The 57,671-nt window shown below is 53.7% G+C and carries 50 protein-coding genes (2 of these 50 running past the window's edge); 14 read left to right on the top strand and 36 right to left on the bottom strand.

The window, feature by feature from the left end:
- A protein-coding gene (locus tag KGA88_RS31915; RefSeq protein ID WP_223596744.1) for a hypothetical protein crosses the window boundary here: on the bottom strand, positions 1–50 show its beginning. It extends 175 nt beyond the left edge of the window; 50 of the gene's 225 nt are visible here — the first part of the coding sequence; its start codon is at positions 48–50; its stop codon lies off the left edge, out of view.
- Between the two features lie 1,536 nt (positions 51–1,586).
- On the opposite strand from KGA88_RS31915, the gene KGA88_RS31170 reads away from it, so the two are divergent.
- Positions 1,587–3,005, top strand: a complete 1,419-nt coding sequence (locus tag KGA88_RS31170; protein ID WP_223596742.1) for a tyrosine-type recombinase/integrase — start codon at positions 1,587–1,589, stop codon at positions 3,003–3,005.
- A 173-nt stretch (positions 3,006–3,178) separates the two neighbouring features.
- On the opposite strand, the gene KGA88_RS31165 is transcribed toward KGA88_RS31170, so the two are convergent.
- The 14 genes from KGA88_RS31165 to KGA88_RS31100 form a co-directional block, all read right to left on the bottom strand.
- Entirely contained in the window at positions 3,179–3,610 is a 432-nt protein-coding gene (locus KGA88_RS31165; RefSeq protein WP_223596740.1) for a limonene-1,2-epoxide hydrolase family protein, read from the bottom strand.
- A gap of 34 nt (positions 3,611–3,644) precedes the next feature.
- Positions 3,645–4,355 (bottom strand): glutathione S-transferase family protein, encoded by a 711-nt coding sequence (locus KGA88_RS31160; RefSeq protein ID WP_223596738.1) that lies wholly within the window; start codon positions 4,353–4,355, stop codon positions 3,645–3,647.
- Between the two features lie 49 nt (positions 4,356–4,404).
- Positions 4,405–5,163 carry an SDR family NAD(P)-dependent oxidoreductase gene (locus KGA88_RS31155; protein WP_223596736.1) on the bottom strand — a complete coding sequence of 253 codons (759 nt, stop codon included), beginning with the start codon at positions 5,161–5,163 and terminating at the stop codon, positions 4,405–4,407.
- A 213-nt stretch (positions 5,164–5,376) separates the two neighbouring features.
- Positions 5,377–6,819 (bottom strand): NADP-dependent succinate-semialdehyde dehydrogenase, encoded by a 1,443-nt coding sequence (gene gabD, locus KGA88_RS31150; RefSeq protein WP_223596734.1) that lies wholly within the window; start codon positions 6,817–6,819, stop codon positions 5,377–5,379.
- Between the two features lie 75 nt (positions 6,820–6,894).
- Positions 6,895–8,538 carry an acetolactate synthase large subunit gene (locus KGA88_RS31145; RefSeq protein WP_223596732.1) on the bottom strand — a complete coding sequence of 548 codons (1,644 nt, stop codon included), beginning with the start codon at positions 8,536–8,538 and terminating at the stop codon, positions 6,895–6,897.
- 68 nt (positions 8,539–8,606) lie between these two features.
- Positions 8,607–9,338, bottom strand: a complete 732-nt coding sequence (locus KGA88_RS31140; protein WP_223596729.1) for a transporter substrate-binding domain-containing protein — start codon at positions 9,336–9,338, stop codon at positions 8,607–8,609.
- A gap of 33 nt (positions 9,339–9,371) precedes the next feature.
- Positions 9,372–10,625, bottom strand: coding sequence for an OprD family porin (locus tag KGA88_RS31135; protein WP_223596727.1), 1,254 nt, complete (start codon positions 10,623–10,625; stop codon positions 9,372–9,374).
- Between the two features lie 213 nt (positions 10,626–10,838).
- Complete coding sequence (locus KGA88_RS31130) at positions 10,839–12,161, bottom strand: MFS transporter (protein WP_223596725.1); 1,323 nt, start codon at positions 12,159–12,161, stop codon at positions 10,839–10,841.
- A 65-nt stretch (positions 12,162–12,226) separates the two neighbouring features.
- Positions 12,227–13,279: a lactonase family protein gene (locus KGA88_RS31125; RefSeq protein WP_223596803.1), complete on the bottom strand. Its 1,053-nt coding sequence runs from the start codon at positions 13,277–13,279 to the stop codon at positions 12,227–12,229.
- Positions 13,280–13,539: 260 nt separating this feature from the next.
- Positions 13,540–16,218: an aconitate hydratase AcnA gene (acnA, locus tag KGA88_RS31120; RefSeq protein WP_223596723.1), complete on the bottom strand. Its 2,679-nt coding sequence runs from the start codon at positions 16,216–16,218 to the stop codon at positions 13,540–13,542.
- 141 nt (positions 16,219–16,359) lie between these two features.
- Positions 16,360–17,253 (bottom strand): LysR substrate-binding domain-containing protein, encoded by an 894-nt coding sequence (locus KGA88_RS31115; RefSeq protein ID WP_223596721.1) that lies wholly within the window; start codon positions 17,251–17,253, stop codon positions 16,360–16,362.
- A 49-nt stretch (positions 17,254–17,302) separates the two neighbouring features.
- On the bottom strand, positions 17,303–18,811 hold the full coding sequence (locus tag KGA88_RS31110) for a tripartite tricarboxylate transporter permease (RefSeq protein WP_223596719.1): 1,509 nt from the start codon (positions 18,809–18,811) through the stop codon (positions 17,303–17,305).
- A 22-nt stretch (positions 18,812–18,833) separates the two neighbouring features.
- Complete coding sequence (locus KGA88_RS31105) at positions 18,834–19,328, bottom strand: tripartite tricarboxylate transporter TctB family protein (RefSeq protein WP_223596717.1); 495 nt, start codon at positions 19,326–19,328, stop codon at positions 18,834–18,836.
- A gap of 1 nt (position 19,329) precedes the next feature.
- Complete coding sequence (locus KGA88_RS31100; protein WP_411740879.1) at positions 19,330–20,301, bottom strand: Bug family tripartite tricarboxylate transporter substrate binding protein; 972 nt, start codon at positions 20,299–20,301, stop codon at positions 19,330–19,332.
- A gap of 378 nt (positions 20,302–20,679) precedes the next feature.
- Here KGA88_RS31100 and KGA88_RS31095 point away from each other — a divergent pair, with 378 nt between their 5' ends.
- Together KGA88_RS31095 and KGA88_RS31090 are read left to right on the top strand one after the other, a co-directional pair.
- The gene (locus KGA88_RS31095) at positions 20,680–21,645 is read left to right on the top strand and encodes a GntR family transcriptional regulator (protein ID WP_223596715.1); all 966 of its coding nucleotides are present in this window, start codon (positions 20,680–20,682) and stop codon (positions 21,643–21,645) included.
- On the top strand, positions 21,642–22,280 hold the full coding sequence (locus tag KGA88_RS31090; protein WP_223596713.1) for an aldolase: 639 nt from the start codon (positions 21,642–21,644) through the stop codon (positions 22,278–22,280). Before KGA88_RS31095 ends, KGA88_RS31090 begins: the two co-directional genes overlap by 4 nt.
- Positions 22,281–22,351: 71 nt before the next feature.
- Here KGA88_RS31090 and KGA88_RS31085 read toward each other — a convergent pair whose 3' ends face one another.
- The 4 genes from KGA88_RS31085 to KGA88_RS31070 form a co-directional block, all read right to left on the bottom strand.
- Complete coding sequence (locus KGA88_RS31085; protein WP_223596711.1) at positions 22,352–23,401, bottom strand: AbrB family transcriptional regulator; 1,050 nt, start codon at positions 23,399–23,401, stop codon at positions 22,352–22,354.
- Positions 23,402–23,443: 42 nt separating this feature from the next.
- Entirely contained in the window at positions 23,444–24,712 is a 1,269-nt protein-coding gene (otnK, locus tag KGA88_RS31080; RefSeq protein ID WP_223596709.1) for a 3-oxo-tetronate kinase, read from the bottom strand.
- 74 nt (positions 24,713–24,786) lie between these two features.
- On the bottom strand, positions 24,787–25,914 hold the full coding sequence (locus tag KGA88_RS31075) for an isocitrate/isopropylmalate dehydrogenase family protein (RefSeq protein WP_223596707.1): 1,128 nt from the start codon (positions 25,912–25,914) through the stop codon (positions 24,787–24,789).
- Positions 25,915–26,198: 284 nt separating this feature from the next.
- Positions 26,199–27,137 (bottom strand): GntR family transcriptional regulator, encoded by a 939-nt coding sequence (locus KGA88_RS31070; RefSeq protein ID WP_223596799.1) that lies wholly within the window; start codon positions 27,135–27,137, stop codon positions 26,199–26,201.
- Positions 27,138–27,363: 226 nt separating this feature from the next.
- Here KGA88_RS31070 and KGA88_RS31065 point away from each other — a divergent pair, with 226 nt between their 5' ends.
- The 4 genes from KGA88_RS31065 to KGA88_RS31050 all read left to right on the top strand — a co-directional run bounded on the left by KGA88_RS31065 (position 27,364) and on the right by KGA88_RS31050 (position 31,180).
- A complete protein-coding gene (locus KGA88_RS31065; RefSeq protein WP_223596705.1) occupies positions 27,364–28,023 on the top strand; it encodes an aspartate/glutamate racemase family protein in 660 nt (219 codons plus the stop codon).
- A 36-nt stretch (positions 28,024–28,059) separates the two neighbouring features.
- Positions 28,060–28,848, top strand: coding sequence for a hydroxypyruvate isomerase family protein (locus KGA88_RS31060; RefSeq protein WP_223596703.1), 789 nt, complete (start codon positions 28,060–28,062; stop codon positions 28,846–28,848).
- A gap of 134 nt (positions 28,849–28,982) precedes the next feature.
- Entirely contained in the window at positions 28,983–29,726 is a 744-nt protein-coding gene (phbB, locus tag KGA88_RS31055; RefSeq protein ID WP_223596701.1) for an acetoacetyl-CoA reductase, read from the top strand.
- A 119-nt stretch (positions 29,727–29,845) separates the two neighbouring features.
- On the top strand, positions 29,846–31,180 hold the full coding sequence (locus tag KGA88_RS31050) for a CitMHS family transporter (protein ID WP_223596699.1): 1,335 nt from the start codon (positions 29,846–29,848) through the stop codon (positions 31,178–31,180).
- A 349-nt stretch (positions 31,181–31,529) separates the two neighbouring features.
- On the opposite strand, the gene KGA88_RS31045 is transcribed toward KGA88_RS31050, so the two are convergent.
- The 6 genes from KGA88_RS31045 to KGA88_RS31020 form a co-directional block, all read right to left on the bottom strand.
- A complete protein-coding gene (locus KGA88_RS31045; RefSeq protein ID WP_223596697.1) occupies positions 31,530–32,300 on the bottom strand; it encodes an aspartate/glutamate racemase family protein in 771 nt (256 codons plus the stop codon).
- A gap of 154 nt (positions 32,301–32,454) precedes the next feature.
- Positions 32,455–33,933, bottom strand: a complete 1,479-nt coding sequence (locus KGA88_RS31040) for an APC family permease (protein WP_223596695.1) — start codon at positions 33,931–33,933, stop codon at positions 32,455–32,457.
- 311 nt (positions 33,934–34,244) lie between these two features.
- On the bottom strand, positions 34,245–35,006 hold the full coding sequence (locus tag KGA88_RS31035; protein WP_223596693.1) for an enoyl-CoA hydratase/isomerase family protein: 762 nt from the start codon (positions 35,004–35,006) through the stop codon (positions 34,245–34,247).
- A 74-nt stretch (positions 35,007–35,080) separates the two neighbouring features.
- On the bottom strand, positions 35,081–36,613 hold the full coding sequence (locus KGA88_RS31030; protein WP_223596691.1) for a class I adenylate-forming enzyme family protein: 1,533 nt from the start codon (positions 36,611–36,613) through the stop codon (positions 35,081–35,083).
- A gap of 96 nt (positions 36,614–36,709) precedes the next feature.
- Positions 36,710–37,414, bottom strand: coding sequence for a nitroreductase (locus KGA88_RS31025; RefSeq protein WP_223596689.1), 705 nt, complete (start codon positions 37,412–37,414; stop codon positions 36,710–36,712).
- A gap of 184 nt (positions 37,415–37,598) precedes the next feature.
- On the bottom strand, positions 37,599–38,744 hold the full coding sequence (locus KGA88_RS31020) for an alcohol dehydrogenase family protein (protein WP_223596687.1): 1,146 nt from the start codon (positions 38,742–38,744) through the stop codon (positions 37,599–37,601).
- 376 nt (positions 38,745–39,120) lie between these two features.
- Here KGA88_RS31020 and KGA88_RS31015 point away from each other — a divergent pair, with 376 nt between their 5' ends.
- The 4 genes from KGA88_RS31015 to KGA88_RS31000 all read left to right on the top strand — a co-directional run bounded on the left by KGA88_RS31015 (position 39,121) and on the right by KGA88_RS31000 (position 45,099).
- Positions 39,121–40,545, top strand: coding sequence for an aldehyde dehydrogenase family protein (locus tag KGA88_RS31015; RefSeq protein ID WP_223596685.1), 1,425 nt, complete (start codon positions 39,121–39,123; stop codon positions 40,543–40,545).
- Positions 40,546–41,503: 958 nt separating this feature from the next.
- Positions 41,504–42,982, top strand: coding sequence for an APC family permease (locus tag KGA88_RS31010; RefSeq protein WP_223596675.1), 1,479 nt, complete (start codon positions 41,504–41,506; stop codon positions 42,980–42,982).
- A 103-nt stretch (positions 42,983–43,085) separates the two neighbouring features.
- Positions 43,086–44,453 (top strand): 2Fe-2S iron-sulfur cluster-binding protein, encoded by a 1,368-nt coding sequence (locus tag KGA88_RS31005; protein WP_223596673.1) that lies wholly within the window; start codon positions 43,086–43,088, stop codon positions 44,451–44,453.
- Entirely contained in the window at positions 44,437–45,099 is a 663-nt protein-coding gene (locus tag KGA88_RS31000) for a M24 family metallopeptidase (RefSeq protein ID WP_223596671.1), read from the top strand. The genes KGA88_RS31005 and KGA88_RS31000 overlap by 17 nt, the downstream gene beginning before the upstream one ends.
- 198 nt (positions 45,100–45,297) lie before the next feature.
- Here KGA88_RS31000 and KGA88_RS30995 read toward each other — a convergent pair whose 3' ends face one another.
- The 9 genes from KGA88_RS30995 to KGA88_RS30955 all read right to left on the bottom strand — a co-directional run bounded on the left by KGA88_RS30995 (position 45,298) and on the right by KGA88_RS30955 (position 54,613).
- On the bottom strand, positions 45,298–46,425 hold the full coding sequence (locus tag KGA88_RS30995; RefSeq protein WP_223596669.1) for a nitronate monooxygenase: 1,128 nt from the start codon (positions 46,423–46,425) through the stop codon (positions 45,298–45,300).
- Between the two features lie 554 nt (positions 46,426–46,979).
- A complete protein-coding gene (locus tag KGA88_RS30990; RefSeq protein ID WP_223596667.1) occupies positions 46,980–47,156 on the bottom strand; it encodes a hypothetical protein in 177 nt (58 codons plus the stop codon).
- Between the two features lie 156 nt (positions 47,157–47,312).
- A complete protein-coding gene (locus KGA88_RS30985; RefSeq protein ID WP_223596665.1) occupies positions 47,313–48,473 on the bottom strand; it encodes an NAD(P)/FAD-dependent oxidoreductase in 1,161 nt (386 codons plus the stop codon).
- Positions 48,474–48,483: 10 nt separating this feature from the next.
- A complete protein-coding gene (locus KGA88_RS30980) occupies positions 48,484–49,995 on the bottom strand; it encodes an FAD-dependent oxidoreductase (protein WP_223596663.1) in 1,512 nt (503 codons plus the stop codon).
- 7 nt (positions 49,996–50,002) lie between these two features.
- Entirely contained in the window at positions 50,003–50,974 is a 972-nt protein-coding gene (locus KGA88_RS30975) for an electron transfer flavoprotein subunit alpha/FixB family protein (RefSeq protein WP_223596661.1), read from the bottom strand.
- The gene (locus KGA88_RS30970) at positions 50,974–51,762 is read right to left on the bottom strand and encodes an electron transfer flavoprotein subunit beta/FixA family protein (protein WP_223596659.1); all 789 of its coding nucleotides are present in this window, start codon (positions 51,760–51,762) and stop codon (positions 50,974–50,976) included. Before KGA88_RS30970 ends, KGA88_RS30975 begins: the two co-directional genes overlap by 1 nt.
- Positions 51,763–52,248: 486 nt before the next feature.
- Entirely contained in the window at positions 52,249–53,136 is an 888-nt protein-coding gene (locus KGA88_RS30965) for a nitrilase-related carbon-nitrogen hydrolase (RefSeq protein ID WP_223596657.1), read from the bottom strand.
- A 146-nt stretch (positions 53,137–53,282) separates the two neighbouring features.
- On the bottom strand, positions 53,283–53,780 hold the full coding sequence (locus tag KGA88_RS30960; RefSeq protein ID WP_223596655.1) for a MaoC/PaaZ C-terminal domain-containing protein: 498 nt from the start codon (positions 53,778–53,780) through the stop codon (positions 53,283–53,285).
- Complete coding sequence (locus KGA88_RS30955; protein ID WP_223596653.1) at positions 53,777–54,613, bottom strand: polysaccharide deacetylase family protein; 837 nt, start codon at positions 54,611–54,613, stop codon at positions 53,777–53,779. Before KGA88_RS30955 ends, KGA88_RS30960 begins: the two co-directional genes overlap by 4 nt.
- A 352-nt stretch (positions 54,614–54,965) precedes the next feature.
- On the opposite strand from KGA88_RS30955, the gene KGA88_RS30950 reads away from it, so the two are divergent.
- The 3 genes from KGA88_RS30950 (at position 54,966) to KGA88_RS30940 (ending at position 56,628) form a co-directional block, all read left to right on the top strand.
- Positions 54,966–55,358 carry a RidA family protein gene (locus KGA88_RS30950; protein WP_223596651.1) on the top strand — a complete coding sequence of 131 codons (393 nt, stop codon included), beginning with the start codon at positions 54,966–54,968 and terminating at the stop codon, positions 55,356–55,358.
- Positions 55,359–55,580: 222 nt separating this feature from the next.
- Positions 55,581–56,000: an acyl-CoA thioesterase gene (locus tag KGA88_RS30945; protein WP_223596649.1), complete on the top strand. Its 420-nt coding sequence runs from the start codon at positions 55,581–55,583 to the stop codon at positions 55,998–56,000.
- A gap of 19 nt (positions 56,001–56,019) precedes the next feature.
- Positions 56,020–56,628 (top strand): TetR/AcrR family transcriptional regulator, encoded by a 609-nt coding sequence (locus KGA88_RS30940; RefSeq protein ID WP_223596647.1) that lies wholly within the window; start codon positions 56,020–56,022, stop codon positions 56,626–56,628.
- A gap of 40 nt (positions 56,629–56,668) precedes the next feature.
- Here KGA88_RS30940 and KGA88_RS30935 read toward each other — a convergent pair whose 3' ends face one another.
- The gene (locus tag KGA88_RS30935) at positions 56,669–57,280 is read right to left on the bottom strand and encodes a TetR/AcrR family transcriptional regulator (RefSeq protein ID WP_223596645.1); all 612 of its coding nucleotides are present in this window, start codon (positions 57,278–57,280) and stop codon (positions 56,669–56,671) included.
- 285 nt (positions 57,281–57,565) lie between these two features.
- A protein-coding gene (locus KGA88_RS30930; protein ID WP_223596643.1) for an SDR family NAD(P)-dependent oxidoreductase crosses the window boundary here: on the bottom strand, positions 57,566–57,671 show its 3' portion. 686 nt of this gene lie beyond the right edge of the window; 106 of the gene's 792 nt are visible here — the last part of the coding sequence; its start codon lies beyond the right edge, outside the window — the gene reads right to left on this strand; the stop codon is at positions 57,566–57,568.

Below are 57,671 nucleotides of genomic sequence, written 5' to 3'. Positions count from 1 at the left end.
CCTTGATCGCGCGCGACTGCCAAAAACCCCAGCATCAACTGCGAGTGCAAAGTTTTCCCATGTCGATATCAGGCACGGAGGCGGCGCGATCAGTTAACTGAATTGTCGGATACGCCGGGTATGTCCGCGACCTCGACGGCAATAAATTGGCCGTTTATTGCTTTAAACCAGCCTAACCGCTGACTTTGCTTCTTGAGAAGTCTCCAGATTGAATCGCCTCTGGTTTTCAGAGTCATCTGAGATGACTTCTCTTCGCTGGTTATGGTGCTGGCGTGTGTGGTAGCCACCAGAAAGCTAAATAGTCAACTGTGGCTTTACTATTAATTCCTATTTTTGGCGCCTGAGTCCATGAGGGTAAATACTATCTGGATGGATGATCCAAATGATGGCTGGGGAACCGGACAGCCTGTGAGAAGCCTTGCCGAATGCCCCTCAGAGACGCGTATCACCTGACCTGGGCGCCTTTAAACTCTCCAGTGCCGCTGCATAAAAGTTGGAGAAGACTGCCTGACGAGCCGTCAACTAGGTCCATCCCTGCCCTCCATCGCCAAACTTCCTGCGGGGGACATTGTGTGAGTTAGCAGCAATTTGGCACCGACCAGGACCTTGCAAGAGATTCCGAGCTGACCGCTAGAAGCCGCGGCCGACGGATCTTTCGAGGGTTCAGCGGCACTCAATCGGTGCCATCTACCTGCAAAATGGTTTGTCACCAAAACAGCAAGAAGTCGGGTGAATTTGCGGTCTGTTTGGCACTGCGGTTTGTGCCCAAAAACGTCGAAGTTGGAGGTATCAGTCAGGCTCTCGGACGCGATGGTTTGATTCCAAATCGGCCCTTGGGCCTTGTGATCAAAGGGTCTTCAGGAGGCCCACAGCCCGTCAGCAATCAATTCGAATTGATGCGCCTTCCCCGCGCTCTGTTCCGTTTCCCTAGCGCACAATCGGAAGTCCGACTTTCGCTGCTTCCGTTTGTCTTCAAAGGCACGGCCCGCATGACGTACAGCCGGTTTCGCTGATTTGGGATGGTGACCTTTAAGAACGAAGAATCGGAACTGAGCTTCCAGGGTTTCGCGCCGCGGAGCAGGTGAGGAAAAACGCCCTAATCGCCCGGAAACAGGGCGTTTGGCAAGGCTATCTGACATGCGAAAAAACTGAGAAAGGAAGAGAAATATCAGACAGGATTGGTGCCAAAGGCAGCGCAAAAAAGGGCCAAAAACGGCGCGAACTCACACATTGGCACACAGAAATCTTGCGTCCATCTCCTCCGAAAGAGGTGAGGATTCCACCGAGAGCCAGTCGTTTTGTAGGGGGAAAAACGACCAAAAATAAAAAAGGGGTCGCTAGATAAAATCTCGCAACCCCTTGAATTATATGGTCGGGACGGAGTGATTCGAACACTCGACCCCTAGCACCCCATACAGTTAAGCACTAATCATCCATAGTTCGCACAACACCTCTATAGAATACTAGCCCCTTTTAAAATAAGGCCTTTCAGCAATTAACTCTTCCAACAACCGCTATCCAGACCTACCCTTAGCTGAGGACTCCGTGGGAGTAAATGTGGGAGTAAATTTTTCAGGAGGTTGATTATGGCCAAGCTCACCGCTAAAGAGTTGGAAGCACTTACCGAACGGGATGTCGGCACCATCATACGTGATGAAGGCAGCCTATCGGGCAGGCTCTCACTCCGTAAAAAAGGTATCGCAATTCCCTTTTACTTCCAGTTTCGTTGGGAAGGGATTTACACCCGGTTCTCGTGCGGCACTTGGCCAAACAAGTCGTTGACCGAAATCCGTAAGGCGCGCAACGAAGCGCGAGACCTTGTAGCCCAAGGGATCAATCCAAACGAAAGCAAGCGCGCCGGAAAGGCCAGACAAAAAGCGGAACTGGCTGCACAACTCGCGGAAGCCGATCGGCAAAAGTCTAAGGAGCTAACGCTGCTGGACCTCGCAGGAGAATGGCTTCGCGATGGTGTAGCGCGCAAGGATGGTAATGCTGAGCTACGGAGAAAGTTCGCGAAAGACCTTTACCCCGCTCTCGGCTCAAAAGTCATCAGTTCAATTAGTGAGCATGACCTGCGGGACCTGGTGCGGTCCGTAATGGCTCGCGGTGCTACTCGTCAGGCAATCGGCCTTTTTTCGGATATCGTTCAGATGTTGGGATGGGCCCAGAAGCGCCAGCCATGGCGAACACTGCTGATTGACGGAAACCCAGCAGACTTGGTCGAAATCAACAAACTGATACCCAGTGACTACCAGGAGGAGCGAACCCGGATCCTCTCCTCTCGCGAACTTCAAGAATTACACCAACGCTTTCAATCAATGACTGCGGACTATGCAGCACTACCCGCCGGCGAAAAGTACGATGGGATTCGCCCTCTCAAATCAGAGTCCCAGCTTGCACTTTGGATCTGTTTGGGAACGTTATGCCGGATCGGTGAACTGCTTCAGGCTGAATGGAAAAACGTCGATTTGGAAAATGGCGTCTGGTTTATTCCTGTGGCGAACGTCAAAGGCAGCCGAGGCAAGAAGCAGGACCATCACGTATTCCTATCTGCGTTTGTGACCCACTATTTCGGCGAACTTCAGTTGCTTACGGGACACTCTCAATGGTGCTTCCCGGCAAAGCATCATGATGGTCACGTCGATCTAAAGGTTGTCAGCAAACAGGTGGGAGACCGTCAATCACGCTTCAAAAATCGCAAACCGCTTTCCCGTCGCCGACATGATGACACTTTGGTGCTGTCCGGCGGTGCGAATGGGGGATGGACACCCCATGACTTGAGACGAACAGGAGCAACCATGATGCAAGCCTCGGGCATAAGCCTTGACGTGATAGATCGGTGCCAGAACCACGTGCTGGCAGGCTCTCGGGTCCGCCGTCACTACTTACATCATGACTATGCCGAAGAAAAAAAAGACGCCTGGAGACTACTAAGCGAGAAGCTCACTGAGATCATGAACGGCCAGGATGGTTTGGTTAGAACCGCCGAGTCCTCGTTGTATTGATTTCTGCTTCATCTCATTCGTTGCCTTGTGTCCATTCCGACTTGGGACACTGTTCGGAGCAACGCTTCAAGAAAATTGTAAATAGCTTTCCAAGGCCAACTTAAGGAGTTACAGAACGCATCAAGAGCTGTAGGCGCCGTGCTTAACGTTAAGCACTGTCGCTGCGATAATGATTAGCTGTTGGCGATCTTCTGAGCGAAGTCGACATCGAAGTAATCTCTCCAAGCGATAATGTGATCACCGTTGAACTCAAATATTCCCATTACTTTCGCTGCCACGATCTCGCTGCCATCCGCGAGTTCGAACCGATCAAGCCGCTCGGTGAGCACTCTGTTACCGTCTTCAGCAATGGCGAGCATTTCAAAGCGAACCGTAGCGATGCCCGAGGCCTTCTCAAGCGCATCAATGAACGCAATCGCTTCATCGATCCCGGTAGTAGTGGCCACACCTTCATTGACCCAAACCGTGCTGGGCGTGAACCAACGCCGTATGGCAACCCTACCGCCATCTTCAGGATAAGTAGAAAAAAAGCGGTGACATTCTCGATTGGTTTTGGCATGGAGGTGTCCTCTATCAAATGAAATGAGGTAGTGCGGCGAAAACACTTTCTTGCAGTGGTTCTCCGTAGTATTTGAGATCCTATCTACTCAAGCCTGCTAGAAGGTCGTTACGTATCGAACCTGACAGCAGTGACTGCTGGTTAACGAGATGCTGCTGGAGTCGATTGGCGTAATCTTCTCCCACGGCAGACATGACACTTGGCCTGTCCGCCAATGAAGATCGCCAGGCCGATACACGAGAAAGGTTATCGAAGATTGGCTTTGAGACGACTGGGTTCAGCAAGTCGAAGTAACGAAAGACCGGGGCAAACACGGCATCGACCATGCCGAACGCCGCTCCTGAAAAATAGGGCCCTTGATCAAGCTTGTCCTCAAGCCGCTGCAACTTATCTCGAAAGGCAGTTTTCTTGCTTTCGGCAACCACGAGATCTTTGGCGTTGAGGAACTGCCAGGCATCGGCGAGCGCCGCGCCGCCAAACTCTACCCATGCGCGCTGTTGCGCGCGGACGAGCGCGTCGCTGGAATAAAGGCTGATCCACCCCTGCGTTTCGTTGAGGTATTCGCAAATGGCCATACTCTCGAAAAGAATCGCGTGCGTTGTATTCAGCAGCTCTACCTTGAGTAACGGCACTTTTCCCGTCGGCGAAAGCGCCAGGAACCAATCTGGCTTGGCGGCGAGGTCGACGTCGATCCTCTCAAAGGGCACATTCTTTTCCAGTAGCACAATGGCCGCTCGCTGAACGAACGGGCACAACGGATGACTGATGAGCGTAAGTTGAGTTTTCGCCATGATGGTCTCTCGATAGGGCTGCGGCGGGACGGAATGAATGCGGCGGTGGCTACAGCAGCTGCCCGCCCGAGATGTCAAACGTCGTCCCGTTAGCCCAGGCCATGTCATCGGACAAGATGGCCGCAACCGCACCGCCGATATCATCCGGTAGACCGACACGGCCCAACGCGATGCCCTGTGCCACATAGGCGTTCACATCCTGGTTATCGCGCACTGCACCACCACCAAAATCGGTGGCGATGGCGCCTGGGGCAATCGCATTCACCCGAATTCGGCGTGAACCGAGTTCTACGGCCATGTAACGGGTCAGCACTTCGACTGCCGCTTTTACCGCCGCGTAAATGCTGTACCCCGGCAAAGTAAAGCGTACGAAGCCGGAGGAAACGTTCAGGATACGACCGCCGTCTTCCACGAGCGGCAACAGCTTCTGTGTCAGAAAAATCGGCCCGCGCAGGTGTGTGGCGACCAATGAGCCGAACTGATCCTCGGTTGCGTCAATAAAGTTCGAAAACAGACCATTGCCGGCATTGTTGACGAGGAAATCAAAGCGCTCACGACCAAACTCGGTCTTCAGCGTTTCAGTCAATGCGCTTGAAAAAGCCTCATAGCTGGCGGTATCGGTGATGTCGAGCGGCAGCATCGCGGCCTTGCCGCCCTGGGCCTCGATTTCCTGCTTCAGCGATTCGGCTTCTGCCGCGCCGCTGCGATAAGTGCCGATGATGTGGACGCCGCGCTTGGCGAGGTGAACCGCCATGTTGCGGCCAAGGCCGCGGCTGGCGCCGATGATGAGTGCGATCTGGTTAGTCATGGCTTGTCTCTGCGAGGTTTAGAAGCGCCTTTCGGTGCTTTCTTGACCTGCTCAAGATAGGCAATGACCGGTTTGTAACCCACGCCCAATACGCTCAATTTATTGCCTGATTGTATCAATCATATTGCGTGGTAACGGGACGTAGGCATAATCGGCTCATGAACAATGATCTTGCATCACGGGAATATCGGACTTTGAATTTAAATCGCAGCACTAAACGCTCAAGCACAGGTATTTGATTTCCAGGTAATCTTCGATGCCGTACTTGGAGCCTTCACGGCCCAGGCCCGACGCCTTGATGCCGCCAAACGGCGCGACTTCGTTGGAGATCAACCCGGTGTTGACACCGACCATACCGTATTCCAGGGCTTCAGCCACACGGAAAACACGGCCCAGGTCACGGGCATAGAAGTACGAGGCCAGGCCGAACTCGGTGTCGTTGGACATCGCGATCACGTCGGCTTCATCTTTGAAGCGGAACAGCGGAGCCAATGGACCGAAGGTTTCTTCCTTGGCCACGGCGGCGTTGTTCGGTACGTTGGTCAGGATGGTCGGCTCGAAGAAGTTGCCTTCGATGGACTTGCCGCCGGACAGCACGGTGGCGCCTTTGGAAACGGCGTCAGCGATGTGCTCCTGGACCTTGGCCACGGCTTTTTCGTCGATCAGCGGACCGGTAGTGGTGCCGTCTTCCAGACCGTTGCCGATCTTGAGTTTGGACACGGCCACTTTCAGCTTCTCGGCGAACGCGTCGTAGACCGAATCCTGAATGTACAGGCGGTTGGCGCAGACGCAGGTCTGGCCGTTGTTGCGGTATTTGGAAATGATCGCGCCTTCGACGGCCTTATCCAGGTCCGCGTCATCGAACACGATGAACGGCGCGTTACCGCCCAATTCCAGGGACACTTTCTTGATGTTCTTGGCGCATTCCGACATCAGTTGACGGCCGATTTCGGTCGAACCGGTGAAGGACAATTTGCGCACGATCGGGTTGCTGGTCAGCTCGCTGCCGATGTCGCCGGCGCTGCCGGACACAACGCTGAACACGCCAGCAGGAATGCCGGCGCGCTGGGCCAGTTCGGCCAGAGCGAAAGCGGAAAACGGAGTTTGCGAAGCTGGCTTGAGGACCATGGTGCAACCGGCGGCCAAGGCCGGGCCGGCTTTACGGGTGATCATTGCGGCCGGGAAGTTCCACGGGGTGATTGCCGCGGTCACGCCGATCGGCTGCTTGATCACGATCAGGCGCTTGTCTGGCTGGTGGCCCGGAATCACGTCACCGTAGATGCGCTTGGCTTCTTCGGCGAACCATTCGATGAAGGAAGCGGCGTAAATGATTTCGCCCTTGGCTTCGGCCAGTGGCTTGCCTTGTTCCAGGGTCATCAGGCGAGCCAGGTCGTCCTGATTCTCGATGATCAGTTCGTACCAGCGACGCAGTTTGCCCGCACGTTCCTTGGCGGTCAGTGCACGCCAGGCCGGCAGCGCTTTGTCAGCAGCTTCGATTGCACGGCGGGTTTCGGCAGCGCCCATTTTCGGTACGGTGCCCAGAATTTCGCCCGTGGCCGGGTTGTTGACCTTGATCGTCTGACCATTGTCCGCATCGACCCAAGCGCCATCGATGAAGGCTTGTTGGCGGAACAACTGGGTGTATTTGAGTTGCATGATGAACTCCGATTTCAATACAGAAAGACCGGCGGCACCGTAATGCCGCCATTGAGACAAACGGATATCGTGAGATCAGACCAGCGCACTTCTTCTCTTGAGCTCGCTGTTGAGAATGAAATCATTTTCCGAGTAGTCCACCGGACAATCGATCACGTGCACGCCTGGCTCGCTGATGCACTGCTGCAACAGCGGCAGGAAGCCGTCGGCGCTTTCCACCCGATGGCCCTTGGCACCGTAACTTTGTGCATACATAACGAAGTCCGGGTTGCCGTAGTCCAGGCCGAAATCGGTGAAGCCCATGTTCGACTGTTTCCAGCGGATCATGCCGTAGCCGTCGTCGCGCAGGATGATGACCGTCAGGTTCATCTTCAGGCGTACCGCAGTTTCCAGTTCCTGGCTGTTCATCATGAATCCACCATCACCACACACCGCGACCACCGGGCGATCCGGGTACACAAGATGCGCAGCCATTGCCGACGGCAGGCCAGCACCCATGGTCGCCAGAGCATTATCCAGTAGCACAGTGTTGGGTTTGTGGGCCTTGTAGTTGCGGGCGAACCAGATTTTGTAGATGCCATTGTCCAGTGCCACGATGCCTTCGGACGGCAAGGCACGCCTTACGTCAGCGACGAAGCGCTGCGGGTAGATCGGGAAACGGTTATCGTCCGCGCCCTCGATGATCTGCTCTTCGTTGGCTTCACGGATCGCCATCAGGCGAGTGAAGTCCCAATGTTCTTGAACCTGCAGCGCTTCGCCGATCTGCCACACCGCGTTGGCGATGTCACCAACCACTTCGATTTGCGGGAAGTACACCGGGTCGACTTCGGCCGAGCGGAAGTTAATGTGGATCACTTCAGTACCGCCTCGAACCATGAAAAACGGCGGTTTTTCGATGACATCGTGGCCAATGTTAACGATCAGATCGGCGGCCTCGACAGCACGATGAACGAAGTCGCCAGCGGACAGCGCGGCGTTGCCGAGAAAGCGCGGGTGACGTTCGTCCACCACGCCTTTGCCCATTTGCGTGGTAACAAACGGGATACCGGTATTGTCGACCAGTTGCTTGAGCACCTTGGCCGTCATCTTGCGGTTGGCACCGGCACCAATCACCAGGATCGGGCTGCGTGCGGTTTGAAGTTTCTGTACGGCCGCTTCGATCACCTTGTGTTCGGCCAACGGACGACGGTGCAGACTTGGCGGAATCGGCATGCTCTCGGTTTGTTCGGCAGCGATGTCTTCAGGCAACTCCAGGTGCACAGCGCCGGGCTTTTCTTCTTCAGCCAGGCGAAAGGCTTCACGCACCCGCGATGGAATGTTGTCGGCGGACGCCAACTGATGGGTGTACTTGGTCAGCGGCTGCATCATGCCGACCACATCAAGGATCTGGAATCGGCCCTGTTTGGACTTCTTGATCGGCTTCTGGCCGGTGATCATCAGCATCGGCATGCCGCCCAGATAAGCGTACGCACCCGCGGTTACCAGGTTAGTTGCACCCGGCCCCAGGGTGGCCAGGCTGACGCCGGTCTTGCCGGTCAGCCTGCCATAGGTGGCCGCCATAAAACCTGCGGACTGCTCATGGCGAGTCAAAACCAGCTTGATACTGGAACGGCGCAACGACTCCAGCAGATCCAGGTTTTCTTCACCGGGAATACCGAACACGTACTCGACACCTTCGTTCTCCAGGCATTGCACAACGACATCCGCGGCCTTGGCCATTTCTCCACCTCAATATCTGTGAGCGCTTGCGCGCGATTTACAACGTTTGATCAGCGGCAAGCGCTTTTTCACACCGATGGCGCTACGGTCGCATCAGCCTGACCGCTTTGGTCTAACGCCGCACGAACGAACCCTTCAGCCTTTTTGCGTTCGACGAACCCCCTGACATAGGCCGCCCCGGAGTCATGACCGCGCGGAACTGCCATGGCTTGTCGGATAGAGGTAAATGCACCGTCAATGACTCGATACTTCCCGTTGTCCGCAGCGACGGCTTCCAGAGGCTGACGTACGCCCGCCGCTGCATCCAGGCCCTGTTCAACATACAAATCCACGGCACCCGCAGACGTTTCCGCCCTTTCCAATCGGGCATGTTTCAATGTGCGCGTCAGAAAGAGGTCGTAGGCTGCGCCCTTGCCCACCGCTAGCCGCAGACCAGGCTGATCAAGATCCTCAACCGTTTGGTAGGATGATTCAGCGGCGACCAGGTAAGTCCCCTCGATGATCACGTAAGGTTCACTGAACGCAATCTGCTCCTCTCGCACCGGTTCAATGGCAAGAAAGGCAATGCGCCATGCGCCCTCCTCCAGAGCCGCAAAGACCTTGCCCGCGGCATCGAAGGTGACCATTTCCAGACGTACGCCCAGCTCTTCAGCCAACGCTTTTGCCAGCGCAACAGACACGCCTTGCGGCATGCCGTCCGGACCCTTTTGGGCCAATACAGGGTTGCCAAAGTTAATGGCAGCGCGAAGGACGCCGTTTGGCGCCAATTCATCGATTACCGCATGGTCGATAGCATTCATCTTTTGCTCCATGAGTGAAGGTCACTGAAAGCCCTACCAGATCGGTAGGGTGTAGGAAACGATTAAGCGATTTTCATCGGCACCACGGGCGAAGCTGGATCGATAACTTGCGTTGCGCCATCTAACCGCCACGTTTTTCAAGGCGCCGCTCTGGAAGATGTACTGCACATCAGTATTACGCTCCCATTCATGGCCAGCGCCAGTGGTGGTTTTCGCGTCAGCTTGATCACCACGGACGTAGCGGCTCATGAACGTCAGGCCCGGCAATCCCAGTGCGGAAAAGTCGTAGTCGTATCGCAGCTGCCAGGAGCGTTCGCCCGGCTCGGCAAAGTCGTTGATCTGAATGTAATTGGCCAGGTACGGGTCCGTGCCGTTGATGTAAGGCATCGAAGTCGAGCCATTCATCTTCTGCAAACCCAGACCCATGGAATGACCAGACAAGCTATACGTCAGCATGCCGTTGAGCGCACCGCTGTCGATTTCGCCACCGCGCGCAGAACCGGCGTCATCGCTGAGCATGTAACGCAGATCGCTTTTGAGTTTGCCCACTCCCAGATTGAGCGCGTGGTTCAATCCAAAGAAATGCTGGCGATAGACGTCCTCAAGTTCGGCGTACTGATAGGTGATCGTCAGGTCTTTGCCGAATGCATATTCACCACCGCCCATCAGGTAGTGATCACTCTCGACCGTACCGGAGAAACGCCGATTTTTGTTGTTCAAGGTCAACGTATCCGCGTTGGTTGAATCGCGATCCGTCACCCGGTTGAACCGTGCACCGGTGAAGCTCAGTGCATCGAATTCCTTGACCGTTATCAAGCCCCCCTCGAACGTTTGCGGCAGGATGCGGCCGGTGTTGGCCTGTAAGGTGGGGAGTTTAGGAATCAAGGTGCCGTACTTGAGTTCAGACTTGGAGACCTTCATTTTTGCTGTAAGTCCGAGCCGGCTGAATTCGTCCGCGGCACGGCCATCGGAATGGGTGGGTAACAGGCCGGAACCGCTCCGGTCGGGGCTTGAATCGAGCTTAAGGCCAAGCATGCCCAGCGCATCCAAACCGAAACCGACAACGCCCGGGGTATAGCCGGAACGCACGTCAAGGATAAAGCCTTGAGCCCACTCCTCCCGCTTCGATTGCCCAGCCCCATCACGGAAGTCGCGATTGAAGTAATAGTTACTCATTTGCAGGTTGGCTTTACTGTCCTCGACAAAACCTTCTGCGTGGACCATGCCCACCAACATGCACGGGGACATAGTCAAACAGGTGCCGATTACTTTTTTATTTTTATACATGCCACGCTCCAAAACAGCGCCGTAAAAATGCCCTACCGGCTCAAGTGCGGCATAGGCGAGGTTATTGATAATCAGAAGAAACAGCAGTGAAGCGTCGCTATACCGTGTTAACCGTCGAGTGGGGAATCGCGGTTCGCATCGGCCATGCTATCGCTGCTCGGCATCGACTTTGACTGGCGGCACCAATGAAGGCGCCGCGAGTTCGATCAGCCGTTAGCGAGCTTCATGGCTGACAGTGGAGGCAACTTCGGAGGTGTTCTTGTTGGAAACGCGCATGAACACGGTCATCAAAAAGCCCAGGAGCAACAACGCGCTTAGAAACAGCAGGCCATTGGCGGCACTTTGACTGTTGCCCTTTATCAAGCCGATCAGCGACGGTCCAGCAAAGCCTCCGAGGTTGCCGATTGAGTTGATCACGGCGATGGACACCGCTGCCGTTGTCCGATCAAGGAACAATGTTGGCAAGGCCCAGAACGGTGACTTGAAGCTGTAAAGCCCGGACAACGCGACGCAAATCATCGCCATTGCCACAAACGCATTACCCACGACGCCGGCCCCCACCAATCCCAACGCGGCGATCAGCAACGGAATGGCAGAATGCAGTTTGCGCTCGTTACGTTTGTCGGAACTCCGTGACCAGACAATCATCGCCACCGTAGCCACGATGTACGGCAGCATGGCGATCAAGCCAATCTGCGTGTGGGTCAACGACTCGGAGAAGCTCTTGATTATCTGTGGCATCCAGTAGCCGACGCCGAGGCTACCGCACTGGTACACAAAGTAGATGAACGATAAGTACAGGACCTTGGGGTTGGTCATTGTCTTGTAGACGCTCAGGCTCTTCACGTTCTTGCGGCTCTGGCGATCACGTTCCAGTTCAGCAATCAGCCAACTTTTCTCTTCAGGCTTGAGCCATTTCGCCTGTTCCGGTTTATCGGTCAGGAAGAAGTAGCAGGCAATCCCCAGGAACACCGCCGGGATACCTTCGAGGAACAGCATCCAGCGCCAGCCGCTCCAGTTCAGCCAGCCAATGTTGTCCATGATCCAGGTGCTCATCGGCGCACCGATGATGTAGCTCACCGGAATCGCTGCGGTGAACAGCGCCACGGTGGTCGCCAGTTCCTTGGAGCGGAACCAGAAGGTCAGGTAGACAATGATTCCCGGAAAGAAACCGGCCTCGGCCACCCCAAGGAAAAACCGCAGGATGTAGAGCTGATTGGCCGTTTGCGCGAACGCGGTCATCGCGGCGATGATGCCCCAGGTCACAAGGATACGAGCGATCCATACCCGCGCGCCGAATTTGTTGAGCATCACGTTGCTCGGCACTTCAAACAGGAAATAGCCGATAAAGAAAATCCCCGAAATGAAGCCGAAAGCCTCGCTTGAGAGCGCAAGCTCCCTGTTCATTTGCAAGGCGGCATAGCCGATATTGGCACGGTCGAGATAGGACACGATGTACAGCAGGAACACAAAGGGGATGATTCGCAGGGTGACCTTGCGAACGATCGCGGCTTCATCAGGTTTATTATTGTTCATGACAACCTCATTGGAAGCAGACACGGCCTGCTTCTGTCATTGCATTATTGTAATTGCGAGGGTTCTCAGGCCGAAAAGACCATGCACACGGGGCTACCGGTCGAGACGGAGAACCCTGTCTTGCCAAGCCCACCTTTATCGGGATCCACCGCCATCGAAATGATGGTGTCGCTGTCTTCGTTCAGTGCGAACAGGAAGCGCTCATTGGGAGTCAGCGTGAAGAACCTTGGCGTCTTGCCGTCGGTGGGCATGAATTCCACCGGGTTCAACAGACCTGTGCCCTGGTCGATGGCAAACACGGCCACGCTGTCGTATCCGCGGTTGGAGGCGTAGAGAAAACGACCGCTGTGATCCACTTCAATCTCCGATGCCCGACTGTTGCCGGTGAAGGTCGCAGGCAACGATGGCAACACCTGGATCGGAGCCAACGCTCCGGTCTGGGCATCGAAACGATAGGCCGTCACGCTGGAATCCAGCTCATTGATCACGTAGGCAAACGCGGCACGGGGGTGGAATGCCAAATGACGTGGCCCTGCCCCCTCACGGGTGGCGATGAATGGCTGAACCGCCGGAAACAATTTGCCGTTTTCGAAACGAAAACTGAACACTCGATCCAGGCCCTTGTCTGGCACCAGTACGAATTTGCCGCTGTGGTCGAACGGATTGAAGTGTGGCTTTGAAAACGGCTGCTCAACCCGATGCGGCCCCATGGGTCCTTCCAGCTTGAGAAGCTGATTGAGCGAGCCAAGAGCGCCGTTCTCGTCGACGTTCAGCACGGCCAGTGAGCCTGTGATGTGGTTGGACACCACTAGGAAGCGTTCAGTTGGGTCCAGTGCCAAGTGCACAGGGTTCTTGCCTTCGCAGCTTTGCTGGTTGAGGAAAGCCAGTTTGCCACTGGCCTTGTCGACACTGAAGGCACTGACCTCACTCTTGTCTCCGTGGACGGTGTATAGCCGGTCGCCCGCCTTGTTTAATGCCAAAAACGACGGATTTACCAAGTCCTTGACCACTTGCACGAGCGCCAGAGTGCCTTCCTCCTGGTCCACTTTGTAGACACTGATGCCCTCACCGCGAGCATTACGTTCGCGAGTAGTCCGTGACCCGACATAGGCGTACATAGGGATGGTTCTCCGTGTATCAGATGATGTTTTATTAGCCAGGCTGGCGTGAACCAACCCAACGGGCAACAGCGAACCCAGCAGGGAAACTCCAGCGAGAGTACTCACTTGCTTGAGTACAGTACGGCGTGTTGCACCGGTGAATTGTTGAATTTCAGGCGAGGTCGTACCGGCGCCCTGATCGTCGCTTTGCATGGAGGCTGTTCCTTATTTTTGTCAGTTACAACGGCCCGGGCCCCGGGAGAGGCCCAGAGGTTGAATCAGTGTCGCGTTCGCTGAACAACCTTGCGGATGACAAAAGGCAGTACTCCGCCGTTGACCAGGTATCGAATCTCTTGAAGGGAGTCGATACGCACGCCTAGTTCCACCTGCTGCTGCTCACCGTTGCCACGGTGGATAAGCATGTTCACGCGGTTGTCGCCAACGCCCAGGTCATCCAGGCCAAGGAAGTCGAAGCGTTCGTCGCCCTGCAGCGCCAGGTCATCGACCGATTGGCCTGGCTTGAACTGCAATGGGATGACGCCCATACCGATCAGGTTGCTGCGATGGATACGCTCGATGCTCTGCGCTACTACGGCCTTCACCCCCAACAGCATTTGGGCTTTGGCTGCCCAGTCGCGGCTGGAACCTGCGCCGTAGTTGATGCCCGCGAAAACGACCATGGGGGTATGCAGCGCCGCATAACTCTTGGCGGCCTCATACAATGGCAAGCACTGGGTGTGATCGGCATTCCAGGCCCACGCTCCCAGGCCCGGCTGAACATCACCCAGCAAGCGATTCTTCACAGCTTTGTTGGTGAACGCGCCACGCAACATGACTTCATGGTTGCTGCGACGTGTGGAGTACTGGTTGAGGTCCTGAGGATGCTCACCACGCTCAAGTAACCATTGTCCGGCCAGGCTATCGGCAGGAATGGAATAGGCAGGCGATATATGGTCAGTGGTGACGTTGTCGCCCAACACCATTAAGGTGCGCGCACCGTTGATGGCCAAGGTGGTTTTCGGATCGGCTGGAATGTCGGCCAGGTACTGCGGGCGACGCAGGTAGGTTGAATTCGGGCTCCATGGAAATTGCACACTGCCTTCGGCCGATAGCGATTGCCAGTGATGCGTGCCTTCCCAGACCTTGGCCAGGCGCTGCTGGAAGAACTCGGGCTTAACCACCTTGGCGACCTGAGCGGCGATTTCCGCATCGGACGGCATCAGATCGCGCAAAAATACGGGATTGCCATGGCGATCTTCGGCCACGGCTTGCGACTCTAGATCGATATCGATGGTCCCGGCGATGGCATAAGCCACGCACAGCGCTGGGGATGCCAGGTAACCGGCAGGCACTTTAGGATTGACCCGACCTTCAAAGTTGCGGTTACCCGATAGAACCACCACGCCCTTCAGGCCTTGATCGGCAAAATGTTCAACGTGCTCCTCGAGTGAGCCCGAGTTACCAATACAGGTCATGCAACCGAAACCGGCGAGGTCAAAGCCCAACGCAGAAAAGTCTTCCAGCAGATTGGCTTCTGCCAGGTAGTCAGCCACTACACGGGAACCGGGAGAAAGCGAAGTTTTGACCCATGGTTTGCGATTGATCCCAAGCTGGCGTGCCTTGCGAGCCAAAAGCCCGGCCTGGATCATCTGCGACGGGTTAGCGGTATTGGTGCAACTGGTGATTGCGGACATGACCACCGCGCCGTGGGTGATCGACTCATTGAATGACGGTTCGAAGAACGTCTGTTCTGCAGGTCCGGCAATCAGGTTGACGCCGCCCATCACCTCTTTGCGAAACGAGGCCGCTGCGTTGGACAGCTTCTGCCGCTGGTGCGGCTGATGCGGACCGGCGACGCTCGCCTCAATACTGGTCAGGTCCAGCTCGATCAATTCATCGAACTGCGGCTCGGCGAGTTCATCACGTCGCCATAGAGGCTGAGCACTCATGTAGCTGACGACCTTGTGGCACAACGACTCGGAGCGGCCGCTGAGCTTCAAGTAGGACAGCGTTTCATCGTCGAAGGGGAAGAACACCACGGTGGCGCCGTATTCAGGCGCCATGTTGGACACGGTGCCACGGGCCGCCCAGCTCAGGGAAGAAAGCCCCGGCCCGGTGAACTCGACAAACTTGCCGACCACCGAGCGCTTACGCAGGATTTCAGCCACGTGCAGCGACAGGTCAGTGGCCGTAACCCCCGGACGCAGAGTGTTGGTCACGCGGATGCCAACCACTTTCGGGAAGCTGATCGGTACTGGCTCGCCGACCATGGCCGCCTGCCCTTCAAGTCCGCCCACCCCCCAGCCCAACACGCCGATGGCATTGATCATGGGTGTATGGCTGTCGGTGGCGACCATGTCATCTGGATGGAGCAGACGCTGACCATCTTCAGTGCGGCTTTCCCAGACCACCTGCGCCAGGGCTTCCATGTTCATCTGATGAATAATGCCAGTACCTGGCGGGATCACTCCGAAGTTATCCAGGCTCTTCTGCGCCCATTTGATAAAGCGGTAGCGTTCGCTGTTGCGACGGAAATCGATGTCCAGATTCTTCTCGACCGCATCGGCTTCGGCGTAACGTTCAACGATGACGGAATGATCGATCGTCAGCACCGCCGGAATCAGTGGATTCATGGCTTTTGGATCGCCGCCTAACTCGGCCACCACATCGCGCATACCGGCAAAATCTGCCAGTGCTGGCAGGCAGGTAGTGTCATGGAACATCAGGCGGTTGGGCTGAAACGGTACTTCGCAGTCCGGGCCCTGCCCTATGGCGCGAGCCAGAACCGACGGCAGCGATTCGGGCGAGCAACGCGCTACGTTCTCCAACAGGATGCGGATCGAATAGGGAAGCTTCGATACCTGCATGGGGGACAGCATCTTGTTTAAATCGATGTAAGCAAAAGGCTCGTTATCGATCACCAGATGGTTGATTAAGTCGCAGGCAGTCTCGGTCATGCTCATTTCGCTCAGGCTTTTTATAATGGTCGCGGGGTACGGGTTCGGCCAATCGTTACCGCTGATGAGCCGATGTTATTGCCAACCCGTACGCTTGAAAATTGATCAATTGCCATACCAGCGTTCTCCATCGGAGAACGCTCAGTCATCACTGCGATGGTTCAAATGATCGATGAGGGTTTTCAGCGTGGGTGAAGCGCTGTCGTACTTCTTGAAGACCAGTAGCAGTGATCGCCGGGCCCAAGGCTCGTCCAGGGTCACGGCCTTGAGTTTGTGGCTTCGTAGATACTGGTTAATCACACTGCGCGGCAGTACAGCCAGCCCCAAACCTGTCGAGACCATGCGGCACATGCAGTCGAAGCTGCTGATTCGAATCCTGAGTTGGAGCGCCATGCCCAGTTTTTCGGCCTCGCTCGTCAACAGGGTATGCATGGAGCTTTCCAGGTGCGGACCGACAAACTCATGCTCCAACACCTCTTTGAAACGCACCGACTCATGAGTCGCCAGTGGGTGCCCTGCCGGTACGACCAAGGTCAGTTCATCATTGCGATAAGGCATTGTTTCGAGGCCTTGCGCAGCGGTCTGTGCGGCAATGATGCCCAAGTCAGCCCGCCCATCAGCCACGGCCCGAATGACCGCTGAACCCACCCGCTCTTCGATATCGAACTTTATCTGCGGATAGAGCGACACGAAGCGCGACACATCGTCCGGCAAGAACTGAGACAGAGCAGAGGTGATCGCATGAATGCGAACATGGCCCTTCACGCCGGCCGCATAGTCGCCAAGCTCATGATCCAGTTGCTCAATGGTCTGCTTCACCTGGCGAGCGTAAAACAGCAATGATTGTCCCGCGGGTGTCAGATCGACGCCTCGTGCATTACGGATAAGCAGGGAAGAACCCACCTGCGCTTCAAGCTCGGAAATGCGCTTGCTGATGGCCGACACCGCAAGATGCTTGATTCGGGCAGCGCGGGTCAGGTTGCGTTCCTCGGCAACCGTAATGAACAGATCCAGGCTGGTTATGTCGTATCGCACCCTTTAATTCCTTGTTGAAATGATGTGGTGAGCACACCGCCACCGCACATCAATCATCTTCATGCAACTTGATGCCGCGTGCGTGAAGCAGGTGCGGGATCAGCAGCACCAACAGCGTCAGCGCGAGAATCGAGGCAGCTATGGGTTGCGTCAGGAAGACCATCCAGTCGCCCTGACTGATGGACAGCGCATTGCGCAGTTGTTTTTCGGCCATCGGCCCCAACAACATGCCGACTATCACCGGCGCGACTGGAAAATCGAATCGACGCATGACGACACCGCCCCAGCCGATGGCGAGCATGAGCAACAGATCGAAAGAGGAATGACGCATGCCGTACACACCAATAGTGGCAAACACCAAAATGCCGGCGTTGAGGTACGGTCGTGGAATCTGCAGGAGTTTGACCCATAGACCGACCAGGGGAAGATTCAACACCAGCAGGATGACGTTACCGATGTAGAGCGAAGCCACCAAGGTCCAGACCAGATCACCCGAAGTCTGGAACAGCATTGGACCCGGCTGCAGGTTGTAGTTCTGAAACGCTGCCAACAATATCGCCGCAGTAGCCGATGTCGGAATGCCAAGTGTCAGCAGCGGCACCAACGAACCCGTTGCGCTTGCATTATTGGCAGCTTCTGGACCTGCTACTCCTTCGATGGCCCCTTTCCCCTTGCTGGCCGCAAAATCCTCCGGGTGTTTACTCAATTTGCGTTCAGTAGAATATGAAAGGAACGTCGGAATCTCGGCACCTCCGGCCGGGATTGAGCCAAAAGGAAAACCGATCATCGTTCCCCTGAGCCAGGCTGGAACCGATCGTTTCCAGTCAGCACGCGTCATCCAAAGCGAGGTCAAGCGATGCCGGCCCGATGCCTCTTCTTTTTGATACAGCAGGCTGTATAACGCCTCCCCCACAGCGAACAACCCCACCGCCACGAGCACGACCTCAATGCCATCGACCATCTCAGGTACACCCCAGGTGTAGCGGGCGATACCCGAGGTGGAGTCAAGCCCGATCAAGCCAATGACCAAGCCGATCCCCAGAGAGGCAAAACCTCGCAACATGGAGGCTCCCAGCACCGCGGAGACCGTGGTGAACGACAACACCAGAATCGCAAAATACTCCGCGGGACCAAACTTCAACGCCAGCGTGGCAACAATAGGGGCGAACAGCGTCAGAAGAATCGTCGCTATCGTTCCCGCCACGAACGAGCCTATTGCTGCTGTGGCCAGTGCTGGTCCCGCCCGCCCATTGCGAGCCATGAGGTTGCCCTCCAATGCCGTGACCATGGAGGATGATTCCCCTGGGGTATTGAGCAAGATGGAGGTCGTGGAGCCGCCAAACTGCGCGCCGTAATAAATACCGGCGAACATGATCAAAGCCCCGGTGGGATCGACTTTGGCGGTAATCGGCAGCAGCAACGCCACCGTCAGCGCCGGCCCGATTCCAGGCAACACACCAATCGCCGTACCGAGCAAACAGCCAACAAACCCCCAGATCAAGTTGATCGGTTGGAGTGCAGCGGAAAAACCGATTGCCAAGCTTGAAAGAATTTCCAACTTGTTCACTCCTCCGGTCAGATCAGATCCACATGTTGACTAACGACGGAAGGGAGACTCCCAGCCCGGCGTTGAACAGCCAGTAGATCGGTAAGGTCAGGGCGATGCCGATGGCAAGATCCTGCACCGGACGACGACTACCGAAGCCCCGCGCCGACAAGGCAAACAGCAACCCGGCCGCCAGAACGAACCCGATGAGCTCAATCAGCAGGGCGACACCCAAAAGCCCCACGGTCACCCAGGCCACACCGGCTTTACCGCCGGGCAATGCTTTAGCAGCCTCATCGTCATGATCAGCGAGATTGCGAAAACCACTGGTGACTGCCTGATAGCTCAGCAGCAGGCCTACGACTCCCACAAATGCCGCCACGGCATAGGGATACACGTAGGCCGCAAGGATGACGTAGCCCCTCTCCGGTGGAAACCGGAAGGCGCCGTAAGCCAGTACAGCACTGATTAAAACCAGGCCTGCACTGACGGCAAGTTGTGTCGGCACTACCCTGCCATGCCGGCTCATCTCAAAGCAGCCCGACCTTGACCAACATCGCACGCAACCGCACGTGATCGTCTTCGACAAACTTGCCGAATTCGTCGCCGGTCAGAATGCTCGGTGACCACGCGTTGACCTTGACGTTTTCTTGCCAGACTTTGCTGTTGGTCGCGGCGAGAACCGCATCGATCACTTGCTTGCGCTGATCGGGGGAAAGGCCCGCTGCCCCGTAAACGCCACGCCAGTTGTTGATCGTGACGTCGTAGCCTTTCTCTTTGAGAGTCGGCGCATCAATGCCTGGTACGCGCTCCGGCGCGCCGATGGCCAGCAAACGGAACTGCTTGGCCTGGACATACTTGGCAAGCTCGGCATAACCTCCGGTAATGACCGTGATATGGCCACCCAACGTAGCGGCAACGACTTCGCCACCACCGGCATAGGCGACGTAGTTGACCATGTTGATCGGTACGTCCATCTTGCTGGCCAATTCAGCGATGCCAATGTGGTCGATCGAGCCCTTGGAGCCACCACCCCATTTTATACTCGATGGATTGGCCTTGAAGGCACTCAGCAAGTCTTCCAGCGTTTTGTAGGGCGACGCCTCACTGACGGCAAGCACGTTGTACTCGGTGAAAAGCCGGGCAATGGGAGTGACATCCTTCATCGTGATTTGCGGTTTGTTCTGCTCTTCGGAGGTCACCATGTTGGCGCCCACAACGAGCAATGCATTCGGATCTCCCTTCGTACTGTTGGCAAATTGAGCCAGCCCCAAGGTCCCTCCTGCTCCGCCCTTGTTCTCGAAGGTCAGGGATTTGACAGCATTGGCCTCAATCAAGGCTTTACCCAGAATTCTTGCGGTTTGGTCATATCCCCCGCCTACCGAACCTGGGGCCATGAATTTGACCGTATCCAGTGCCAGGGCAGAGGTTGAAAGCACAATCGCGGCAACGGCGGTTGCGATAGGCATGCGACAGCTGGATCGACGGAATGAAGTGAACATGAGTTGTCTCCCGATACTATTGTTTTTGTTGGTGCCGGTAGAACGTTGCCCAAGGCGTTAACCCGATAGAGCTTGCGAAAAAGCGTAGTTCACGCCTCTGTTTCTCAAGCTCCCCACGCCTGCCACATCGTTTGCGTGCTGCGTTACCTAATAGACCTCAGCAAGAATTGCTTTGCAAGGTTACGAAGTACAATATTATCGAAAGTCTTCGCCTTTTATCTGAGAGGACCGATACCAAGCCAGATTTCCAGGAAAAAAATCTAAAAATCTGCATATTTGCATTCATAAATGCAATTATGGCGTTATGGACTTCACAAAGTCTTGGTTCACATTCAGCGGTGGCAGCAACACTCATCCCTTTTGTAAGTGATCACATGTATGGCCTCAAGCACCTTGGTAGATAGAATCGCAGCGCAAATCAGGCAGAAAATCCAGACCGGTGCATTGCCCTTGGGCGCCCACCTCCGTGCGCAGAAAGTAGCTGATGAATTCAACGTATCGCGTTCACCAGCACGCGAGGCACTGATACTGCTTTCGGAACAATCGATCCTCGAACAACTGCCCAATCGCGGTTTTTTCGTTCTCGATTCACTCCAGGACTCGGAAGAAATTCCCGACGAAGTCGTACCGTTTGAGGAGCCGGATGCGTATTACCGGCTTTCCGAAGACTGGTTGAACAATGCCATTCCCGGTGAAGTCACCGAGCAGTTTTTGCGCTCCCGCTACGACCTGACTAAATCCCAGGTAATCGACGTACTCAATCGCGCTGCGAAGGTTGGCTGGGTCACTTCGAAACCGGGTTACGGCTGGCGCTTTCTGGATGTGGCAAAAACCCCGGAAAGCCTCGATCAGATCTATAAAGTGCGCTCGCTGATCGAACCAGCTGCACTGCTGGAACCGACCTACCAGCCGGACCCTGGGACGCTGCAACGGTTGAAGAAAGAGCAGCAGAGTCTTCTCGACGGTGGAATCGAAACCCTGCCCGCAGATGCCTTGCTCAAAAGCGGTATTCGCTTCCACGAAGAGTTTATTCAACTCTCTGGCAACCCGCTCTTCCACATGATTCTGGTTCAGATGAACAACATGCGGCGGTTGATCGAATACCGCTCGATGATCGACCGAAACCGATTTTACAAACAGTGCGCCGAACACATCCAAATGATTGAGCTGGTCGAACAAGGCAACAACGCTGAGGCGGCGCAATTGATGCAGCAGCACTTAAGTGGCTCATTCGCAGACAAATCACCGATCCTGAAACTGTATTCGTTATCCACTGAGGTCAGCAGCTCTCTTTCCGACCCCGAGCTTGGCGTGGCAGCAATTCTTGAGGAGAGCAACCATTGACTACCGAACAGCAGTTGCGTGAAGAAATATGCACGGTCGGGGCAAGCCTTTACGCCCGTGGCTATACCGTTGGCAGCGCCGGCAACATCAGTGCGCGCCTGGAGGACGGCTGGTTGATTACCCCCACGGACGCTTGCCTTGGAAGGTTGACACCCGATGCAATCGCCAAGGTCAGCAAGGACGGCACTTGGATTTCAGGCAGTAAGCCATCGAAAACCCTGGAGCTGCATTGCCAGGTCTACGACCGCAATCCGTCGGTTAACGGCGTGGTTCACACACACTCCAGCGCACTGGTGGCGTTGACACTGAATGGGGTATGGAGCAATGACGAGATCCTGCCGCCACTGACCCCTTATCAGGTGATGAAAGTGGGCCGCATCCCTTTGATCGCCTATCAACGTCCAGGCTCACCCGATGTCGCTGTACAAGTAGCGCAATGGGCGCTGCGGGTTCGCGGCGTCATGCTCGAACGACTCGGCCCCGTGGTGTGGGAAAGTTCAGTGTCCAAGGCGAGCTTCGCGCTGGAAGAACTCGAAGAAACGGCAAAGCTCTGGATGATGAGCAACCCAAAGCCTGCTCCACTTGATGAGCAAGCGATTGAAGAACTGCGGAGCACATTCGGCGCCAAGTGGTAGCCTTCACCACCGCCGACCTTGCTGCGGGAGGCATCATCCTCGCGCAGCACTGGAACCACTCGATCAACTACTCATTTTTCGGGGCGGCGCAAGCGTTTCAACCACAATCCATGAACAGGCTCGGCACAGAGCATCACCACCACCAGCCGCATGATTTGCATGGCAGTGACGACCCCGACGGCAAGGTTCAACGCCTCAGCGGTCAGATACATTTCCGTGCTGCTGCCCGGCATCATGCCCAGGGCCAGCGTCAATAACGGAACCTGCAACCAGAATGCGATCACCGCCGCCAGCGCTACGGTGGAAAGAATCATGATCAAGGTGAACAGCGAAACCTTGAGCAAGTACGCCGGTGACGATCGAAAAAAGTGGCGATCGAAGTAGCCGCCAAGCGCACAACCAATCATCAATTGCCCATAGTGGCTGAGTTCCACGGGCAATGCCGTTTGCAGGTTGAAGCTGGCAGTGACCGCAGCACACAAGGCCATCGGCCCGAACATCCAGGGGTTTGGCCATCTGCAGCGTTTCCAGATGACAGCCGTCAACGCTCCGCCTGCCAGCAACGGCAGCAGCCAATACCAGTCACTGGGCAATCGGGCATGCACTACCGATGGCGAGATATGAGCAGTAAAAAACATTGCGGGCGGCACACACAGAACGATTAGCACCAGGCGCATGCTGTGCGCTGCAGCAATTTGACTGACATTGGCCTTGTGCCTGATACCTGCCTGGATCATTTCGGAAAAGTTGGCCGGCATGAACGCAAAAAATGCGGTAGTCAAATCCATGCCTTTGCGCCGCATGAACTCTATGCCCAACAATGCCAATAGCAATGTCAGGATTGCCGCAGACAACATCATCATGAAATGCCCGAGGATTTGTTCCAATACCGCGGGTGTGAAATGCAGTCCGATGGAGGTCGCGATCATCCACTGGCCCGACAGGCGTCCGTAGGGAATTTCGCCCACTCGCCAGCCCAGACATCGCACCATGATGACGGCCAACATTGAGCCGATAATCCAGGGCAACGGCCAATTAAAGTAGCTGGCGAGCAACGCCCCAATAATGCCAACCAGCGGCGTCGCCCACCACAATCCCATCGAAGTAAAAAACGCTTTCATACGGTCATCCCGGTCCTGTCGAGACGTCGGCAGACTGACAATTCATGGCGCATTGGCCAGGGCCTTTTCGAAGAAATCCACAGAACCGAAATTGCCGGATTTGAGTGCCAGGGCCACTGGATCGTTGCGTAAGCCAACGGTCCAAGGCACTCCCGGATCGATCAGTGCACCTATTCTCAGCGCCCTGACCCCAAGTGCCTTGACCACAGCCCCGGAAGTCTCGCCCCCAGCCACCACCAATTTGCGCACACCCATGTGGTACAGCCCGACAGCTACTGCCGATAGCGCGCTTTCAACGAGCTCTCCCGCGGCTTCAATGCCTAGCTTGCGCTGGGCGTATTTCACCGACTCGGGCTCAGCACTTGCGTAGATCAGGACCGGACCGGCGTGAATCAGATCTCGCGCCCACTCAAGCGCTTCACTTACCTGGTCATGACCGTTAGCGAGAAGCAACGGATCGAGGGCAAAACTCGGACGGTTCTTTCGCCAGCAATCGACCTGAGCATTGGTTGCCAGGGAACAGCTGCCAGACACTACAGCACCCAAACCATCGATATAGGGAAGTGTCGACGCGGCATCGTGTTCACCCATCAAGCCGGCACGGCGGAAATTGTCGGGTAAGCCCAAGGCAACACCGGATCCGCCAGTCACCAGCTTGTGACTGGCGGCCGCGTGCCCTATTGCGTACAGCTGCTCATCATCGATGGCGTCGACAATGGCGTAACCGCAGCCTTGCGCCTCCAAGTCGCGGAATGCCAACGAAAGGGCATCCACCCCCTGACGGACAATCCCATGTGCAACCAGGCCAACCAGCTTGTGCGTCTGCTGCTGCAGCACCCGCACCAGATTGGCGTCGGTCATGGGCGTCAGAGGATGATTGCGCATCCCGGATTCACTCAACAGCAGATCGCCGACAAACAAATGACCTTGGAAAATAGTGCGTTTGTTTTCTGGAAACGCTGGGCATGCCACGACGAACGTCACGCCCAAGGCTTCTGCAAGAGCGTCGGCCACAGGACCGATATTCCCACTTGGGGTGGAGTCAAACGTCGAGCAATACTTGAAAAAAAACTGCTGGCAGCCCGCAGCACGTAACCAATGCAATGCTTTCAATGACTCGCTGACCGCTACTTCGCAACTCACGGTACGGCTTTTCAGGGCAATGACCACCGCATCGATATCATCCGGAAGCGGCCCATCAGGTACACCGACTACTTGCAACGTACGCATTCCGCCACGAACCAGAGTACTGGCCAGATCGGTGCCGCCGGTGAAATCATCTGCGATGCAACCGAGTAGTAATTGACTCATTCTTCGCTCCTTGTTTTTGTTCGCGCAAGTCGTGAGCGGCATGCCCGCTATCCCAGCATGCCGTCCCACAGGAATCAGCGAAGAATGACTTTGGCGACAGCTTGACCGAACGCCTGAGTCCCGAAAGATCCACCAAGGTCCGGGGTACGTTGCAGAGGATTTTCCAACACGGCATCGACTGCCCTGTCCATCGACAACCCGGCGTCGATCAATGCCGGTTCGTCACGGTGCTCGCCCATCCATTGCAGCAGCATGCTGACGGACAAGATCATCGAGACCGGATTGGCCTTGTCCAGGCCGGCAATGTCCGGAGCCGAACCGTGTTGTGCCTGAGCACAGCAGTGGCTGTCGCTGGCCATCATCGAGCCGGCCAGCCCCAGACTGCCCGACAATTCGCTGGCCAGATCGCTGATGATGTCACCGTAGAAGTTCGTGGCTACCAGCACATCAAAGCGCTCAGGATTGCGAACCAGGTGAGCCGTCGAGGCATCAACCAGCAAATCGTCGAGTGTGACTTCCGGGAAGTCTTTGGCTACGTTGCTAACGCACTCCAGGAACAAGCCATCGGTCATGTGAAAGCTGTTGGCCTTGTGAATGGCAGTGACTTTCTTTTCACGCTTCATGGCCAGTTCGAACGCCCGCCGTGCTATACGCTCGCTGCAATGGCGCGTGATCTTTCGGGTAGACAACGCGATGTCCGGGGTTGGCATCACTTCGCCCCAGCCTCGACTCATGTTGCGATCTGGATAAAAGCCTTCAGTCGCTTCGCGCATGATGACCAAGTCCATTGTCTTGCCTTCCTTCATGTTCGAAGTCAGGAAAGGACGGGTACGGGCCGGGCGAACGTTGGCATACAAATCCAGGCCAATACGGAAGCCGGCAGAGACATTGCGACCGCCCTTTTCGGGTGCAGGATAATCGGCGTGAGACTGGGTACCGAGAATGATGCCGTCGTAGGACTTGGCCTTCTGCAGCAGATCATCTCGCAGTGTGGTGCCGTGCTTTTCAAGACTGGAGAACCCGACATCGTCGTAATCGAAGCTCAGTCCAAGATCGAATTTTTGGTTGGCTGCTTGCAGTACCAACATCGATGACTCAATGATTTCGGGACCAATACCGTCACCAGGAAGCACCAGAATACGCATCGTTAACCCTTGTTTTTTATTTGAGCGGATTGTTAAGCCAGCCTGTCGGATCAGCACCCTTTTATGTACATCGTAATCACAACGTACAATACTCGCGAAATGTTTTTTTAACCAATCGCCTTCAGTGGGGCCGAGGAAGCCAGCGTTGTGTCATTTTCCAGATCAGCAGATTGCATTTTATTGCATGAATATACAATTCATGCAACCTTTGCGCTCAATGGTTCCAAAAGGCGATGAGGGACAGTGAGAAATGTTTGAAAGGAATGGCGGACACGGCACCGTCGACGGCGATCCATTGCTCGGCGCCGTCTAAAGGGTATTGGTGATGAACGAGCTGCGGGTTAACTGACGATCGAAACCTCAAGGCTTCGCTGGTATTCCAGTTCGTCCCTGGCTTCTTTTTCGGTTTTTTGCCGTCCGACGACATCAAGATGATTACGCAGGAAAGCTGCAGCCGCTTCGCGTTGGCCACTTTCGATGAGATCCAGAAGATGGATGTGTTCTTTACACTGGTTGATCAACCGAGGCCGATCCACGTTGGCCTTGTAGGCCATGAATCGACGCAACTGGTTTTGTCTGCGAATGGCCTCAAGAAAGAACGCATTGCCCGAGCACCGGACTATCAGTTCATGCAATTGAGCGCCAATCTGAAACAGCTGCGATCGCGACAGCTTGAAAATGTCACCGTCGAGCAATTGTTGCTGAGCCTCCCGAGCTTTGGCAAAGGCAACCTTGTCGACCTCATAACCGGGTTCGAGTACCGCCGCAGGTTCGATTGCCATGCGAAACCGGTAACTCTGGATATGAGCCTTGGAGTCATGCAGGAAGCTGTTGATCTCCCAGCCTTGCCCAGGCTTGCGCTCAACCATTGCTTCGTTGGCCAGGCGGCTCAAGACCTTCAACAGTTGTCCCCGAGGCACCTCGTACTTACGCATCAATTCGGCTTCGAAAAATGTGGTGGGGATATCACCGCGAAGCACGTCGTCGACCACACGCAGGTAAAAGTCTTCAAAAGGGTCGACTTCCAACGGCAACTTGCCACTGTCGATACCGCGTGCATCAGCCGTCAGGAAATACCCACGATTGGGCTCCTTGATGGCCAGTCCAAGCTCGGCGAGCAGTGCAAATCCACGCCTTATCGGCGAGCGGGAAACGCCCAGTTCCTTGGCGAACGACTCCTCGCGCAGCGGATCACCGGCGCGCATGGATCTGGCTCGAGCCATATCAATGATCTTGGGCGCCAGTTGCTCCGCAAGGTCTTTCTTGATCTTGGGCTTCATTTTGGACATATCGCCCGTCAATGGTTGTTCAAGAGTCGGTTCTGCTGAATTCATGGAAACCAGTAATCAGAGGAGGATGGAGTCAATGCACAGGCATGGGGTTAATCCATGACGCCACATTCCGGGGCCTTGCAGAAAAATAACACACCTGATGTACATCAACACGCTACGGCGATGCAGTGCTCGCAGCGTCTACTCAATCCCATCCTTACGCCAGGGGAATCTCATGACTGCACCGCTTATCTATCTGATCCATGCCACACCTGTTTCCATTGCGCCGATCAGTGAAGCATTCGCGCGACTTTGGCCTGAGGCCAGACTGGCCAACCTGTTGGAGGACTCGTTGTCCCGCGATCTAGCGGATGCTGGCGAACTCACCCCGGCACTGAATGAACGCTTTTTTAAACTCGCTACCTACGCAGCAGAATCAGGCGCAGATGCCATTTTGTTCACTTGCTCGGCATTTGGCGACGCCATTGACCGGTGCAAGCATGCGCTCGATATACCGGTGCTCAAACCGAACGAAGCCATGATCGAAGAGGCGCTGCGAAGCACCGAAAAACTGGCTCTCTTAGCAACTTTTCAGCCGGCTATTACATCGATGGTCGAGGAATTTGAGCAACATGCACGCGAGCAAGGCCGGCAGATCGAATTGGCGACGTATGTCTGCGACAACGCTTTCGAGGAACTGCGCAGCGGCAATCAAGACGGCCATGATCAACTTATTGCAGAGCGGGCTCGCGACATAACGGGCAGTGAACTGCTGTGCTTCGCGCAATTTTCCATGACCAGCGCCGCTCGACAGGCCAGTCTGTCCAGCGGACTCAAGGTACTGACAACACCTGACAGTGCAGTCTTGAAACTTCGGCGTCTTTTGCAAGCTTGAGGCTGGCGCAAACATCACGAAAACAGGAGAAGCAACATGATCAAGTTGAATGCACACATCGGCTATCAGTTTACCGAACTGCCCTTTCTCGAGCGATTCTCGGCAGCATCCAACGCTGGATTTCGTGCAGTCGAGTTTCCATCTCCGTATGAGTACGAAGCAACGAAACTGGCCGCACTGCTGGATAAGCATCAACTGGAAATGGTGCAGTTCGCCGCACCATCTGGCGCCACAAAAGGCACTACAGGCATTTGCAGTTCGAAGCAGACCTTCCTGTCAGAAGTGAACGTCGCCGTTCAATACGCAAAAATCCTCGACTGCAAAATGGTGCATCTGATGTCGGGTGCATCCACTGAGGATCTAGCAGTGATCAGCGATTCTGGTACCTATCGACGCAACCTGAAGTACGGGGCGGAAGCACTCGTCGATCAAGGCATTGTCCCTGTGATCGAGATCATCAGTTCACAGGAGGTTCCAGGCTACCTGATGAGTGATTTCGGCCTTGCCCAACAAATGCTCGAAGCTATTCCCGAGCTAGGCCTGATCCTGGACACCTACCACACACAGGTTCTTGGGGAGGACTGCTTGCTAAAAGTTGATCAGTTACTACCGTGGACCAAACACATTCAGGTCGCTGACTTTCCCGGGAGAAATGAGCCTGGCACTGGGCGCATCGATTTTCAGGCGTTACTACATGTTCTAGAGAGCCGAGCCTACACGGGCTGGATTGGTTGCGAATATCGACCGCAAACCAGCACTTTCGACGGTATCGAGGGCCTGTTTAACCTGATGCGAGTGGTTAATCCGGAAATCAACCGTTCGTAAGAAAGCATTTATTTTTGCTCGAATTGTACTACGTTAGCTTGCAAAACAATTTCCAGTGAGGTCTATTAAGCGCCAGTGGCCCATGAAAGCCGCCCGTAATACTCCCCACAAGAAAACACAGCAGGAGTTAACGCATGAGCAAAAAGATCGCATTCGTGACCGCTGGCATGGGAACACTGGGCACCGCCGTTTGCCAACGCTTGGCGAAAGACGGGTTCACCGTGGTGGCGGGCTGTGGCCCGGATTCGCCACTTAAAGACGTATGGCTGGCCCAGCAAAAAGAGCTTGGTTTTTCCTTTATCGCCTCTGAAGGCAATGTCGCCGATTGGGACTCCTGCTGCCGCGCCTTCGATGAAATCAAGAAAAACGTCGGCCCCATCGATGTCTTGATCAACAATGCCGGCACTGCCAGGAATGTGATTTTTCACAATATGCAGCCCAGCGATTGGGTAGCGGTCATCGATACCAATCTCAATTCACTGTTCAACGTGACCAAGCAGGTCATCGATGGCATGGCTGAGCGAGGCTGGGGCCGAGTGATCAATATATCCTCAGTCAACGCCCAGTTAGGCCAAGTGGGTCAGGTCAATTATTCAACCGCCAAATCTGCGATCCGCGGATTTACCCGTGCCTTGGCGCGTGAAGTCGGCCCGCGCGGCGTCACCGTCAATACTGTATCGCCGGGCTACATCGCCACGGCGAAGCTCAAGTCCATCACCACCGCCGACAGCATGGACCGCATCATTGACGACATCCCTTCCCGTCGTCTGGGTACTCCTGAAGAGATTGCTTCGATGTGTGCCTGGCTTGCCTCGAACGACGCCGGATACGCCAATGGTGCTGACTTCTCTCTGAACGGCGGCCTGCACATGAGCTGACGCTCATGATGTATGGGTAGTTTTGCGAGTTACTCCAGATCTGATTCCTGCGGGAACCTTGATGCGTTTTGAACGCAGATCCCATAAAAACAATTGTACTTTACGTCAAGGTGATACAAATGCTTTCACTACTCGGCTACGGAATGATCGTGACCTTCATGGCGCTGATCATGACCAAGCGCTTGTCGCCCTTGGTTGCAATGACCACAGTCCCGATCATATTCGCGGTCTTGGCAGGTTTTGGCCCAGAGATGGGCGATATGATGATCGAAGGACTGCGCAAGGTAGCGCCGACCGCGATCATGGTGATGTTCGCGATCCTCTACTTTGGCGTGATGTTCGATACCGGTCTATTCGATCCGATCATTAAAAAATTCATTAAGTTGATCAATGGCGACCCTATGAAGGCCGTTGTTTTTGCAACGTTGCTCGCGGGAATGGTATCGCTGGACGGTGACGGCTCAACGACTTACATGATTACCATTACCGCGATGCTCCCATTGTTCAAGCGCTTGCGTCTTGACCCGTTGTGCCTGACCTGCGTAGTCATCCTGGCGGCGAGCGTGACCAACCTGCTGCCATGGGGCGGCCCGCTGGCACGCGCGGCGGCATCTTTGCAGGTTGATACCTCCGACCTTTTCCTGCCATTGATTCCCGTCATGGTGGTCGCCTTTTTGGGTGTCATGGCACTGGCTTATTTCATCGGCATTCGGGAGCGTCAGCGTCTGGGCACCCTGCGACTCTCGGTCGGTGCTGCCGCCACAGTTTTCGATGATGACAATGAAGAAGGCCTGCCCTCGATGTCCGAGGAAAATGCCGAGCTGCGTCGTCCAAAGCTGTTCTGGTTGAATGCCGGTCTGACTATTGCCTTGATGACTGGCTTGGTGATCGAAGTACTGCCGCTTTCCATTCTGTTCATGGTGGCATTCTCCATCGCATTGGTGATCAACTATCCGCACATGCATGATCAACGTCGCCGGATTTCCGCTCACGCCCCAACAGCCTTGAACCAGATCGCGATCTTTCTTGCCGCCGGCATCCTGGCAGGCATCCTGTCCGGAACTGGCATGGTGAACGCAATGTCCGCGAGCTTTTTGGCAATGCTGCCGGAGACTTGGGGGCCATACATGGCGCCGATCACTGCGCTGGCGAGCATTCCCGGCACATTCTTTATGTCCAATGACGCGTTCTACTACGGCGTGCTGCCGGTACTTGCAAAAGCTGCCGCGGTCTATGGCATCTCCCCGGCAGAAATCGGGCGCGCTTCGCTAGTCGGCCAACCTGTCCACTTGCTCAGCCCTCTCGTGGCTTCAACTTACCTGCTATGCGGCCTGGCAGGCGTGGAGTTCAGTGACCACCAGAAGTACACCATTAAATGGGCGTTCGCCCTGAGCTTCCTGCTCCTGGGTGTGTGCCTTCTCCTGGGCTTGTTCCCTCTAGCGGCAGGCATTTAATTCGACCAATGCCGCAGCGGGCTTGGAAAAAATCCCGGATACAGGAATGTGTTCGGGATTACTGCTGACAGTCCCAAAACCCGAACTCGAAACCTGATGGCAAAACTTTCACTCGATCGGCGCGACTTGCGCCTGTACCTCGCCAATTTTTAACGCTCGATCGGGCGTCCTTCGATTGATCCTCAACTGATGAATGATCAGCCGCTTTTGTGAACAGCAACTGTAGAGTGCTCGACGTTTCGCAGGCAACAATTGGATGGTTGCCCCTGGCTAAGAAAGCGCCTTGGGGACTGTCTATCGAAGCAGCCGGTTACCTTGTCTCTGCTCAATGTTCTTGCTTGATGAAAGCCTATTGACCACAAAAGGTATGGCGGATCCGGGTGAATTCTGTCGGATTGCACGCAGCCAACGAATTGTAGAAACCAACGCGGTTCACTTGGTAGTTGCCTTTCGAACGAAGCGAAGCTAGCGACTCTGCCATTTTGAGAGCCAGGTTATTAGGGTTGAGAATAGCGGCGTTGCGCTGGTGGCCCGCAGCGATCAACTTCTCGTAATTGGCCGCAACAATAGTACAGCCCAGAATAGCCGCCTCCGCTCGTTGAGCTACCATGGCAAGCTCCATTGCCTTGACCGCATCCAAAGCAAAGCCTTCTGGGTCGGTGGACATCTCGGGTACGTACCATCCGACACAAGAAACCTCACGGCACGCCTTGTCCTGACTGTAGACGCTCACCATATCGCGCATGTAGGGCACCGCGCGGTGATCATCCGTCACCAAAATATAGTTGTGCCCGTAATAAGGTGCCATGTGCATGCTCGCCTCCGTGGGGCCGACCACCGGAATATTCACGAGCTGCCGTGCGACCCGCACACCTGGGTCATAGCAGCACCCTATGATGACCGCGTCAAACCCGTCTTTTTCGGCTTGCATCACGGCTTCGAATACCTGCGTTTCGTTGAGATGTTTGTTGTACATGTCCTCCATGCCTTCAGGCGTCCCTTTCAAGCTTGAAACAACCAGCTCAGTATCGCTGTGTGCAAACGGCGTCAATGTCTCTGCAATCAAGGAGTCATAGAGGTCGGTGCCCCAAGGATTCAAGTACTTGATTCGAACTGTCATACGTTCACTCCTGCCAAGCGCCGGTTAACCTGATACGGTTGACCGGCGAACAATTCCGAGATTGGAAGATTAGGGTTGTAAAAGGTCAATTGATCGACCTGGGCCTACTTGAGGGTAGAGTCGACGCGCCACCGATGCGTCATCCCCAGCCAAGTCAAACTTGTTGACGACCGATGGACTGATACACACGGCCTTTGCTTTTCTTCAAGTAAAGGGCGTAAAGAATGCCCAGCAGCAGACTGCCGAAAATGACCGCGAGCAATATCATCGCCACCGTTGCATTGCCCGTGAGTAAATCAAGGTTCACAGAAGCCAGACAGGCCGTGATCATCAAGGCAACAAAGCTGACCAGTGGGGCGACAAAGGATTTGAGGCGGCTCACTTGCAGCTTCTTGCGTTGAAAGAAAACAATCACCGCGAGCGAAGTCAGAATCTGCAAGATCATGAGCGCGTAACCTCCCACCCCCACCAAAGCACCGTAACCCGAGTAAGGCTCCACGCCTTCGTAGGCCAACAGCGCCAGCGCAGTAGCGGCGATGAAAGTGACCATCAACGAAGCTTTGTGTGGAGAACCATGACGAGGATGAACCGAGCCGAATACGCGTGGCAACGTACCGTCAACGCTCAAGCAATACAGGTATCGCGAAAGGATGTTGTGCAGGGCGAGCATGCAGGCAAACACACTCGACCCCAACAGCAGGTTAACCGCATCAAGACCAATCGTACCGAGGTATTGGCCGATGGAATCGAGGGTGGCATTGGATGGATCGGCAGTCGCTTTGGCCAGGGCGGCGTCGACTCCATAGGAGGTAATAAAAAAATAAGCAGCCGAGGAGAAGGTCAACGTCATGATTACTACAGCAAGATAGGTGGCCCTGGGCACGGATTTATCGGGATCTTTGCATTCCTCCCTGAAAATTGCCGTGGCTTCAAACCCTGCGAAGCTGGACATCCCAAATAAAATAGCAAGACCGATGGAGCCGGAGGTGATGGCACTGGGTGTCAGCCAACTGGTTCTCAGATGCGCACCGCTTTGTGAAGACCCCACTGACAATTCCCAGGCCGCCACCAGAATGATTTCGCCCACCAATGCCAGCATGAGAATCCTGGCCGAAAACGTGATTCGCAAATACCCCAAGGCAGCGACCACAGCGGCCAGAAGGAACGACCACTGCCACCATTGAAGCAGGGAGCTGCCGAAGAATTGTTTGGTCAGCGAAACAAAGACGACACCCGCATAGAGGGTGATACCCAGCAGCATGAAGAAATAGGCAAGCAGTGCCATGAATGCACTGCCCAATCCCGCAGGACGCCCCAAACCGGCGCTGATATACGCATAGAAGGCCCCGGCGTTGGGTACATGGCGGGCCATCGTGGTGAAGCCTACAGAAAACAGTAACATCAGGGCCCCGGCGAGCAAAAAGGTCACCGGCACTCCTGCGCCATTTCCCAATGAGACGATTAATGGAATAAACCCGGTAACCACCGTCAGCGGTGCGTTGTACGCTAATACAGTAAAAACTATATCAAGCGTTCCTAGATTCCCAGAAAGCGTCTTTTTGTCGGATCCACTACTGGGATGGGCAGGTACCGATTTATTGTTAATTTCATCTTGCCTGACGACTGAGTTCATATTTCACCCTGCATCGAGTATGCGATTATTTTGGCAGCGGCGGAACTTCGACGCGGATGGCCATTCATTAAGAAATGACAATAACGACAGTCAACCGTATTTAACCGCTGCCCCTTGGCAGAGTGGCTCTCTAAAAGTTATTCATCTGTTTCCCACCCCAGCGTTTTTATTGTATTTAGTGCCTGCCGAGCCGAGTTGAAAACACACCCGCCTGGCGCAGGTATGATCGATTACTGTTGATGACATTCGCTGATTACGCTTTTACTTGCCGAGGCAAGTCAGATGCCCTGAACGTGACTGTCCGTCCCTGATCACTGATTGAATCGTGGGGGCCGCTTTTCCAAAAACGCCGAAACACCTTCAATGGCATCTGCACTGGCATTAAGAATAGAAAGTTGTTGATTCTCGATTTTCATGCCGTCACTGAGCGATAGATCGGAGGCGCGCACCGCCTCAATGATTGCACCGATAGCAGTGCGGCTAAACTGTGTAATCTGGGTCAGGAAATTCACCCCGTCGTCGTTCCCATTGTCGACTAATCGGGTGATCAACCCCATCGTCATGGCTTCTTGCGCCTCGACCATTCTCGCAGTCAACATCAAGTCCAATGCACGGGCTTGCCCCACCAGCTTGGGCAATCGCTGGGTGCCGCCGGCACCCGGCAACAATCCCAGTTTTATTTCCGGAAAAGAAAACCTGGCCTTATGCGTGGCCACTCGGAAGGTGCAAGCCAGTGCAAGTTCCAGTCCGCCCCCCATGGCCAATCCATCAATTACCGCCAACGTCGGAATGTTTAAGGAAGATATCGTCATTAAGGCGGACTGCCTGAAACGTGCCACCTCCAATGCCTGGGCAGGCGAATATTTGGATAATTCGCTTATATCAGCGCCCACGCTGAATGCACGGTCACCGGCCGCTGTGAACATCAGCCCCCTGATACTTGAATCATTGGCGACACGCCGGGACAGTTCGGCAAATTCGCCGAACGTGGCAACGTCCAGTGCATTGAGCTTGTCGGCTCGATCAAAATGGATGATTCCGATTGCGTCTAACGTTCTGAAAGAAACTGACATCTGGAGGCTCCGCTATGGGGTGTCACCGAGTCTTTCGACAGACCCGGTGGGGTTGAATCAGCCCGCTGAATTGGTCACGCCGTCGCCGGCAACCCCTCAGCCTGATCCCAAAGCTTGCGCAACTGCGCCTTATCGACTTTACCGGTCTTGCCCAATGGTAATTCCGGGCAAAAAGTAATCGCTGCTGGAACTTTGAACTTGGCCAGCTCCTTTTCAGCGTGGGTAATCACAGAGGCTTCACTAAGCTCTGAGCCGGCACGTCTAACCACGTAAGCCACAGGCACTTCCCCATAGGTCTTGTCGGGTACGCCGAGCACCGCCGCCGCCACCACCTCCGGGTGACGCAACAGCGTATTTTCCACCTCGACCGGGGAAATATTGGCGCCTCCCCTGATAATAATTTCCTTGAGGCGCCCGGTGATGAACACATAGCCGCGCTCATCGATATAGCCGAGGTCGCCTGTTTTGAACCAGCCGTTGGTGAAGGCCAGCTGGGTCAAGTCAGGATCCTTGTGATATCGAGTCAATGTTGAAGGCGCCTGAGCCAGAAGCTCCCCCTCCTCTCCCGGTGCGCAGGACTGTCCCTGAGGGCCAACCACCGAAATATTCGCACCGGGTGCGATCCTGCCGACGGCGCCGGACGGAAACGGCACCGCATCCGAGGCATACTTGCCAATCAAGGGATAGCACTCGGTCATGCCGTAATAATTCTGCAGCGGTTTCTGGAAACGCCGAGCAAAACGATTTAGCAGTTCATCGGGCATGGGCGCCCCAGAACAGATCAAGGCCCGAACACCGGAAAGGTCGTAGTCCTTGCCCTGCTGCTCCGAATATTCGAGCATCATGGAGAACATTGTCGGCACGCCGTTATAAATGGTGGCTTGGTGCTCGATGAATGCGTCCAGTACTTCTGCCGGATGAAAGCGCCGGTTGATCACAACTTTCATGCCTGCCAGCAAACCCACGGTCGTGGCGGTCGACAGCCCGAGCAGGAACCCCAGCGGCGCGGCGACTACTGTGGTGTCCTTATCAGACAGGCCCCACAGTTCGATCAATGACAGTGCAGCGTTCAACGTCGCGCGATGGCTGATCGCAACCGCTTTAGGATTACCCGTAGACCCCGATGTGTAGGCGATGACAACATCCGAATCAGCGTCCACATCCACGTCGCGAGGAAGGCTGGCAGGTTCAGACGATACCTCAGGGATACAAAGCGTCTCCAACTGCACACTCGGCACATCCAGATCCATGCTGGCTGCGGCCGCATCGTCCCGGAACAAGTACTTCGCCTCGCAGTGGTTCAACACATAAGTAACCTCAAGCGCTGTCAGATTGAAATTAAGGGGCACGAAAACTATCCCGAGCTTCGCTGCCGCATAAAAGAAAATCACAAACTCAGGCCGGTTCTGACTGAACGCAGCAATCGTCTGGCCACCGCGCAGCCCCAATCCGTGAAGGTATTCAGCGACACTGTCCACACGGCGCATCAGCTCGGCGTAGGTTATCGACTCGCCTTCATAGATCAACGCGATCGAATCTGGTCGAGCCATGGCTGATTGAGAGAGCGCACCGTAGAGTGTTGGGGCGGTAAAAGGCTGTTCAGACATGTTCTTACTTCCTGTTCCGGTGTCAGACGCTGGTAATTTAACGTGGCAGCAGGCAAGAAATGACAAGCATGAATCTGGTTAAGCAGACTCACGACATCAGTTGAAAAAGGTAACCACTTCTTCGAGCGGCGCACGCGGCGTTCTGAAACTATTGACCCGGTGGTCTCCATCCGGCCACCCGAACGCGATCCCATATACGACATGATCGTCGCCGGGCAATCCAAGTTGCTCGCGAATCACATCTGCTCGCTGGGCGATGGAGGCCTGCGGCACCGTGGCTACGCCAAGCGATTGAGCCGCCAAGAGAAATGAAGCCATATAAGCTCCGCAATCCAAGGCACCGCGGGTTCCCAGCGACTCATGGGACGTCACAATGGCGAGGTACGGAGCGCCAAAAAAACGAAAGTTTTCCATGGCCTGCTGATAGGAGGCTGCACGGTCGCCGCGCTCGATGCCGAGCGTGCTGTACAGCGACCACCCACAAACACGGCGACGCTCCTGGAATACCCCTGTGTATTGGGGAATTGGCGGTATGTCGGGGGCCATCGGCACCCCAGCCATCGAGCGCTCGTACATGGCGACACGCAGCCTTTCCAGACGCTCGCCGCTCACGATTGCAACTTTCCACGGCTGAATGTTGCAGTCGGAAGGAGAGCGTTGAGCGATAGCCAGTATCCTTTCGATGAGGGCACGGGGAATCTGTTTCTGGAGGAAAGCTCGGCAAGAATAACGATCCTTGACCAGTTGCTCGAAGTGGCTAGGTGAGAACTCGTTGCTCTCGGACACAAGCGAAACATTCATCACTACAACCCTCTGGCACCTGCGTGCACGACTCTAGAGGCAACCCCACTTGTCGAGGCGCGCGGCGGTACTGCCGATGATGCATGAAATCCGGAACGACATCCCATGCGCTTTTGCCGCAGCCAAATCATGGTCGCGCTGGCAGGCCGTCTTTCTCATGAAAAGTTTCACAGATCGTTCAGCATCAAGGAACAACTACAAACTTTCCTACATGACTACGCTTAACTAGCTCAGCTTGAGCGTCTGGCAATTCATGAAGACTGAAACTTTTCGCCAAGATAGGCTTAAGCCGTCCCTGTTCAATATACGTGAGGACACTGGCGAAAGTTTCTGGAGTTGGACAGGTAATACCATACATCTCCAGGTCTTTATAAATGAGGTCTCGTAAATCAAATGGCTGAATAGGTCCGGCGATCGCCCCTGCGGTTGCGTATCGACCACCACGGGTAAGCTTCTTCAAAATTTCGCCGAATAGCGGGCCGCCTACGACATCCACGAAGACATCGATACCCTTGCTTCCAACGATTGCTTCAATTTTTGCACCGACACTTCCATCATCCCGTGCGATGAAATGGCGCGCACCCAAATCCAGAAGCTGTTGCTCTTTGTCCTTGCCAGCAATGGCGATCACCACCGCACCACGAATGAGTGCAAGCTGAATAAGCGCAGTACCGACGCCACCTGCTGCGCCAGTAATGACTACCACCTCATCTTTGGCCAATCGCACACGCACGAGCATCTCTTCAGCGGTGTCGTAGGAGGTTGGGAAAGTCGCGAGTTCCGCATCACTCAACGTCGAATTTATCTGATAGGCATTCGGGCCAGGTACTGCAACATATTCTGCGAAACCACCGTCTCGGTCACCGCCCAAATATTCAACGAGTTGTGCACGCAAAGGGAGTGAAAAATCTCGTACTTGGGGATCAACGATGACGCGCTGTCCCACGCGCCCTGAATCCTCAGCAGAAGAAACTGCGACAATTGATCCGACAACAGCGGCGCCTTGTATGCGAGGAAACAGTACGGATTTCTGGTTCCAGGAATTGGCGGCATCCGGACGCTCATTAGAGGAGTGCTTGTCACTGCCTTTCAAGCCGACGTCTTCTGACAGCGAGGTGTTGACGTCGCGATCATACCAACCTGACCTGAGATTGATGTCAGTGTTGTTCATGCCACACGCGCCGACTTTGATCAGTACTTCGCCAGCCTTGAGCTCAGGCACCGGAATGTCCTCGCGATGCACCAGCTTCTCCACTCCGCCATAACCTGTCAGATGCACACCACGCATTGTTTTGGATTCGCTCGCTGTTCCGGCCTGCAAAGAAGTCATTCCACACACCTGTAATCTGTTCGAAAGAATGGCCTACCGCCCGTATGCACGGCTAGACCCAATATACCCTTCGGTCTATATTTATACCGCTGAGTCAGTATGGCGTGATGGAGCGCCTTGTCAATAGCCGGGAGCAGCAGAAATCTCCCAATGACTCCTCCCATTTTCCTCCCGATTGTTTCTCCCTCTTGATTTGCAATATCCAGGCAGGGATACTTACATACCTGACAGTCTTAATAATTGACCGTAAGGTACTCTGCTTTCGAACCCTGTGCACACGCCAAGGCGGCTGACATGGCGGATCGACAAGCTTCTCTTCACCGTGCATACGGCCACACTCCAGAGTGTCGTGCGCCCCACGTTTCAGAGGGAAGAAATGGACACAACCAAAAAGTTTTATATCAATGGTGAGTGGGTTGACCCTGCCGTGCCGCAGTTCAGGGACCTGGTTAATCCCGCTACGGAGGACAACTGCGGTCGAATTGCCATGGGATCTGCCGAGGACGTTGATAAGGCAGTGAACGCTGCGCAAGCTGCTTTGGCATCGTACTCCGCCCAGCCAATGTCCTACCGTCTCGACCTCTTGAAGCGGCTGAAAGAGAAGCTGCAGTCCAAAACTGATGAATTGGCAGAGGCGATAACTAAGACAATTGGCGCTCCCACCGGCTTCTCCCGAGATGTCCAGGTAGGTGGCGCGCTGGCGAATTTTGAAGCGATGCTCACCATTGCAGAGTCTTACCAGACCGTTTCCAAGGTCGGCACCACTGTTATCCGAAAGGAACCAATCGGTGTCGTGGGGCTGATCACGCCATGGAACTATCCCTTGAATCAGATCGTATTCAAGGTCGTGCCTGCGCTTGCCGCCGGTTGCACCGTCGTACTCAAACCCAGTGAAGTCACTCCTCTGGACGCTATCCTGTTCGCCGAAGCAGTAGCAGAAGTAGGATTTCCGGCTGGCGTATTCAACTTAGTGAATGGTGATGGGCTTAGCGTCGGAGAGGCGATCTCTCGGCATCCGAAGATCCGTATGGTCTCGTTTACAGGTTCCACTCGAGCGGGCGTGCAAATCGCTAAAGCTGCAGCCGATACCGTAAAACGGGTAACTCAAGAGCTCGGTGGGAAATCCGCCAATATCATTCTGGACGATGCGGATCTGGAGAGTGCCGTAACCGTTGGCGTTCAAGTCTGTTTTGCCAACAGTGGCCAAACATGCGATGCACCTACACTTATGATGGTGCCGGCGTCCCAGCTTGAAAAAGCGAAGATCATTGCCGGAGCCGCTGCTAACGCGCATCAGGTCGGCGATCCATTGGCTCACACCACCAATTTGGGCCCCGTGTCCAACGTCAACCAGTTCGAGAAAATCCAGAACCTCATTCAGTCGGGTATCGATCAAGGCGCCCAACTTGTTGCAGGTGGTACAGGTCGGCCTGATAGCCTGACTCGGGGCTTTTATGTCAAACCAACCGTATTCGCCGTAGAACATCAGGATTATGAAATTATCCGTGAGGAAATCTTCGGCCCTGTGCTGGTCATAATTCCCTACACGGATGTCGAGCATGCTATTAATATGGCGAATTCAGGCGTTTACGGCTTGGCAGGCTATGTCGTTTCCTCCAACTTGGACCGCGCCCGCGCGGTCGCTGAGAAACTCGACGCCGGCATGATATGCATCAACTACCCTGACTGGGACTCCTACGCACCTTTTGGTGGGTACAAACAGTCCGGGAACGGCCGAGAGTCTGGCGTTCTCGGATTCGAAGAATATCTGGAAACCAAATCGATCGTTGGCTACAACTGACAGCTTTGCTCCTTGGGGTTTTCGAACCCCAAGCATTTGCTCAGCGCGTAGCGAAAGGATTGTCCCCTACATGAGACTGATCGTCTTCTCGCCAGTGTTCGCCTACAGGCACTGGCACTATCCCCTTTTGAATGCCGCCAGGTGAAATAATGCCTGTCCTCCTGCCTGCAATTCGTGGCATCGCGGATCAGGTTGCCAAGAATTATACGTTTAAGTTAGCAAGATCTGGCACGCAGGCCTATGTTTTAGCTTCAAGTCATTCGAGCACCCCAAGCATGCAATGACACCAGCGCAGACGCAGCATGTGACGCAGCATGTACTGTCACATGCCGTTAAAATGAGTCGTGTTTTCGTTGATTGCCACTCAAGGCAGTATCAGTTATTACATAAGGCTTCCCTGCCGATAAGTAACTAATGGAACCAGGTGTTGCTCGGTGAATTAACGCTATAACTTTTTGTTGTAGAACGCTGAATTTTAACTGCTAACAGTGAGGCTTCTGAATCTCGGCTCATGACAGTCAGCACAAGCCTTGGCAGCCCTTTTACGCCTCACCCTCGCTGCAGACAGCAGTCACGATCTTGGAAAACGGCAACCCGCCCATCCGATTTTCCTCACCGAAAGCTTATCCCCCCCTAATTAATTGATTTTAAAGAATAAAAAAAACGAAATCAGTGATCAAAATTTCTTGATTTGACTGCACATTCCGGTAATCTGACTGACAGGTATGTTTAACGCACCTCTGAGTACATCGCCTTTCAAAGAATAAGAAACTTGTGGCTGAATTGGTTATGCACTGCCCTCGTTACAAATAAGATCAGAAATATGACCAGGGAAAAATCATGAATATTTCACGTAATCAAAGATACTCGAACGTCAGTCCAATTGGCTCCTGACCCATATCGCTTTGTAGAGCTATGGATAAATTTGACCTTAAAATCAACTTTAAAGGGAATACCAATGGAGCGCTTATCGAAAGCTGCGTTTACCGTGGATACACGTTCAGCCAGTGAAAACAATCGCGATGCGACCAAGACGAAGCTAAGCAAAAAGCTCGGTACGTTAGATATTGTTTTTACTGTTCTGGCCTACAATGCACCGTTGACAGTCATCACTGGCTATATGCCCCTAATGATGGTGGAAGGAAACGGGCTCGGCGTTCCGCTAGCTTTCCTTTCGGCCGCGTGTTTGATCATGCTTTTCGCATTCGGATTTACAGCGATGTCGAAACATGCACCAAACCCGGGGGCATTTTACTCCTATATTACGATAGGCCTGGGCCGCCACTTAGGCCTGGGGAGCGCCTTCGTAGCGATCATGGCCTACTTTTTCATGATGTTTAGTATTTACTGCTACGCGGGAGTTTCTTACACCGCACTGGCCAACAATGTGCTTGGCGTACCACTAATGCCATGGTGGGGATGGTCATTCCTGATCATGGCCCTTGTCGCAGTTCTCGGATACCTGAAGGTCACCCTGTCCGCGGCAGTGCTTTCCTTTGCTCTATTACTGGAAGTGCTACTGGTCATTGCATGGGACGGCACAGTGTTTGCCACTAACGGTGCCAGCACTTTCTCGACAGAATGGTTATCGACCAGCAACTTCACTTCGGGCTCGGTTGGAATTGCGGTACTGCTCGCTGTGGGCTCATTCGCAGGATTCGAAGCGACAGCTATTTTCCGGGAAGAAGCCAAGGACCCGGAAAAGACTATCCCTCGAGCAACATTCCTGGCAGTAGGCATTTTGGCCGCATTATTCATCGTGACTGCCATCGCTTACATCACCGCATATGGCGCTCCGTCCGTAATGTCCGCGACTCAAGCAGATCCTGCCAATGCCATCCTCAACAGTGTCAGACAGTACCTGGGTAATGCAGGCGCTAATGTGATGAATGTACTGCTGTGCTCTAGCATCTTTGCCTGTCTGCTGGCGATTCAGAATATTCTCTCGCGCTATGTGTACTCTCTGGCTTCAGACAGGGTGCTTTTCCGAAAACTCGCGAGTGTGCACCCCAAACATCAATCACCCCATTTTGCATCCCTGCTGGTAACGGCGATTTCTGTAACGGTCATGAGCATTTGCGTTATTTATAATGTAGACCCGTACAAAGGTTATGGTGGATTCGGAGGGGTTGGCGGTTATGCATTGATGTTACTGCAACTGCTTACCGCTGTGTCCATTATCGCTTACTTCGCGAAAGTCAAGCATACGTATAGCTTCTGGAGAGCTTACTTCGCGCCAGGCTTGGCGGCAGTTGGCCTACTTTGCACATCGTGGTTGGCAACAACAAATATGGAGCTTCTTACCGGCGATACCACGTTGGCCTATTCTCTGATGGGCATGGCGTTCGCTCTACTTGCAATAGGTGTCGTGTATGCACATTACCTGAAAAGTGCACGCCCTGATGCTTACCGCCGGATCGGACGCCAGGAGATGTGATGACCCTCGGCCAAAAATAAAGCGGGCAGGAATGCCTCGCCATAGTGACGGCAGGCGGCATGATACTTTGTGCCGCCATGCCATTTTTTAAAGTGGATATTTGATGCAGATTCTGATCGCTTCAACCGGTGCAACATTTGCCGCGGAGCCGGCATTTGATTTGGTTACCTCGGCGGTGCGCGCCGGGTGCTCCGTCGGGCACTCATGTCGACAAGGCATCTGCGGAACGTGCAAAGCCATCATCACCTCAGGTAGTTACAGCATTCAGGGCAGCACAGATATTCAATCCGTGGGGCTGGAGGATCCACCCCAAGAGGTGCTTCTCTGCCAAATATCGCCCCGTTCCGACATCGTGATGTTGCATGAACCACCCAGTGCCGATAAGCCCAGTTATTCAGTACAAATCAAATCCTTGGACCGGCTCGCGGATGATGTCCTCGGCATTCGGCTTCGCATTCTCACCCCCGACTCCTTCAGATTCAAATCCGGCCAATTCATCGGGATACGCTGGATAGCAAAAAGGCTCAAATACTTCTCGATTGCAAATGCTCCGCAAACATCGGCCGCCTATGAAATTGAGCTGCATATCAGGAAAAAGGAAGATGGCGAATTCACTAACTGGTTGTTCGATACAGCCAAGCGTGGTGATATTTTAGGACTTGAAGGGCCCTTTGGGGATTTCGAATGGATCAGCCCCTGTGAACGTCCCGCTATCCTTTTAGCTACTGGAACTGGATTCGCCCCCATCAAGTCGCTGATCGAAACCCATCGCCTCTGGGAACGGACCACCCCAGTATATTTTTACTGGGGTGGTCGCACACTGCCGGATATCTACATGTCCCAACTTGCCGCGCAATGGGGCAAGTTAGGCGCCTCATTTCACTACGCGGAAGTTCTTTCCAAGGCCTGCTCGGAAAACTGGCCAGGCCGACGGGGGCGCCTACCAAAAGCGGTCTTGGAAGATCATCCAGACCTGAGTGGCTTCGATGTATACGCCTGCGGTTCTCCTGAAATGATCGACAGTGCAAGATCCTCATTTATCGAGAAAGGCTCATTATCCGCAGAGCACTTCTTCGCGGATGCCTTCAATGTTGGCCCACCGCCCGGAAAGCTTCCCGCTGTTAGCTTCGAAATTGCATTCAGCGAGAGTTCAGTTCAAGGTCGCATTCAAAGTGAAACCGGGATAACCCTTCTGGAAGCCATTATCAACGCGGGTCTCAAGCTCGATCACTATTGTGGAGGTGGCGCAGTGTGTGCCACTTGTCGGGTGAACATAAGTAAATCAAAAGTTTCAGAACCAGAGGAGGATGAGGCCGATCTCTTGGATTGCCTTACTGACTTGCGATCCGGTGACAGACTGGCTTGCCAGGTGTTGGTCTCCGATCGTTTCGACAACGTTTGCATCCAACTGCCAGGACGGCCTTCGCGTGTTTCTCGTCTAAGGGAGCTTCACCATGACCTTTCCGAATAACGACACTGAAGTTGTCGGCCCACAATTCTCTCAAGACGGCATGCTCGAAGCACGTGACAAAACCATGTCAGCGCTTGATGAGATTGCCCGTCATATTTATCCAGGCATGACCGAACCTGAAGGCGAACGAACGGCTCGCAAGGTGCTGAAAAAGCTCGGGCTGTTACTTGGCTGGCACAAGGTCGTGGTGCGCTTCGGTTGCAACACAGTCTTGGAATATGGCGCGCCTTCGGTGCCTGGTGTAACTCTTCAGCAGAACGATATCATCACGCTGGACATTGGGCCGATTTGGCAAGATTGGGAAGGCGATGGTGGAAACACCTATGTCATCGGAGACGACCCAGAGATGCTTCGGGCAAAGCTTGCCGTAAAGGCGATATGGGACGATGTGCAGGAATACTGGAGGAATACCGGAGTTTCAGGTGACGCACTGTACGATTACGCCGCCCGGAAATCTGACGCTATGGGTTGGGTATTCAACCCGATAATGGCCGGGCATCGTGTGGCTGACTTTCCTCATCAATACCCTGGAAGCTTGAGCGGTCTGGGCACTGTGCCCTCCACTCATCGGTGGATTCTGGAAATTTTGATCCGTCACAAGACGCTTCCATTCGGAGCTTATTATGAAGATCTCCTGGTAACGTAGCGACTTCCGACAGCCAGCACCTGACGCCCGTAGCTGCACGACCTTCCCCTTCTCAGCCCTGAATCCGAGACTTCATGATAAACAACCACACTGACATATTGCCTCGCCGATAGGCTGATATGGCGGGAACGGAAAAAGGCTTGGGGTGTTAACCTCAAGCCTTTTGTCCAGCATGTATTTTCGAATAAAGCTGAACTATCAATCGAACGAAGTGACTCGGTTGAGATTGTCCAACGCCTCAAGATATTCGTTCAACATCCTTTCAATCTCGGATTTGACTGTAGTGTGCCCCTTCATATCACCCACGACCTGGCCTACCGAGTGAGTCCAATAATCGAGCTTGTGAGCACGCTCGGCCGCCTTGAACGGGTAGCCGCAAAGAATGGACTGCATTGGCCAGTCAAGCGGTTTTAATGCATCAGGCTTGGTCCAGGCGCGCACATATTCGGTATTCAGCATACGCCCCTGCTTGCCCGTCATTGCTTTGCTTAACCGTGCATCAGTCGACTCGGCTTGGAATAACTTTTCGCGCATCTCCAATGAGAGATCGCTTTCAGCAGTACCAAGCCACAAAGAACCCAGCCAAAAACCTTGGCAACCCGTTGCGAGGGCTGCAAGCATTTGTGAGCCTCGGCTAATCCCACCAGCTGCCAGTACTGGCAATCCACCAGCGGCTTCAACAACCTGAGGCCACAGAACCATGGAGGAGATATCGCCCACGCTGCCACCTGCTTCGGTGCCCTGGGCAATCATGATGTCTACACCGGCGTTTTTTTGCTTGATGGTGTGCTTGGCGCTACCGACAAGTGCACCAACTTGAGTACCTCGAGCATGCGCATCCTTCACCACCCATTCAGGGGTGACTCCCAACGCGCCGACAATCAAATTCACTGACTTGCTAAGTGAGATATCGAGCTGCTCACGGCTCTTCTTATTGGTCATGGCCATCTTGTGGGCATACTCGACCATATAGCTTTCGTAGTATTCCGGACTCAAGTCAGCTACGCCGGACTCAACCAGCATCTTGCGGACAAAGGCCAAGTGCTCTGAAGGAATCATCTTCAGGTATTCTTCCGGTGTTTTTTCAGGGCCGCCTCCGCTGCCCGCGCTGGTGTCAGGAAACACCAGGTCTACGCCGAAAGGTTTGCCACCGACTTCCCGGGTAATCCAATCGATCGACATTTCCAGCTCTTCAGGCGTCATCCAAGCGGCGCCCAGCACCCCTAAGCCCCCTGATTTGGTGACGGCAGCGACCACATCGCGACAATGCGAAAACGCGAAGATAGGAAGTTCGATCCCAAGCTGTTTTGCCAATTCTGTTCTCATGCTTCACCTGCCTATTGATGTTTCGACCTCTGCCAGACCAGCGAGGGCTTATCGCCAAGCCCATGAATTGAATCCATTGGGCATATTTTTAGACCCACGAGTATGAAAATATCATCACGGGTACCAATTTGCAAAGAAAGTTCACCGCTTCACGTTATGCTCGACGAAAATCTTGACAGCGCCTCGTAGAACCGATGCCTTTTTTTGCACAATCAGCTCGCACCCAATAACGGATAATGAACATTCCTAAAAACCAAAAGAAGTTAGCTACGGACAAGCCAAACAGAGCTAAATCGTCCACTGCTTTCCTTATTGATAAATTCAGTAAATGTGGCGCAGAAAGATATCTCACACTACGAAGTGCGCTGACTGTCGAGTCGGGGAATGTGAAACGGTAACGATGGGCATTGGATATTGATCGGTATGCGTTTCAAACAAAACTGGACGTCAGAAGTGTGCAATGATGCCTACCGAAATGAAATGCTTTCAAACACCAACAGACTGTCAACTCAATGCGCTAGCGCCCCCATACGCACCAAACCTGTTCACTCCGGTCAAACCCAAGGGAAGTATTCAGGATAAATGCTATTGCCTGTAACAGGGTCAACAGGGGCGTTCACTTGAGATTTTTTAGCACGACCCATGGTCTTGGATTCCGCGCCCGTATGATTGACAATCCGTTTCTTGAGAGGCCAAAACATGGACAGCAAATCAACACTTCTTTTGCGCATTTTATGACTCCAAAAAAAGGCAACCTATCAAACCATCCGACGGTGATAGGCGCCTGAAGACAACCTGAAAGACTACGTTTAGTTACTAACCAAACAAAGTCCCACTGCTTTTGCTCATCAGAAAACGCATCTCGGATGGGAGGCTTTCGGCTATTTCTACGTGTTGTAGTTACCGGGTAGCCAATGACGCAATTCCTGCCAATTGGCGGGTAGATTTTTAAAGCGATCCAAACCCAAACCATCAATTGGAATTGAAGAGCGCCCTTCAAGCACCAGGTCGGCCGCCGCTCGACCCACAGCCGCCGCCATCCCGAACCCGTGCCCGGAAGTTACGACTAATACCAATCCTTCGGGCGACGTCAGTCGCTCCAGAATGGTCATTTGATCGGGCGTGACATCTACGACTCCGGCCCAGCTACGCAGCACTGCAGTGTTATTCAACGAAGGAAACAATTCGCTGACGCGCTTTACCATGTTACGCAAAAGAGGCGTGTTTGGTTTTGCAGGCTCTTTATCAATATCGACCCCTACCCACTCGTAGGGCCCGCCATTGAAGTGGATGTTGCCTCGCTTGGTCTGCCGAACAGACATTCCATGACCGACCAGAGCGATATCGAATAATGGAGGTAATGGCGCAGTCACTGCGGCTTCCAATCTGACCGCTGCGACGGGCACATTGACGCCCAACATTTTACCGATGAGGGCTGATTGGGGGCCCGCGCTGCTCACCACATGATCAGCGTAGATGATGCCATCTTGAGTCCGAACGCCCTTGACCTTACCGCCTTCGACGACAATTCCAAGTGCAGGCGTCTGTTCAAGAACAACACCTCCCCTGTCCATGAAGGCCCATCCGAATGCTTGAGAGGTGCGCTGTGGATTAGCATGACCAGAATGCTTCGTGTATAGCCCTCCTATTACTGAGGGTGACAGCGAAGGAATCAGCTGCCGACATTGAGCATTGTCCAAGATTTCGAAAGATAGATTGGTTTTTCGAAAGCTTTCGCCAAGCTCCAGTGTTTCTTTCCAATCCTGCTCAGTGATCGAGGCCCAGATACGTCCTTTAGGGGTCCATTCAGTGGGATAACCCAGCTCCTCATCCAGCGTCGCCCACATCTTCTCTGCGGCCATCGCAAGTGGATTCTCCTCAGGCTGGTCTGCTCTGAGTGACAGATAACCTGTGGCCCGGGAGGAGGCCTCATTGGCCATCCGCCCTTTCTCAACGATGATGACTTTCATGCCCGCTTTAGCAAGCCAATAACCAGTCGACAAGCCTGAGATCCCGGCACCGATAATTACTACATCTGCATTTTGCATCCGGATTACCTCAACGTTCAGGCTCGCGATGGGGAGCGATATCTTCCACAGGGTTAAGCCAATAAGGCCAACGATCACCCATAGACGCAGGCTCATCGTGTGCAGTCATAACCGCTATTGAAAGCAGTCGCACAGGAATTCGATAACTACCCGGAAGGACCGCCGACAGCGGCAGGTTAGAGAATCCTGCCAGCAACATGCTCGAATGCTCACGACAACGCCGTCCCTGACAGTGCCCCATCCCCACGCGCGTCATACGCTTATGCATGTCCTGGTTTGCCGACCCTTTGACGATCAACTTCGCGAGCGCGTCATCGGGGCTTCCGTTCTCTACGTGGAGATATCGAGGAGCATTGACCGAAAGCAATTGTCGACGCGTTACCTCCTCGCATTGACAGGCGATCACATCGAGACCAGCCGCTGCCACAAGACTATCCAGCCAAAGGTTCGGCGGATAACTCGAAGTCGACGACGTGGTCACCCCAGGGTTTTGAACTTGAAAATCAGGTGCGATTTTCTCGAAGGCTAAGATTGACGCGACCGCACGGTAGGCCTGCGAAATGGCAACTTCAGGGTGAATCAATGCACATTCATCAATGCCCGATGCATCGCCGATTACATACACGCCGTCAACCGACGTGGCTTGCTCTTGCGTCAACTGGGGCACCCAACCACCCAGGGAGGCATCAAATCGGGTTGAACAACGCGCAACCGCGGCCAACTCAATATTAGGCACCGCACCGTAAGCCATGCAGATAGTATCGCAGGACAGATCGATGGTTTCTTTATTCACGCCGAGTCCTACGAGACGAATACCGGAAACCTGGTTTTTGCCGGTGGCCTCCACGACTGTCGTGTCGAGGAAAAACGGTACCGAGTGTTGCTTCAGAGCAGAGGCAAGCGCCGAGTCACCCTGGATAGTCGCTGCAGGTTCAACGATCCCGACAATGTTGACGCCCGCTTCAATTGCTTGGAGTGCAAATTGAAGGGCAATATTGCCCGATCCCAGGACGACCAGCTCGTTGCCACCCAATGCCTGGTATTTTCCGAGCAACGTCGTTGCAGCTTTAACACCCAGTACGCCAGGCAGTTCCCAGTTGGGGAACGACAACACAAGATCGCGAGCTCCGGTGGCAAGCACAAGGTAATCGAAGCCCAACATCCATGATTTGTCAGCGTCGGCGAGGCCGACTTGCTTACCGGACAGATTTTGCGTGTTCTCACCGGGTACAAAAACACCCCATACACAAGTGTTCGTAATGACTTCTACACCCGCCTCGAGGCAATCCATCAGCAGATCGTTGGAACCGAGTACACGATCAGCAATCGTCGCTTCGTCGGAAAGCACCGATGCCAATCGAGCACCGTAAAAATAGGGAGCATCCAGACTCATTGAGGTCGTATTCTGCGGATGCTCGTCTACAAGCGTGACGCGCAGACCATTTCTAGCGGCAGCCAACGCCGCGGTACATCCCGCGACACCGGCGCCCACCACAACCACTTGTTCTTGATGAATGGTCATATTGGAATCACTTGGCTTTGAGTTCGTTAACACGGGCGACAAATGCTGGAAGCACCTGTTTCAGATCACCGACTACCCCGTACTTGGCGATAGAGAAAATGCTCGCCTCTGCATCCTCGTTAATGGCCACGATATTCTTGACCCTGCCGAGTCCCGCCAAGTGGTGGATAGCTCCAGAAATCCCGGCCGCGACATATAGATCAGCGCTGACTTTCAATCCGCTGAAACCAACCTGACGCGTGGAGGGCACCCAGCCCATATCAACAGCCGCACGGCTTGCGCCTACCGCAGCTCCCAAGCTGGTGGCGGCATCCTCAATGTAATGCCAATTATCCGCACTGCCTACTCCAATCCCGCCCGCGATCACGACTCGAGCGCTCTTCAGAGCAGGCCCCGTCCCCGAGTCCTCGGTAACGACTTCGAGCACCTCGATACGACGAGGTACCGGATTGAACGGCACAGACTCGACCAACACCGCAGCGCCGGTATCAGCTGCTGGAAGGCTGCCGGGACTCAACGTAATCATGCTTAATTTGCGATTGAGCTGATAGCGAGCTACGAATGCTCCGCCGCAGTTGATTTTCACTGCCACGAGATGACCGTTTTCACGTTCGATACCCGTGCAGCCCGTGACTAGCGCAGCGTCCAGTTTTGCTGCCAGTCGCGGAACCCATTCGCTGGTATCTGCTGTTTGCGCAAATATCACAAGTTCAGGTTGCACACTTTCGATAATGGAAACAGCAGCGGCAACAAACGAATCACCATTGTAGTCAGCCAGGTCTGGATGATCTGTGACATAAAGAGTGGTTGTCCCCTTGGGACTGAACGCTTCGATCACGTTACCAAGCTGGTTACCTAATACTGCGCCATTCACTACCCCGCCGGCTTGGACGAGCAAATTCGCAAGTGATGAAAGTTCAAAAGTAGTGGATTGCAATTGCCCACTTTGCACATCGCCGAACACCAGGATATTTGCCATCAGATTAGCCCCTTTTGAACCATCAACTCAGCCAGTGCACGGCCATCACTTTCTGCAGAACCAGTCGATATCAGATGGGTCTGTACCTCAGCCTGAGGTTTGACGGAAAGACCCAGCAGCGTTGTGCTCGGAAGGTAATTCACCACCCCCAGCTCTTCAGCTGTCCAGGTAGGAATCGTTGCCTTTTTAGACATCATCACGCCCTTGAGTGCGGGCGAACGAGGCTTGTTGATCTCATTCGAGACGCCCAGTAATGCGGGCAAAAGAACCTTCAGCCGCTGTAGTGAATCTTCGCCAAAGCGATCTACAAGCGCTGCACCAGAGCCGTCGATTGCCACAGCTTTGATAGAATTTACAGCAGGCAAATTGAGCCGTTCTGCGAGCATGAGATGAGTCTGCCCAGCATCTGTGTCCGATGACGCTTTACCACACAGAATCAGATCGACCGGGTCCAATCGCCCAATGGCAGCGGCCAACAATTCTGAAATCAGAGCACCATCGCACTCAAGGGCTGACGGGCCCTGAATCAGAACCGCTTTGTCAGCACCAATAGCCAACGCGCGGCGTAGCTGATTGATGGCCTGATCGTCCCCTACGCTCAGCACGGTTACCGTCGCGCCTAACTTTTCTTTGAGACGAATGGCCTCCTCCACGGCGTTAGCGTCATACCCATTAAGAACTGGACTACCCGAACGCACTTCGACAGATTTACCATCGACTCCAACCTGGAGTAAGGCTGGAGGTGTGTTAGGGTCGTATACCTGCTTCACAGTTACCACGATATGCATGTGACGCTCCTCTATCGCCGGTTTTCTTGTAACGCGGCTGACTACTATTGATCACCGACAAGGGGCCAGATCACTGTACGTTTAGCCACCTTAAATCAGCACGCCCCTCTGTGGTTGAGTTAATCAATGACGACTCCACACACGTCGGGCCCAACGCATTTAGCAAACAAAAGACCAGTGACCTATTGGTACACAAAAAAGACCGACCGGTCTATCTTTTTTTCAGTCATTGTTAAAATTGTGTAGCGCTGTCCATAAGTCGTTGAAACTTAGCGTTAAGTCTGGGATGGACGTGATGCATGACGTCACCTCATGACTCCTGAAGAGGAAACATGACTCGAACCTGCGCGCGGAGTGATTCCATGAAGAATGAGAGATCGACGTTTCCACAGATTGAAATTTCATACGCGGGTAGAACCCACATGGAGTGACATCAATTCAGAGTCGCGTATTCCAGATGCCGATCTCCCGGTCCTTCACAGCGGACTATTTAAATAAGCCAGAGTACACATCAGCACGTCGGTCGCGAAGTTGCCTTACTTCCGCTCGTTCGCGGGACAGGCGCAAGGTAGAAAGATCCAGGTCGACCTGAAGTAATCCTTCACTTTCGTTTTCTTTTACCGCGTAAGTACCGTCTTTGATCTTGAATTTGTTATCGATCGGGCACGCAACAAATGCACGTCCTGAACATTTAGCGGGATAGTCATACGGGATACCCAAATTCCCCACCAGGGTTGAGATACAAACAAACATCTGGTTTTCCAACGCGCGCGCATGTCCGCTGTGCCATTCACGCCAGGTACCCAACTCATCCGTCAAGGTGGGAACAAACAGTACTTCCACCCCTTGACTGGCGTAATGACGTGTCAATTCTGGATATTGCAAGTCATAGCAAATGACCATGCCGCAGCGTACGCCATCGATCTCGAAGATATTAAGCTCCGAGCCGCCCTCAGTTTGAATCGCGCGCTCGCCCCTTGTCATATGGACTTTATGTTGACGCACGTGCGTTCCATCAGGATTAAACACAAAGCCGCTGTTATAGCCTTTGCCCTCTTCCTCATGCCAAAAACTGCCGCCAATGATATAAAGCTCGTATTTTTTAGCGAGCGAACTCATCAGCATTACATGACGGGGTAACAGTGGAGTCAACACACGCCGATAAAATTCCGCCACCTTAGTGTTATCGACGTGTTCTGCCTCGCTGTCTGTCCAGAGCAGCCCCATAGGCAAAAACTCTGGAAACAGCACAGCTCGACTATCAGCCGCTTTAGCGTTAGCGACAAATGACTCCACATGCTCAGCGTATTCGTCGAAATTGCTATAATGGCGTATTTCAAACACAGCAATGGAAACTTTCAAATTATCGACCACGAGCTACTCCAGATCACAATTCTGAACGTGTATTAAGCCGCTCTACTGCAGCAAATGACAGCGCACTGATTAACGTATGAACGCAAACGCGCGACACCTTAAATTAGCGACGGTTAACTCGAGGATTGATATCGCGCGACCTGGATCTACACCGCTCGGCTGTGCATCATTACTTTCCACTCACCCTCTTGCACGACCTCGCCTCGTTGGTTAACAAGTGATACGTAAAAATTCACGATGCCAACAGCAGGTTTTTTAGTAGGACGTAAAGAGGCGACCTTTTGGTTAACATGAATGGTGTCACCAATTAAGATCGGCCCGCGCAAATCCCAAGTCATGCCGAGAAACGCGATGGCTGTGCCTTCTTTAATCCCCAGACGGCTTTCAAGACCGGTAGCAATCGCAAACCCAGCCGGGCCATGCAAAATTCGCCCACCAAAAGGTGTGGTTTTAGCGAACTCTTCATCCGTGTGAACAGGGTTGTGATCACCGGTAAGCGCTGCAAACATTACAATGTCTGTCTCAGTGATGGTGCGACGTGGCGAGTTCCATTCTTGACCTACATAAAACTGCTCATAATAAAGTGCGTTTTGACCAATACCAGTCAATTGAGGTTGGTTTTTGACTTCTTCGATGCTGCTCATAGGCTAACTCCATTATTTTGATGGTTTGCGCGAAGGGTTGTGGCAACGTGGCCCATCGTACTGAATACAACATTCTCATGCGTTTGCATGTATTTAATCAGCTGCTCTAACATCTTGATTCGAGGCCCACGGCCGATGATTTCCGGATGACACGTCAGTGTAAAAACGCCGGACTCCGAATGGGCACAATCGAACTCCGCACTCCACGCTTTGTAAACATCCTCAGGCAACCGAAGCCCTTGATAAAGCGGACGAGGCGTGAACTGGAAATACGGGTAGTCGTCTAATTCCCAGGCAACTGGAAACTCGAGAATCGTACTGTCACAGCCCGGCGTGAAGCGCTCCTCTGTTACGATATCTCCGATGCGTGCGTAGTAAGTCTTGTAGTCATAAGCCATCAAACTGCTGTCGTAAATCAAGCCATGCTCTTCCAGCACCTTGATAGTGTCTTGACTAAGATCCCACGCGGGCGAACGGTAACCGACCGGACGAACGCCAGTTACCTCGGTTAGTACTTCTATGCTAGCCGCTAACGATTGACGCTCTTCCTCAAGTGCAAGTCCGACTGGCGATTCATGCACCAGTCCGTGACAAGCAACCTCATGACCCTGCTCAACAATCAGCCGAGTCAGCTCGGGAAAGCTCCGCGCGGTGTGTGCTGGCACAAAAAACGTCGCGTCCACTTCACAACGCTGCAACACCTCAAGCACACGAGGCAGACCGACATTGGCTGCAAATTCTCCACGGGAAAAAGGGGTCGGCGACGTCTGCTTGAACGTACTCAACCAAATGGACAGCGCATCGAAGTCAAACGTCAGACATACCGTGGTCATAAATCCTACCTATTAACGTGACATCACCCAGTCTTGACTCAGCGATCTTTGATTGAGGTGATTTAGCTACCCACAGCACCGATTAGAACGACCGGACTGTCACTCATACCTGCCGTATGGATTTTTAGACTGCCGGGTCAGTATGATTGAATAATTTATCGTGTCAATACGGTCCCGAGCAAAATAATGTCGCGTCCATCAGGAGTGCTTTAAGCCCCACAGGCAAGCGTCTGCAGGCCAAAATAGCTTGCAGCGCCTGGATAGCTGGCATAGGATTTATACTCGGCGGTTGTTTTTAGGTACCCGCTGATCTTTTATTCTGGCTGGACTGCAGTCATCCGAGGAGAATCCAATGATCGAAGCCGTAAATGTGGGCGAAAGCTGGCCGGGAGTTTCATTAGCGACCATTGCCACCGGTTCCAAAACACTATTTCTCACTGGGCACTGCCCCACTGATGCAGCAGGTAATGTCGTCGAAGGCGATTTTGAGCATCAGGTGAGAGTGACTTTCGAGAACATCCAGCTGACCCTCAAAGCCGCCGGAGTAGGGTTTGAGTCCGTGGCCAAATTCAATGTGTTCCTGACAGAGGTGAACCCGGAAATTCTGGGAACCTTCAAAAAGGTTCGTAATAGCTTCGTAAACCTGGAAACACCTCCAGCATTCAGCGTCATTGGCGTTGGCGAGCTGTGGGATCCCGCCATCAAGATCGAAATCGATGGCATTGCCATCCTTGATAACAAATAGTTCCTACCTGCAGATTTCTTGCAAATAAACCTCCGCGGTCGCCGAGTTAGCGTGCAGCGGGGGTTTTAGCTTTTTGACTGCATCAACATGCATTAAGCGCGTCAGGGAATTAATTTTTGACTTTCAGGTACAAAAAAAAGACAATCAGTCATGTTGGGGACCCTGCGTGTTGCTGAAACAAAGCTTCAAGGGCTCTAAATAGACCTTTAAACAGGTGTCAGGATGCAATCTACATTCAAGGGCGTTGTTTACCCGGCTCAGACCGATGCGATGGGTCATATGACGGTCCAGTTTTATATAGCCGCCTTCGACCAGGCTTTTTGGCACCTCGTTGCCTCTCTGGGCTATAACCCCGGATGGCGTGAGGAGCGTCAAGAGGGGTGGGCTGACGTTCGTCACGAAATCGATTACCGTGCGGAATTGAAAGTGGGTGACTTGTTCACCGTGGAAAGCACGGTCAATCGGGTCGGGAGTTCGTCGTTAACGACGCATCATGTTCTTCGCAATTTCAATAATGAAATGTGCGCAGAAATCACGATGTTCAGCGTTTACTACGATCTTCTTAACAGAGTATCCAAACCGATCCCTGGCACCATAAAAAGCGCGGCAAGCGCATTAGTTTCAGCACCTACCCCCTTATGACTGCTCATTGGTGAATTTTATGAATATCGATTTACGCGACCAACTCAAGCAACGCAAGCAAGCGTATGTACAGGATGAAATCCTGGCCGCTGCCGCGCGATTGTTTGGGGAGAGAGGATTTCGTGCTATCACGATCAATGATATCGCTGCCAGCCTCGGTTACACAAAGTCGGTTGTTTACTACTATTTCACCAACAAGAATGAAATTCTTTGGCAGATCTTTCTTCGGATGTGTGATCGATACAACGCTACTGTGAATGAAGTCTTGCTGCAACAAGACCTGTCGCCCCAGGAAAAACTCAAGCAGATTCTCTACCGTCACTGCCTGAATGTGATGACTCAGAAAGACTGGACGGCCATTTTCTTCCGCGAAGAAAGTGAATTATTGCCTGAGCAGTACGATCACATGCGCAAGCATAAGCGCGAGTACGACTCCCTGATAGAAAGCGTCTTTGAAGAGGGTGTTGAAGCCGGGGTATTTAAATCGATACCTTCACATATTGCAGTGGGCGGATTTCTCGGAATGTGCAACTGGCTGCACACGTGGTATAGCGATAAAGGGCCACTGACCGCAGAAGAAATCGCAACTTATTATTCAGAAATGTTAGCCGACGGTTATTTGAAGTAAGTTTTAGGCAGACCCAGGCGGGCAACGTCGAGTTCCCCGCCTACTTATTTACCATTTTCAATACTATCCCACACGCCAATTTAGACAACGCTTCCCAGTGTTCCTGCCGATCACCCGAAATGCTAGCGACAAAGCCATTGAGCACTGACTCAATGGCTATCACGGCAAGCAGTTCCTCCTTAGAGCAAAACTCGCCGAGTGCAGCCCCATCGTCAATTATACGATCGAGCAAATCTGACATAGCATTTTTTGAACTCTGAATTCGCTCACCATAAACTCCAGCCAGGTACATTCTTTCACGACTGGCAAGCAAATGCAGATCATGATTCAAAACACCATAGCAAATATACGTGTATACGTACTGTTCTAATTTGTCTCGCGGCAACGTTGATGGTTCGACGGATTTTTTCAGGTGGCCGATGAGCGCGACGTCATACTCAAAGATAAGGCTAAAGAGTAGGCCTTCCTTACCATCGATGTGATTATATAATGATCCAGGCTGTATCCCAATGGCCTGAGCAATCTGGCGAAGACCCACCTCTTCATACCCGTGCTTCACAAATAAATCCAGAGCAGTCGAACGAATTTTAGAGTAAGTTGTTTGGTCCTGTCGGATTGCGACGAACACATCAACGTCTGAAAAAGACACCATAGCCTCGACCCATTTTACATTAACTATTTATTCGTGATTTTTGCTTTAAGTGTTTGTTACACCAAGGCCACTGAACGAACCTTCAACACAACACCTGCATCGACGGTGCAGTCTCGCTGAAAGCTCGCACAATTAATAACGCTACAATTTTGCAGAAGGATCCAGTTCACGCACTATTGATAATGCCCTGTATAAAATTTTACAGGGCATTAATTCCCTTGCGAGGTTGCGTCATCTTCGAAACCACGACCTTCGCCTCAGAATCCAACTTGATACGTGCAGCTATTATTTCGCTGTCCAGCCACCATCAACTACAAAATTTTGGCCCACGCAATAGTCTGCTTTGTCCGACAGCAAGAAAAGAATCATATCAGCAATATCAGCCGACTTG

This window comes from Pseudomonas sp. A-R-19, assembly GCF_019956575.1.
In the GTDB taxonomy this organism is placed as follows: domain Bacteria; phylum Pseudomonadota; class Gammaproteobacteria; order Pseudomonadales; family Pseudomonadaceae; genus Aquipseudomonas.
This window is presented reverse-complemented; position numbering and strand designations above follow the sequence as displayed.

Excerpts from the sequence above, each read along its gene's own strand:
- KGA88_RS31170 (WP_223596742.1), top strand. The coding sequence starts at position 1,587 with ATGGCCAAGCTCACCGCTAAAGAGTTGGAAGCACTTACCGAACGGGAT.
- KGA88_RS31160 (WP_223596738.1), bottom strand. The coding sequence starts at position 4,355 with ATGGCGAAAACTCAACTTACGCTCATCAGTCATCCGTTGTGCCCGTTC.
- KGA88_RS31155 (WP_223596736.1), bottom strand. The coding sequence starts at position 5,163 with ATGACTAACCAGATCGCACTCATCATCGGCGCCAGCCGCGGCCTTGGC.
- gabD (WP_223596734.1), bottom strand. The coding sequence starts at position 6,819 with ATGCAACTCAAATACACCCAGTTGTTCCGCCAACAAGCCTTCATCGAT.
- KGA88_RS31145 (WP_223596732.1), bottom strand. The coding sequence starts at position 8,538 with ATGGCCAAGGCCGCGGATGTCGTTGTGCAATGCCTGGAGAACGAAGGT.
- KGA88_RS31140 (WP_223596729.1), bottom strand. The coding sequence starts at position 9,338 with ATGAATGCTATCGACCATGCGGTAATCGATGAATTGGCGCCAAACGGC.
- KGA88_RS31135 (WP_223596727.1), bottom strand. The coding sequence starts at position 10,625 with ATGTATAAAAATAAAAAAGTAATCGGCACCTGTTTGACTATGTCCCCG.
- KGA88_RS31130 (WP_223596725.1), bottom strand. The coding sequence starts at position 12,161 with ATGAACAATAATAAACCTGATGAAGCCGCGATCGTTCGCAAGGTCACC.
- KGA88_RS31125 (WP_223596803.1), bottom strand. The coding sequence starts at position 13,279 with ATGTACGCCTATGTCGGGTCACGGACTACTCGCGAACGTAATGCTCGC.
- acnA (WP_223596723.1), bottom strand. The coding sequence starts at position 16,218 with ATGACCGAGACTGCCTGCGACTTAATCAACCATCTGGTGATCGATAAC.
- KGA88_RS31105 (WP_223596717.1), bottom strand. The coding sequence starts at position 19,328 with ATGAGCCGGCATGGCAGGGTAGTGCCGACACAACTTGCCGTCAGTGCA.
- KGA88_RS31100 (WP_411740879.1), bottom strand. The coding sequence starts at position 20,301 with ATGTTCACTTCATTCCGTCGATCCAGCTGTCGCATGCCTATCGCAACC.
- KGA88_RS31095 (WP_223596715.1), top strand. The coding sequence starts at position 20,680 with ATGGCCTCAAGCACCTTGGTAGATAGAATCGCAGCGCAAATCAGGCAG.
- KGA88_RS31085 (WP_223596711.1), bottom strand. The coding sequence starts at position 23,401 with ATGAAAGCGTTTTTTACTTCGATGGGATTGTGGTGGGCGACGCCGCTG.
- otnK (WP_223596709.1), bottom strand. The coding sequence starts at position 24,712 with ATGAGTCAATTACTACTCGGTTGCATCGCAGATGATTTCACCGGCGGC.
- KGA88_RS31070 (WP_223596799.1), bottom strand. The coding sequence starts at position 27,137 with ATGAAGCCCAAGATCAAGAAAGACCTTGCGGAGCAACTGGCGCCCAAG.
- KGA88_RS31065 (WP_223596705.1), top strand. The coding sequence starts at position 27,364 with ATGACTGCACCGCTTATCTATCTGATCCATGCCACACCTGTTTCCATT.
- KGA88_RS31060 (WP_223596703.1), top strand. The coding sequence starts at position 28,060 with ATGATCAAGTTGAATGCACACATCGGCTATCAGTTTACCGAACTGCCC.
- phbB (WP_223596701.1), top strand. The coding sequence starts at position 28,983 with ATGAGCAAAAAGATCGCATTCGTGACCGCTGGCATGGGAACACTGGGC.
- KGA88_RS31050 (WP_223596699.1), top strand. The coding sequence starts at position 29,846 with ATGCTTTCACTACTCGGCTACGGAATGATCGTGACCTTCATGGCGCTG.
- KGA88_RS31045 (WP_223596697.1), bottom strand. The coding sequence starts at position 32,300 with ATGACAGTTCGAATCAAGTACTTGAATCCTTGGGGCACCGACCTCTAT.
- KGA88_RS31040 (WP_223596695.1), bottom strand. The coding sequence starts at position 33,933 with ATGAACTCAGTCGTCAGGCAAGATGAAATTAACAATAAATCGGTACCT.
- KGA88_RS31035 (WP_223596693.1), bottom strand. The coding sequence starts at position 35,006 with ATGTCAGTTTCTTTCAGAACGTTAGACGCAATCGGAATCATCCATTTT.
- KGA88_RS31030 (WP_223596691.1), bottom strand. The coding sequence starts at position 36,613 with ATGTCTGAACAGCCTTTTACCGCCCCAACACTCTACGGTGCGCTCTCT.
- KGA88_RS31025 (WP_223596689.1), bottom strand. The coding sequence starts at position 37,414 with ATGAATGTTTCGCTTGTGTCCGAGAGCAACGAGTTCTCACCTAGCCAC.
- KGA88_RS31020 (WP_223596687.1), bottom strand. The coding sequence starts at position 38,744 with ATGACTTCTTTGCAGGCCGGAACAGCGAGCGAATCCAAAACAATGCGT.
- KGA88_RS31015 (WP_223596685.1), top strand. The coding sequence starts at position 39,121 with ATGGACACAACCAAAAAGTTTTATATCAATGGTGAGTGGGTTGACCCT.
- KGA88_RS31010 (WP_223596675.1), top strand. The coding sequence starts at position 41,504 with ATGGAGCGCTTATCGAAAGCTGCGTTTACCGTGGATACACGTTCAGCC.
- KGA88_RS31005 (WP_223596673.1), top strand. The coding sequence starts at position 43,086 with ATGCAGATTCTGATCGCTTCAACCGGTGCAACATTTGCCGCGGAGCCG.
- KGA88_RS31000 (WP_223596671.1), top strand. The coding sequence starts at position 44,437 with ATGACCTTTCCGAATAACGACACTGAAGTTGTCGGCCCACAATTCTCT.
- KGA88_RS30995 (WP_223596669.1), bottom strand. The coding sequence starts at position 46,425 with ATGAGAACAGAATTGGCAAAACAGCTTGGGATCGAACTTCCTATCTTC.
- KGA88_RS30990 (WP_223596667.1), bottom strand. The coding sequence starts at position 47,156 with ATGCGCAAAAGAAGTGTTGATTTGCTGTCCATGTTTTGGCCTCTCAAG.
- KGA88_RS30985 (WP_223596665.1), bottom strand. The coding sequence starts at position 48,473 with ATGCAAAATGCAGATGTAGTAATTATCGGTGCCGGGATCTCAGGCTTG.
- KGA88_RS30980 (WP_223596663.1), bottom strand. The coding sequence starts at position 49,995 with ATGACCATTCATCAAGAACAAGTGGTTGTGGTGGGCGCCGGTGTCGCG.
- KGA88_RS30975 (WP_223596661.1), bottom strand. The coding sequence starts at position 50,974 with ATGGCAAATATCCTGGTGTTCGGCGATGTGCAAAGTGGGCAATTGCAA.
- KGA88_RS30970 (WP_223596659.1), bottom strand. The coding sequence starts at position 51,762 with ATGCATATCGTGGTAACTGTGAAGCAGGTATACGACCCTAACACACCT.
- KGA88_RS30960 (WP_223596655.1), bottom strand. The coding sequence starts at position 53,780 with ATGAGCAGCATCGAAGAAGTCAAAAACCAACCTCAATTGACTGGTATT.
- KGA88_RS30955 (WP_223596653.1), bottom strand. The coding sequence starts at position 54,613 with ATGACCACGGTATGTCTGACGTTTGACTTCGATGCGCTGTCCATTTGG.
- KGA88_RS30950 (WP_223596651.1), top strand. The coding sequence starts at position 54,966 with ATGATCGAAGCCGTAAATGTGGGCGAAAGCTGGCCGGGAGTTTCATTA.
- KGA88_RS30945 (WP_223596649.1), top strand. The coding sequence starts at position 55,581 with ATGCAATCTACATTCAAGGGCGTTGTTTACCCGGCTCAGACCGATGCG.
- KGA88_RS30940 (WP_223596647.1), top strand. The coding sequence starts at position 56,020 with ATGAATATCGATTTACGCGACCAACTCAAGCAACGCAAGCAAGCGTAT.
- KGA88_RS30935 (WP_223596645.1), bottom strand. The coding sequence starts at position 57,280 with ATGGTGTCTTTTTCAGACGTTGATGTGTTCGTCGCAATCCGACAGGAC.